The 57671-nt window shown below is 34.8% G+C and carries 44 protein-coding genes and 1 other annotated feature; of the genes, 35 read left to right on the top strand and 9 right to left on the bottom strand.

Annotation, left to right across the window (positions count from 1 at the left end; translation table 11 throughout):
* The first annotated feature begins 219 nt into the window (after nt 1-219).
* Entirely contained in the window at nt 220-1218 is a 999-nt protein-coding gene (ccpA, locus tag ACTYA4_RS13375; RefSeq protein ID WP_443482317.1) for a catabolite control protein A, read from the top strand.
* A gap of 102 nt (nt 1219-1320) precedes the next feature.
* Here the strand turns inward: ccpA and ACTYA4_RS13370 are convergent, their stop codons facing one another.
* Nucleotides 1321-4245 (bottom strand): transglycosylase domain-containing protein, encoded by a 2925-nt coding sequence (locus ACTYA4_RS13370; RefSeq protein WP_443482318.1) that lies wholly within the window; start codon nt 4243-4245, stop codon nt 1321-1323.
* A 128-nt stretch (nt 4246-4373) separates the two neighbouring features.
* Nucleotides 4374-4591: a binding site (T-box leader), on the top strand.
* A gap of 132 nt (nt 4592-4723) precedes the next feature.
* Between ACTYA4_RS13370 and tyrS the strand changes: the two genes are divergently transcribed.
* Nucleotides 4724-5980, top strand: coding sequence for a tyrosine--tRNA ligase (tyrS, locus tag ACTYA4_RS13365; RefSeq protein ID WP_443482319.1), 1257 nt, complete (start codon nt 4724-4726; stop codon nt 5978-5980).
* A gap of 221 nt (nt 5981-6201) precedes the next feature.
* Here tyrS and rpsD read toward each other — a convergent pair whose 3' ends face one another.
* Nucleotides 6202-6804, bottom strand: coding sequence for a 30S ribosomal protein S4 (gene rpsD, locus ACTYA4_RS13360; protein ID WP_443482320.1), 603 nt, complete (start codon nt 6802-6804; stop codon nt 6202-6204).
* A gap of 951 nt (nt 6805-7755) precedes the next feature.
* Here rpsD and ACTYA4_RS13355 point away from each other — a divergent pair.
* Nucleotides 7756-9633: a sensor domain-containing diguanylate cyclase gene (locus ACTYA4_RS13355; protein WP_443482321.1), complete on the top strand. Its 1878-nt coding sequence runs from the start codon at nt 7756-7758 to the stop codon at nt 9631-9633.
* A gap of 329 nt (nt 9634-9962) precedes the next feature.
* On the opposite strand, the gene msrC is transcribed toward ACTYA4_RS13355, so the two are convergent.
* Nucleotides 9963-10445, bottom strand: a complete 483-nt coding sequence (gene msrC, locus ACTYA4_RS13350) for a free L-methionine (R)-S-oxide reductase MsrC (RefSeq protein ID WP_443482322.1) — start codon at nt 10443-10445, stop codon at nt 9963-9965.
* A gap of 507 nt (nt 10446-10952) precedes the next feature.
* Between msrC and refZ the strand changes: the two genes are divergently transcribed.
* Nucleotides 10953-11576 carry a forespore capture DNA-binding protein RefZ gene (gene refZ / locus ACTYA4_RS13345; RefSeq protein WP_443482323.1) on the top strand — a complete coding sequence of 208 codons (624 nt, stop codon included), beginning with the start codon at nt 10953-10955 and terminating at the stop codon, nt 11574-11576.
* Here refZ and hisJ read toward each other — a convergent pair.
* The gene (gene hisJ / locus ACTYA4_RS13340; protein ID WP_443482324.1) at nt 11565-12362 is read right to left on the bottom strand and encodes a histidinol-phosphatase HisJ; all 798 of its coding nucleotides are present in this window, start codon (nt 12360-12362) and stop codon (nt 11565-11567) included. The two genes, refZ and hisJ, sit on opposite strands and share 12 nt — an antisense overlap.
* Before the next feature lie 436 nt (nt 12363-12798).
* Between hisJ and ezrA the strand changes: the two genes are divergently transcribed.
* The 19 genes from ezrA (at nt 12799) to argH (ending at nt 35945) form a co-directional block, all read left to right on the top strand.
* Nucleotides 12799-14511: a septation ring formation regulator EzrA gene (gene ezrA, locus ACTYA4_RS13335; RefSeq protein WP_445505685.1), complete on the top strand. Its 1713-nt coding sequence runs from the start codon at nt 12799-12801 to the stop codon at nt 14509-14511.
* Nucleotides 14512-15045: 534 nt separating this feature from the next.
* A complete protein-coding gene (locus tag ACTYA4_RS13330; RefSeq protein WP_443482326.1) occupies nt 15046-16188 on the top strand; it encodes a cysteine desulfurase family protein in 1143 nt (380 codons plus the stop codon).
* Complete coding sequence (thiI, locus tag ACTYA4_RS13325) at nt 16189-17400, top strand: tRNA uracil 4-sulfurtransferase ThiI (protein ID WP_443482327.1); 1212 nt, start codon at nt 16189-16191, stop codon at nt 17398-17400. It begins immediately after the preceding gene.
* A 125-nt stretch (nt 17401-17525) separates the two neighbouring features.
* The gene (locus tag ACTYA4_RS13320; RefSeq protein ID WP_443482328.1) at nt 17526-17726 is read left to right on the top strand and encodes an alpha/beta-type small acid-soluble spore protein; all 201 of its coding nucleotides are present in this window, start codon (nt 17526-17528) and stop codon (nt 17724-17726) included.
* A gap of 248 nt (nt 17727-17974) precedes the next feature.
* Nucleotides 17975-19558, top strand: a complete 1584-nt coding sequence (mbcS, locus tag ACTYA4_RS13315) for an acyl-CoA synthetase MbcS (RefSeq protein WP_443482329.1) — start codon at nt 17975-17977, stop codon at nt 19556-19558.
* A gap of 94 nt (nt 19559-19652) precedes the next feature.
* Entirely contained in the window at nt 19653-21260 is a 1608-nt protein-coding gene (locus ACTYA4_RS13310; protein WP_443482330.1) for an amidohydrolase, read from the top strand.
* A 343-nt stretch (nt 21261-21603) separates the two neighbouring features.
* On the top strand, nt 21604-22533 hold the full coding sequence (rarD, locus tag ACTYA4_RS13305) for an EamA family transporter RarD (protein WP_443482331.1): 930 nt from the start codon (nt 21604-21606) through the stop codon (nt 22531-22533).
* A 432-nt stretch (nt 22534-22965) separates the two neighbouring features.
* Nucleotides 22966-23985 carry a signal peptide peptidase SppA gene (gene sppA / locus ACTYA4_RS13300; protein ID WP_443482332.1) on the top strand — a complete coding sequence of 340 codons (1020 nt, stop codon included), beginning with the start codon at nt 22966-22968 and terminating at the stop codon, nt 23983-23985.
* A gap of 11 nt (nt 23986-23996) precedes the next feature.
* On the top strand, nt 23997-24530 hold the full coding sequence (locus ACTYA4_RS13295) for an RDD family protein (RefSeq protein WP_443482333.1): 534 nt from the start codon (nt 23997-23999) through the stop codon (nt 24528-24530).
* A gap of 151 nt (nt 24531-24681) precedes the next feature.
* Nucleotides 24682-25353, top strand: a complete 672-nt coding sequence (locus ACTYA4_RS13290; RefSeq protein WP_443482334.1) for a DUF2953 domain-containing protein — start codon at nt 24682-24684, stop codon at nt 25351-25353.
* Nucleotides 25354-25381: 28 nt separating this feature from the next.
* Nucleotides 25382-25831, top strand: coding sequence for a GerW family sporulation protein (gene ytfJ, locus ACTYA4_RS13285; protein WP_443482335.1), 450 nt, complete (start codon nt 25382-25384; stop codon nt 25829-25831).
* Between the two features lie 278 nt (nt 25832-26109).
* Complete coding sequence (gene tpx, locus ACTYA4_RS13280; protein ID WP_443482336.1) at nt 26110-26610, top strand: thiol peroxidase; 501 nt, start codon at nt 26110-26112, stop codon at nt 26608-26610.
* A gap of 138 nt (nt 26611-26748) precedes the next feature.
* The gene (locus tag ACTYA4_RS13275) at nt 26749-27738 is read left to right on the top strand and encodes a class I SAM-dependent methyltransferase (RefSeq protein ID WP_443482337.1); all 990 of its coding nucleotides are present in this window, start codon (nt 26749-26751) and stop codon (nt 27736-27738) included.
* 236 nt (nt 27739-27974) lie between these two features.
* Nucleotides 27975-29162: an acetate kinase gene (locus tag ACTYA4_RS13270; RefSeq protein ID WP_443482338.1), complete on the top strand. Its 1188-nt coding sequence runs from the start codon at nt 27975-27977 to the stop codon at nt 29160-29162.
* 151 nt (nt 29163-29313) lie between these two features.
* Nucleotides 29314-30150, top strand: coding sequence for an EcsC family protein (locus tag ACTYA4_RS13265; RefSeq protein ID WP_443482339.1), 837 nt, complete (start codon nt 29314-29316; stop codon nt 30148-30150).
* Nucleotides 30151-30186: 36 nt separating this feature from the next.
* Nucleotides 30187-32481: an RNA polymerase recycling motor HelD gene (gene helD, locus ACTYA4_RS13260; RefSeq protein ID WP_443482340.1), complete on the top strand. Its 2295-nt coding sequence runs from the start codon at nt 30187-30189 to the stop codon at nt 32479-32481.
* Between the two features lie 18 nt (nt 32482-32499).
* Nucleotides 32500-33009: a MogA/MoaB family molybdenum cofactor biosynthesis protein gene (locus ACTYA4_RS13255; RefSeq protein ID WP_443482341.1), complete on the top strand. Its 510-nt coding sequence runs from the start codon at nt 32500-32502 to the stop codon at nt 33007-33009.
* 348 nt (nt 33010-33357) lie between these two features.
* The gene (locus ACTYA4_RS13250; RefSeq protein ID WP_443482342.1) at nt 33358-34566 is read left to right on the top strand and encodes an argininosuccinate synthase; all 1209 of its coding nucleotides are present in this window, start codon (nt 33358-33360) and stop codon (nt 34564-34566) included.
* Nucleotides 34563-35945, top strand: a complete 1383-nt coding sequence (gene argH, locus ACTYA4_RS13245; protein WP_443482343.1) for an argininosuccinate lyase — start codon at nt 34563-34565, stop codon at nt 35943-35945. The genes ACTYA4_RS13250 and argH overlap by 4 nt, the downstream gene beginning before the upstream one ends.
* A 114-nt stretch (nt 35946-36059) precedes the next feature.
* On the opposite strand, the gene ACTYA4_RS13240 is transcribed toward argH, so the two are convergent.
* The gene (locus tag ACTYA4_RS13240; RefSeq protein ID WP_443482344.1) at nt 36060-36506 is read right to left on the bottom strand and encodes a universal stress protein; all 447 of its coding nucleotides are present in this window, start codon (nt 36504-36506) and stop codon (nt 36060-36062) included.
* Between the two features lie 111 nt (nt 36507-36617).
* Here ACTYA4_RS13240 and ACTYA4_RS13235 point away from each other — a divergent pair, with 111 nt between their 5' ends.
* Complete coding sequence (locus ACTYA4_RS13235) at nt 36618-36767, top strand: hypothetical protein (protein WP_443482345.1); 150 nt, start codon at nt 36618-36620, stop codon at nt 36765-36767.
* Nucleotides 36768-36935: 168 nt separating this feature from the next.
* On the opposite strand, the gene ACTYA4_RS13230 is transcribed toward ACTYA4_RS13235, so the two are convergent.
* Nucleotides 36936-38033: a M24 family metallopeptidase gene (locus ACTYA4_RS13230; protein WP_443482346.1), complete on the bottom strand. Its 1098-nt coding sequence runs from the start codon at nt 38031-38033 to the stop codon at nt 36936-36938.
* A gap of 560 nt (nt 38034-38593) precedes the next feature.
* On the opposite strand from ACTYA4_RS13230, the gene ACTYA4_RS13225 reads away from it, so the two are divergent.
* The 3 genes from ACTYA4_RS13225 (at nt 38594) to ACTYA4_RS13215 (ending at nt 41893) form a co-directional block, all read left to right on the top strand.
* Complete coding sequence (locus ACTYA4_RS13225) at nt 38594-38839, top strand: hypothetical protein (protein ID WP_443482347.1); 246 nt, start codon at nt 38594-38596, stop codon at nt 38837-38839.
* A 319-nt stretch (nt 38840-39158) separates the two neighbouring features.
* On the top strand, nt 39159-40481 hold the full coding sequence (locus ACTYA4_RS13220) for a DRTGG domain-containing protein (protein ID WP_443482348.1): 1323 nt from the start codon (nt 39159-39161) through the stop codon (nt 40479-40481).
* Between the two features lie 476 nt (nt 40482-40957).
* Entirely contained in the window at nt 40958-41893 is a 936-nt protein-coding gene (locus ACTYA4_RS13215; RefSeq protein WP_443482349.1) for a DHH family phosphoesterase, read from the top strand.
* Between the two features lie 257 nt (nt 41894-42150).
* Here the strand turns inward: ACTYA4_RS13215 and ytrI are convergent, their stop codons facing one another.
* Nucleotides 42151-42660, bottom strand: a complete 510-nt coding sequence (gene ytrI / locus ACTYA4_RS13210; RefSeq protein ID WP_443482350.1) for a sporulation membrane protein YtrI — start codon at nt 42658-42660, stop codon at nt 42151-42153.
* The gene (ytrH, locus tag ACTYA4_RS13205; protein ID WP_443482351.1) at nt 42661-42993 is read right to left on the bottom strand and encodes a sporulation membrane protein YtrH; all 333 of its coding nucleotides are present in this window, start codon (nt 42991-42993) and stop codon (nt 42661-42663) included.
* A 210-nt stretch (nt 42994-43203) separates the two neighbouring features.
* Between ytrH and dnaE the strand changes: the two genes are divergently transcribed.
* The 8 genes from dnaE (at nt 43204) to ACTYA4_RS13165 (ending at nt 56018) form a co-directional block, all read left to right on the top strand.
* Nucleotides 43204-45210: a DNA polymerase III subunit alpha gene (gene dnaE / locus ACTYA4_RS13200; protein WP_443482352.1), complete on the top strand. Its 2007-nt coding sequence runs from the start codon at nt 43204-43206 to the stop codon at nt 45208-45210.
* 756 nt (nt 45211-45966) lie between these two features.
* Nucleotides 45967-47823, top strand: a complete 1857-nt coding sequence (gene ltrA / locus ACTYA4_RS13195; protein WP_443482363.1) for a group II intron reverse transcriptase/maturase — start codon at nt 45967-45969, stop codon at nt 47821-47823.
* 125 nt (nt 47824-47948) lie between these two features.
* Complete coding sequence (locus ACTYA4_RS13190; RefSeq protein WP_443482353.1) at nt 47949-49355, top strand: helix-hairpin-helix domain-containing protein; 1407 nt, start codon at nt 47949-47951, stop codon at nt 49353-49355.
* Between the two features lie 412 nt (nt 49356-49767).
* Nucleotides 49768-50637 carry an acetyl-CoA carboxylase, carboxyltransferase subunit beta gene (accD, locus tag ACTYA4_RS13185; RefSeq protein ID WP_443482354.1) on the top strand — a complete coding sequence of 290 codons (870 nt, stop codon included), beginning with the start codon at nt 49768-49770 and terminating at the stop codon, nt 50635-50637.
* Nucleotides 50631-51584 (top strand): acetyl-CoA carboxylase carboxyl transferase subunit alpha, encoded by a 954-nt coding sequence (gene accA / locus ACTYA4_RS13180; RefSeq protein ID WP_443482355.1) that lies wholly within the window; start codon nt 50631-50633, stop codon nt 51582-51584. Before accD ends, accA begins: the two co-directional genes overlap by 7 nt.
* A gap of 667 nt (nt 51585-52251) precedes the next feature.
* A complete protein-coding gene (pfkA, locus tag ACTYA4_RS13175) occupies nt 52252-53217 on the top strand; it encodes a 6-phosphofructokinase (RefSeq protein ID WP_443482356.1) in 966 nt (321 codons plus the stop codon).
* 115 nt (nt 53218-53332) lie between these two features.
* Complete coding sequence (pyk, locus tag ACTYA4_RS13170; protein WP_443482357.1) at nt 53333-55093, top strand: pyruvate kinase; 1761 nt, start codon at nt 53333-53335, stop codon at nt 55091-55093.
* 535 nt (nt 55094-55628) lie between these two features.
* Nucleotides 55629-56018: an FxsA family protein gene (locus ACTYA4_RS13165; RefSeq protein WP_443482358.1), complete on the top strand. Its 390-nt coding sequence runs from the start codon at nt 55629-55631 to the stop codon at nt 56016-56018.
* 283 nt (nt 56019-56301) lie between these two features.
* On the opposite strand, the gene ytvI is transcribed toward ACTYA4_RS13165, so the two are convergent.
* Nucleotides 56302-57426 (bottom strand): sporulation integral membrane protein YtvI, encoded by a 1125-nt coding sequence (gene ytvI, locus ACTYA4_RS13160; RefSeq protein ID WP_443482359.1) that lies wholly within the window; start codon nt 57424-57426, stop codon nt 56302-56304.
* Nucleotides 57427-57671 lie beyond the last annotated feature (245 nt).

Genomic DNA, 57671 nt, shown 5'->3' with positions numbered 1-57671 from the left:
AGACTTCTGCGAGGGTGATTACATTAAAAAGTAAAAAAAGTAGATGTTTTTGAAAAAAAATGAAAGCTTGTCATTGCGGCATTTGTAACGTTATCGTATGATTAAATACATAATTAGACAAGATTAGCTAAATCAAGACAAAGTAAAATGATTAGTTTCTAGCTACTTGCAACAAAATAAACTGATGGTATGTACGAACAAAAGGAGTGTTTTATAATTATGAATATAACGATATATGATGTTGCGAGAGAGGCAAGTGTATCAATGGCTACTGTATCAAGAGTAGTTAATGGTAATCCAAATGTAAAACCTGCAACTAGAAAAAAGGTATTAGAAGTAATTGATCGCTTAGGTTATCGACCCAATGCTGTAGCGCGTGGTTTAGCTAGCAAAAAAACGACTACTGTCGGGGTGGTTATCCCTGATATTTCCAGTACGTTTTATGCGGAGTTGGCGCGTGGGATAGAAGATATTGCCACGATGTATAAATACAATATTATATTAAGCAACTCTGATCAAAATAAAGATAAGGAGCTCCATTTATTAAATACAATGTTAGGAAAACAGGTAGATGGCATTGTGTTTATGGGGGCCAATATTACAGAAGAGCATGTACAGGAATTTGAAAAATCTCCAGTTCCGATTGTACTTGCAGCAAGTATAGAAGAAAGCGGGAAAATTTCTTCTGTTAATATCGACTATGCTCAAGCAACCTTTGATGTGGTAACTTCTTTTGTTGAAAAAGGACATAAAGTCATTGCACTTGTACTTGGGAGCTTAGAAGAGCCTATTAATCGAAACGAAAAACTTGTTGGGTATAAAAGAGCATTAGAAGCTGCAGGCATTGCCTTTGATGAAAATTTAGTTATGGAAGGCGACTATTCATATGAATCTGGTTTAGAGTCGTTTGATAAATTGATGGAATTACCGAATAAACCTACAGCAATTTGTGTTGGGTCGGATGAAATGGCAATAGGTGTTATTCATGGAGCGGAGGATATGGGATATAATGTTCCAGAGGATTTTGAAATCATCAGCTCTGATAACACAAAGCTTACGTTAATGGTAAGACCACAGCTAACGACGATTGTTCAGCCATTATATGATATTGGGGCTGTAGCTATGCGACTATTAACGAAGTACATGAATAAAGAAACAGTGGAAGATCATATTGTTGTACTTCCACACCGTATAGAAGAACGAGCATCTACGAAATAAGTAAAAAGGAATGGCTTTTTTAGAGCCATTCCTTTTTCTTTGGACAATGTTCAAGCATAAAACATGCTTGTAGGCATTGTCGAGCTGTTTAAGTAAAATTGTTTATGGAGAAGGTGTATCCCCATTGTTATTGTTCACACCTTGATTTTGATCTAACGGTTGCTGATTCTCTACTGGTTTATTTTCTACTGGTTTATTCTCTTCTGGTTTATTTTCTACTTGATTATTTTGGCTATTCTCAGGTGATACTGTTTCATTATTCTTGTCTTCATTTGCTGGATTTTGATTTTTTTCTTCTTCTGGTTTAGAAGCATTATCATCCTTTTTAGGTGCTTCTTTTTCTTGTCCGATTGTAATTACGTTGGAAGAAGAAGATTCTCTGCCGGCAATATCTACAGCATTAACGGTGTAGGCGCCGTTTCCACCTTTAAATGCAAGTGTTTCACCAGCTTTTATACTAGCAACTTTTTGACCGTCTTTGTAAATCCTGTAGCCGACAATATCATTCTCACTATGCTGGGACCAGGATACTCCATCCTTGTTTTGAACTATTTTTAAAGCATCTGGTGTTTTCCCATTATCACTTATTTTGTCTGTTGGAATCGCAACTTTATCCCATGTTGGGTTATTTTGAACAAGATTGCTAGGGTCAGAAACATTGATTCCGAATAGTTTTTCAATATAGTCTGGATTCAGCATTAAACCTGATTCCGCAAATTCACTTGGTGTAGAATCTAATGCCATGTATTTTTTGTCGCCGATCTGAACAATTTTTCCAGCAACTAAACTGTCATCTGTTTTATTTGGAGCACTGCCTGACTTAAATAGATCTGTTGTAACAAGTCCAGCTTTGGAACACCCTTCAGAAGGAAGTAATCCAGATACAGAGCAAATGGATCTTCTTACGATTCCGCCAGGCATTTGGAAACGCTTAGATGGATCTACTAAACTAGAATCTACATCATATGCTGCGTTCATTAAATCTGCCCACAGATAAATATTTCTCATTCCATATGATAAGCCTTTATAAGTTAAATCAAGGGATTTAGGTGTGTCATAGCCCATCCAAACGCCGAATGAAACATTCGGATTTGTAGCAACGAACCAAGTGTCATTATAATCTTGTCCCGTTCCAGTTTTGCCAGCCCAATCCGATTGGAATTTTAGGCGATTTCTTAAAGAGGTTGCAGTACCTTGACTAATAACATCTCTCATCATATCTAATGTTAAGTAAGCTGTTTGTGGACTAAACACTTTAACAGGATCCACTTTATGTTGATAAATAACTTTTCCATTTTTATCGACGATTTTGTCAATCATATAAGCATCAATAAAATCACCGTTGTTTGCCAAGGTTCCATATGCATTCGTATTTTCTTCGACTGTTACACCTTTTCTCAATGCTCCTAATGCTGTAGATCGATTGTAATAATCATCTTCTACAAGAGAAGTAAAGCCCATTTTTTCTAAAAATCTTGCCGGTTTTTGTGGCAATATCTCTGTGTAAGCTTTAACTGCTGGAACATTAAATGATTTTGTTAATGCGTATCTTGCTGTAACTAATCCATGATATTGTTTGTCATAGTTTAACGGCCATGGTCTGCTGCTTCCAGGCAATAAACTTAACGGAACATCAGGTAAAACAGATCCTGGAGATAATGTCCCCAGTTCAATTGCTGGTGCATAAACGAGCAGTGGCTTCATTGTAGAACCATTTGGACGCTTTGAACTAGTGGCATGGTTCGTTGCTTCTCTTTTGTGATCCAGTCCGCCTACAAAGCTGATGATTTTACCTGTTTTATTTTCAATTAAAACAGCACCAGTTTCAACAGGTTCTGAAAATTTAACAGTTCCATAGTATGGGAAATTTTTTGCAACCTTTTGCATGTTATCATATATTTTTTTATTAATGGTGCTATGAATGTCATACCCATTTTGGTGAATTTGACGATCAGCAAGAGTAGTATATTGTTCTCTTAAAATATCATCTTTTTCTAAATCTTTTTTCTTGTATCCATCTTTTTTTGCTAGCATTTCTGCAATGATTTCGATGGATCTTTTTTGAATTTCATACGTTAACCATGGATATTTTTGCACAGGACTTTCTTTCGATGAAATAAAATCCTTCGTAATATCATAGTTTACTGCTTTTTCGTATTCTTTTTTTGAAATTTTATCTTGATCATACATTCTTTTTAAAACGGTTTTCATTCTAGATAAGCCAGGGTCCAAGTTTTCTTTTACTTTTCCTTCTTGTGTAAAAGGAGTGTATCCGAAGGGACTTTGTGGCAATCCGGCAATAAAGGCAGCTTGAGGCAATGTTAGTTTTTTTACATCAACGCCAAATAGTCCGTTTGCTGCAGCTTGTACACCTGCAATATTGCGACCAGATGAATTTCTTCCGAAAGTAGATACGTTTAAGTATGCTTCTAAAATTTCTTCTTTATCAAAAAATTTTTCCAGTCTTAGAGCAAGTAAAATTTCTTTTGCTTTTCTTTTAAAAGAAACCTCATTTGTAAGTATTTGGTTTTTAATAAGCTGCTGTGTTAATGTACTTCCGCCGGATTGACTAGAGGTATTCGCAACTTCTTGAAATAAAGCACGCATAATAGATTTCGGAACGACCCCATTATGTTCATAAAAATATTGATCTTCTGTGGATACAACCGCATCGATTAAATAGGGAGAAACATCTTTTATTTTTACTTCTTCTCTTTCCAAGTCTGTAGGCAATTTGCCTAAATATACATTGTTGGAAAAATATAGTTCAGATGTTTCTTCATAATTATAGATGTCTTTTTTCATTGTGTTATAGGAGCGAATCGGTTCATCTTTTACTAAAGAGGCAAAATATCCTGCTCCAATTCCTGCGGCAAATCCTCCGCCTACTAATAGAACAATAATAAATAGTAAAACGATATTCCAAGTCACTTCATATGTAACACGTGCTCCTTTGACCGTTTTTTTATTGGTAAAGAAGTTTGAGAATAATTCTATAAAATTATTCCACTCCCACTTTTTATTCATTTGTATCATTCCCCCTAAAATCACATACATTATAGCATAAAGGAGAAGGACAATTCGATTTTTTTCGAGAAAGCATTTGACATATATCTTGTTTTTATGATAAAAATAACTCAACTATATATGGATTCGTTATTGTGTTGACAGGAATAAGTAGTTCTTTTATCCCTATTTTTAGAGAGCCGTTGGGTGGTGAAAAACGGCATAAATAAAAGGATGAATTACCTCCTCGAGCTTTCACTGGGAAATACAAGTAGTATCAGTGAACGGGATATGCCGTTATCTTTTTTAAGTGGAGAAAAATCTTTTTCTCAAATAGGGTGGTACCGCGCTTCATTGCGTCCCTGCATATTTATGCAGGGGCTTTTTGCTGTTTAAAGAGGAAGTCACTACATCCTGTGGAAGGCCAGTCGAATAAAAATAACAATTAATATAGGAATGATAAATAATTTTATTTTGAAATAAATGGAGGATACAAAATATGAACTTATTAGAGGACTTGCAATGGAGAGGCATTGTATACCAACAAACAGATGAGGAAGGCTTAAAGGAACAACTAAACACAAGCATGACATCGTTGTACTGTGGGGTAGATCCAACAGCTGACAGTATGCATATCGGACATCTTTTGCCATTTTTAACATTAAGACGTTTCCAAAATGCAGGACACCGTCCGATTGTGCTTGTGGGCGGCGCTACTGGTTTGATTGGGGACCCGAGTGGAAAAAGTGAAGAACGCAAGCTGCAGACACTTGATATTATTGGGCACAACGTAAAATGCCTGCAAAGCCAATTAGAACGAATCTTTGATTTTGATGGAGAAAATGGGGCAGTTATGGTAAATAACTATGACTGGGCAGGATCCATGGATATTGTTACGTTTTTACGGGATTATGGAAAATATATCGGCATTAACTATATGTTGGCGAAAGATACCATTTCATCCCGTTTAGAAACAGGAATTTCTTTTACAGAATTTACTTATACAATTTTACAAGGCCTTGACTTCTTACATTTATATGAAAATCATGATTGTAAGCTGCAAATCGGCGGAAGCGACCAATGGGGAAACATTACAACTGGTTTAGAGCTTATTAGAAAAACAATGCCTGAAGGAGCAAAAGCATACGGATTTACGATTCCGCTTGTAACAAAAGCAGATGGAACTAAATTCGGAAAAACAGAAAGTGGTGCTGTATGGTTAGATCCAGAAAAAACAACACCATACGAGTTTTACCAATTTTGGATTAACACTGCAGATGCTGATGTAGTAAAATATTTAAAATTCTTTACGTTCTTATCAAAAGAAGAGATTGAAGAATTAGAAATTGCTGTTAAAGAAGAGCCGCATTTACGCAAAGCGCAAAAAACATTGGCAGAAGAAATGACAAAATTAATTCATGGGGAAGCGGCATTAGAGCAGGCCCTTAAAATTACTGCAGCGTTATTCAGCGGTGATATTAAAAACTTAACAGCAGATGAAATTAAACAGGGGTTTAAAGATGTGCCAACATATGAGCATAAAGAAGGCGAAGCTGTTTTAGTCGATTTGCTTGTAGCAGCAGGCATTGTTTCTTCCAAGCGTCAAGCTAGAGAAGATGTTACAAATGGAGCAGTTTATATTAACGGAGAGCGTAAACAAGAACTAGATTATACACTATCAGAAGAAGACCGCATTGAAGGACAGTTCACGGTAATTCGCCGTGGCAAGAAAAAATACTTTTTAATTAAGTTTTAATGAGAAAAGCGGAAGCGCCTTAATCAGCCCCTGTGAAAGATAACCTCATGTCTCAAAAAGTGTTTTTTACTTTTAGAGACATGAGGTTATCTTTCACAGGGGTAGGTGCTGAAGCTGCAAAGAGATAAAACTTAATAATGCTAACTAAATTGCTAAAGCAAAAAAATAAAACCCTAGATGCTTCTAGGGTTTTAAATAAGATAATTAACAAAGAATATCTATTAACGAGAGTAGAACTCAACGATAAGCGCTTCGTTAATTTCTGCAGGAAGTTCAGAACGCTCAGGTAAACGAGTGAATGAACCTTCTAATTTATCAGCATCAAAAGTTAAGAAATCTGGTACAAAGTTATTAACTTCTACTGCTTCTTTTACAACTGCAAGGTTGCTTGATTTTTCACGTAAAGTGATTGTTTGACCAGCTTTTAAACGGTATGATGGGATATCTACACGAGATCCATCTACTAAAATATGGCCATGGTTTACAAGCTGACGTGCTTGACGACGAGTGCGAGCTAAACCTAAACGGTAAACAACGTTATCAAGGCGAGTTTCTAAAAGTGCCATGAAGTTTTCACCATGTTTACCAGGCATTTTGCCAGCGATATCAAATAAATTACGGAATTGGCGCTCATTTACACCATACATATGACGTAATTTTTGTTTTTCTTGTAATTGTAAACCGTATTCTGATAATTTTTTACGTTGGTTTGGACCATGTTGTCCTGGTGCGTAAGGGCGTTTATCTAACTCCTTACCAGTACCACTTAATGAAATGCCTAAACGGCGGGACAGTTTCCAGCTTGGACCTGTATATCGAGCCATAATTGACTCCTCCTTCATGTTTTTATTTGGTATAAAATAAAAACAGATGCAACAGCATTTATGTTCATTTTGTCTTCATGTACCTTCGCCCTAGCAGCCAAGGGTTACACAATACACCATCAATAAAATTGAGGAACAGAATGAAACAAAAAGCTTTTAACATATGCTGCAATATTTTACACAAAGAATATTATATGGTTTTCTATAATAGAAAGTCAAGTATATATTCATCTTAATTATTCGTTTATGATGAAAAATTTAGATTTCATGAAAAAAATTATTTTTTACCAAGCATTTCATCCTATATGCTATAATTATTATTATAACTATTTTAGTAATAATTTCTTACATGATACAGTTCAGTGCGTATTCAAAACAGAGGACAATTAGAGCAGGGAAGGTCGAGTTACGGTAGCCTGGATAGTAGGAAGTACTTTGTTGAGTACTTAAATAAGACTACAACGAAGTGATTCGGCAGCTATGGTCCCGGATTTTTTGAACATCCTCTTCAAGTACTATTTAACTTTAGACCTTAGATTTTTATAAGGAATGACGTAAATAATATGTGTTAAAGAGCCTCTATAACAAGAGGTTTTTCCTAATTATTCCTTTTGTGTATAGAATAAGGAGAATGTTTATTTCATAGGTTCTGTCGTTTGTGCTGTAAAATGTCATTTATCTTCATTTTTCTAAAATCCCGAAGTTAACTTGATTTCCACTCTATGTTTTCAAAACATATTCTTCACAGTGAAGAAAGATAATACATACATAATAAAAACATGAATTTTTTAAAATATCCCACTAAAGCTAGTAATAAATAAGCGAGGTACATTGCTTTCGTCATTTATGTATCATTTAGTAAAAAATGAAAGACATTTCTTCTTTGTAAAAGAGAAGATTCGATGTATAAAAAATAGTTTGAAAAAGTAAGGTGAATTAGGTGATAAATAGATGGATATGCTTGGCCACCAAATAATATTAAAAATAAAAAGTCGCTTTTTCGATATTGTCGATACAGAAAGCCACAATTTAAACTATGAACAATTGCTTAGTGAAATGTTAACTATCATAAAAAGTGTATTAAATGTAGAGGAAGTTGCCTTATATAGTTGTAAAGAATGGAATGATTACTGGATGGTGGAAGCAACAACTGCTTCTTCTGATCATTATCCTCTTTTGCCGAATACAAAGGAAATGAACCTTTTGTTAGCGAGTCAAGCGGTACATCGGAAACCGAATTCAATTAAATTGCTTGCTGGTTATGATTTGTTATTACCATTAAAAAACAAAGACGTATTTCAACATTTTTTTGTGATAAAAACGAAAGAAGAATCAGTAGAGAATGAATTTAGTAATACATTATTAGAAGTATTATGTCAAGAGAGCGGTTTTTTTCTTAATAAAGTGCAAAGCTTAATAAAAATTGTTATGGAGGAAAAACGATATAAACAATTATTTCGCGTAACGCAAAAGTTTCATTCTTCTATGAAAATAGAAGGTGTACTTGGTGAAATTATTTATACATTGCAGGAAGTTTATCCAACCTTTACGTATTATTTGTTATTATCACATGATAACAACAGTCATATAGATTTGCCGATAAAGGATTTAGAGTATGATAGTGAAAATATTGCAGCTATGCAAGCGTATGTAACAGGTGATATTCAATTTGAGAACTCTATGGAAGAAAGAAGATCTATTTTATATGCCCCATTAAAAGGAAAACAAGGAGTTTACGGTGTGTTGCAAGTTATTGCGCCAAATACATTTAATTTTCCGAAAAGTGAAGTCGAGTTTATTACATTATTAGCGAACACAGCAGGAAGTGCATTGGAAAATGCACAACTATATCAACAATCCAAAAAGTTAGTTTTTGATTTACAGTTAATTAATGAGACGTCACATCGTTTAAACTCTAACTTAAGATTAACAGAAATGATGACTTATATGTCTGCACGAATTTCTTCTAGTTTTGATGCGGAAGAAGTAGGATTTATTCTTTTCTCTTCAGAATCGAATGCCATTACAGTATTGCATGGAAGTACTCCTTTTTTTCATTCAAATGAAGCGGAATCTTATATTCAGTATTTTAAAGAAAAAATTAAAATGGAAAAAGATGCATTATTTTTGGGTGACTTTTTTATTGAGGGGCATGAAAATGTAAAGTATAAATCGATTATGGCTGTGCCAATGATGCAAACAGGTACTTTAAAAGGGTTTTCTATTGTGATGCATTCAGCACCATATCACTTTTCATTTGATACATTTAAATTATTACAATCATTAATACACCATTCTACATTAGCCTTAACCAACTCCATGTTAAGAGAAGAATTAGAAAAATTAGTTGTTACAGATCATCTAACGAAATTATTCTCCAGGAATTTTCTTGATGAAAAAATACATCATTCTTTACAAGAAGATACAGAAGGAACTTTTATCCTTATTGATATTGATAATTTTAAAGCGGTGAATGACACATATGGCCATCAAGTAGGAGATGAAATAATTATTCAAGTAGCTAATATTATATTGGAAAATATAAGAGGTACAGATATTGGCGCAAGATGGGGAGGGGAAGAATTAGCCATCTATTTGCCAAAGGTTCCGCTTTCTATCGGAATTATTATTGCGGAAAGACTTGTGTCCAAAGTAAGAGAAACTTCTTCTCCTTCTGTAACGATTTCATGCGGTGTATCCTATTGGAATAAAGAAATGAACGATAATTATAAAGCTATTTTTAAACGAGCAGACAAAGCGCTTTATGTGGCGAAGGAATCTGGAAAAGATAGAGTGGTTATTCAAAATACGTATCTTGTAAGTGAATAGAGCCTGAAAAACTAGTTCCATTTTGTTGGAGCTAGTTTTTTATTTCGTTTTTCTTATAGGCTGTTTTTGTATAGATTGTTGCATTTTAACTCGCAGCCTGAATACACTTCGCTTTCCGTGGGCGAGCGTCGAGCCTCCTCGTCGCCATACGCTCCTGTGGGGTCTCGTCTTTCTCGCATTCCCACAGGAGTCTACGTGTATGCAGGCTGCTAAGAAACACTTTTCCAAATGTTTTTTTTGTGAAAAACAACAAACTTTGAGAAAACAGCCTTCTTAAAAGATAAGAATAAAAATTTTCACAAGGTTTGAACAAGGCGATTCCGCCTTTCTTATAAAAACTTAATTAAAGTATCTACAAATAGTTGTAAATATTTTTGATCTATTTCATCGAAACGGTTTTTTTCGGGAGAATCGATATCAAGTACACCAAGTAATGTTCCGTCTTCTTTCAGCAATGGTACTACTATTTCGGATTGGGAAGCTGCATCACAAGCGATATGTCCTGGGAATTGATGAACATCTTCTACACGAATCGTTTCTTTTTTTTCTGCTGCTGTACCGCAAACACCTCTGCCGAAGGAGATACGTACACATGCAGGCAAACCTTGGAAAGGGCCAAGCACTAGTTCCCCATCTTCCACTAAATAAAACCCAACCCAATTAACTCGGTCCAAAAAGTGATTCAACAATGCTGCTGCATTTGAAAGGTTGGCAATGATATTACTTTCTCCTTCAAGAAGAGCTTTTAACTGTTTTTCTACTAATTGATACTTTTCTTCACGGTTACCGTTATATGATTCGACGTTAAACATGAAATACACCTAACTTTCTTCATCAACTATACATATTTTTGCAAAAAAACGCTGAAATAGCGAAGACTTTGTCGAGATTCTTTTAAAGGAATGCTGATAGTTAGCAAGAATTTTATAGTAAGGTCCATTTTTGTTGAACGCTCTTTTCATATAGATTGTTGTTATCTACCCCGCAGCCTGAATACACTTCGCTTTCCGCGGGCGAGTGCCGAGCCGCATCAATGCTATACTCCTGTGGGGTCTCGTCTTTCTCGCTTTTCCCGCAGGAGTCTACGTGTATGCAGGCTGCTCAGTGCTTCAGCCATGTTTATTATTTTATTCAAAAACAACAAACTTTTAGAAAACAGCTTTGTTGAAAAAAGGTATAAGAAGTAGTTCAAAACTACAATGGATAAAAATGGACTAATGTAATTTATTCAGCCTAATAAACACTTTCTCGACGTTCAGAGATTTAATTTATTCAATCATATTTTTAATTTATTAGCAAGAGGAAAGAGGCGAGCAAATATGAAAAAAAATGCAAGAGAAGTCATTATCGAGTCTGCTATTACGTTGTTTAATCAAAATGGATATGATGGGACATCTATTAGAGATATTGCAGGGCATGCAAATGTTAATGTAGCGAATATTTCCTATTATTTTAAGGGGAAGCATGGTTTATTAGAATATTGCTTTACAAACTATTTTGAAAAATATTTAGAAGTATTAGAATATGGCATTTCTTCTGTTTCATTTAGTGCGACAGAGAGGTTAAAAAAAGTAGTGGAGGCAATTATTAATTTTCAATGTTTGCATCCACATTTAACGAGGTTTGTATTAAGGGAAGTTTCCATTGATTCACAAGTAGTCCGTGAAATCATGTCTACGTATTATGTGAAAGAACGTTTTTATTTGACAAAAATTTTAGAAGAAGGCATAAAACAAAAAGAATTTAAAAAGCAAACAATTCCTTACAGTATTATGCAGCTGAAAAGTCTTTTATCTATGCCATTTCTTCATACGTATTATTTAACAGAAGTACTCCATGTTTTTTTACATGAAGCGTATTTTACAAAAAAGTTTCTAGAAGAAATTAATAAATGGATTGATGAAGTGATTTGTTTAGATGCAAAATCGTTATCAATTTCCTAACGTCTGATCCCAACCTTGTCCTAAATCTTTCACTTGATGGGCATCAGATCCGTAAATTAATGGAATTTGCAGCTTTTTTGCTTCTTGAACAATCCATTTTGGAGGATATGGCTCTCCACATAATGGTTTATTTACACCTGCACCATTATAATCCAGTTCTAAATTCTGCTTTTTTAGTTCATTTAATAAAGCAATGATTGTGTGAAGGTAGTCTTTATTAATCGGATATTTTTTTTGGAATTTATGTACGAGTGTTATATGACCGATTCTACTAGGTTTAAACGGTCCTAAATCTGCTTTTATTGATTTTTCGACTGTTTTATAATAACAATCATAGATCGATTCCACACTTCCATAGTTTTTTATCATTTCGGCAAATAAATCTGGACTGTAATCGACACAATCATATGCATGATCTTTTTTTAGAAAATGTACACTAAGAATACTGTCGTCCAGCTTATCTCCCCAGATTGTTAAAAAGTCACGGATTTCTTTTTCGAAGCCTTCGATATAATCAATCTCTAGACCAACATTGACTTTTATTTTTTCTTTATAAACTTCTTTAACAGCATTTACTTCGGATATATAATGTGGTAGCTCTTCAAGTGACATGCTGCTGTCTTTAGTAGGAGTAGTGTCTACAAAGCCTTTTGGCAAGGGAGCATGTTCTGTAAAAGATATTTCGTTAAATCCTAATGAAATTGCTTTTTCAATATAATCAGCCAATGCATCTTTTGTTCCATGTGGACAAAAGGATGTATGGATATGGCCATCTTTTTTTAACATAAAAGATTCATCCTTTCCATCTAAAAAAATGTTATTATCAATTATTATACAGATGACTAAGAAACATTTAATATATTTATTTTTATTTCTTACCAGGAAACATAAACGAAACAACGTTGTGGATAACTTAAGCGGTTGGGTCCATACCTAGATAACAGCGCCTAGCCCTTGTGAAAAATAACCCTTTGCTATTAGAAGTAAAAAGTACTTTCACGAGCAAAATGAACATTTTTCTTCAGGGCTGAACAAGGCGCTTCCGCTTTTCTTCTTTGGTTTATTGTTCAAGCTGCAAAATTCACTGAATTTCTTTTAAAAAAAAAATTAAATTAATAGTCAAAAAATGTCGGTTACATGGTATCATAAATACAAATAAAAACAACTTTACATACATTTAATATAGAATAAAATGGGTCGGTGTTAGAACAGGGGGCTTCAAATGGATTACATAATTGCAGGAGTAGTCATTATCTTATGCCTATTCGCGTCTGGATATTTTATTAAACGAAAATATTATAGGATGGTTGATGACTTAGAAAATTGGAAGATTGATATTATGAATCGGCCGGTACTAGAAGAGCTTTCTAAAGTAAAACAGTTAAATATGATCGGACAAACAGAAGAATTGTTTGAAAATTGGAGAGCGAAATGGGATGACATCGTTACAGTACAATTACCAGATGTAGAAGAGATGCTTTTTGATACAGAAGAGTTTATTGATAAGTATAAATTTAAAAAAGCAAAACAGAAACAAAGTAAGGTTCGTCAAAAAATGGAACAAATGGAAAAATCTATTGAATCTATGTTAGAGGAATTAAATAACCTTGTTGGCAGTGAAGAGAAAAACCGAACAGAGATGGAAACACTTCAAGAAGCATATCGGGAAAGTAAAAAAGCACTGTTAGCACACAGACATACTTTTGGTAAAACAGAAAAAAAATTAGAAGCAATGTTAAAAGATGCTTCCGTTTTATTAAACGAATTTGAAGTGAAAACAAATAACGGAGATTATTTAGAAGCTAGAGAAATCGTGTTGAAGACAGACGAAATTGTATCTCATATTGGGTTTTTAATCGAGCATATTCCCCCGTTATTAATAGAGTGTCAAACAAAATTACCAGAGCAAATTAATGAGCTAAAAGATGGCTATCAAGAAATGCTTGAACAAGGATTTATTTTAGAGCATATTCAATTGGATATTGAAGTAGAGGAAATAGAAAAAGACTTGCAATCATGTAATAATTATATACGTGATGGACAAGTAGAAAAACTCCAGTCTACTATAGCTGATATACAAGAAAAGATAGAAGTATTATATGACTTGTTGGAAAAAGAAGTACTTGCAAAAAATTATTGGAATAAAAATTTAGCATCAGCAAAAGAAGTTCTTGGCAATATAAATGAAGCAAATGAACGACTGCAATCGGAACTTGGATTATTGCAAAGAAGCTATCATTTACATAATGAAGATTTAGAGCTGCAATACAAGCTTGAAAAACGAGTAAAACACTTATATAAACAATATGAGGTTTTAGAACATAAGCTACTAAATGAAACTGCAGCACATTCTGTGTTATGTGAAGAGTTAAAGCTACTGAAAGAGCAGTTGGAAAGTATATCAGACGAACAAATAATTTTATTCGAGAAGCTGCATGCATTAAGAAAAGATGAAGTGGCGGCCCGTGAAAAAATTAAAGATTTAAACAAAGAAATTACACAGTCCATTAGATTGGTAACAAATAGTAATTTGCCTGGTGTAACAAATGAATATACTCATTTATTACATGATGCGAAAAAAAGTATTACAAAAGTAAAAACGGTTTTAGAAGAAGCTCCATTGGATATAGCATCTGTACATACCTTGCTAGAACAGGCAGAAAGTACTGTTTCTTCCTTTATTTATGCAACAAATGAGTTGGTAGAAACTGTTTTATTAGCAGAGAAACTAATTCAATATGGTAATAGATACCGGCGCAAATACCCGAGAGTGGAAAGAAATTTATCAGAAGCAGAAGCGGCATTTAGACAATTTCAATATAAAGAAGCTTTTGAGCGGGCTGCAACCACAATTGAAGAGGTGGAACCGGGAAGTACAAAACGTTTAGAAGCATGGATTCTCGAGCAAACAGAAAAAGAAAACCAATATAGTTGAATATAGAGTGTGTATACATAGCTCATTTTGGTAACTTTTGATAAGCTTATTAATGGTTGCTGTGCTTGTCATTATGTCATGAACCTTGTGAAGAGCGGGAATACTTCGGATAGTTTATGAAACTAAGCAGGGCGGCTAAAGAACGAAAAAAGCAAATGTTTGTGGAATGTTAAGAGGGGAGATACTACGTAAGTAGAACTTCTCTCTTTTTTTGTATGGAAAAAGGGTCGGAGCTGCGTGATTGGGATCGAAATAAACACGGTATTGTGCTCAATATTTTGTTTTTTATTCGAATGTATAGGGGAGTTTCTCTCGCTCGCGGCGCCTTTATTAGGTTTGAGTCTGCCTTTTCCTTGTTAGATGGTGGAAACGGGGGATGAGTCTCCGTGTAAGTTTTTTATGGAAAGGCTTTGTTAAACGATAATGTTGATTTAAACAAAACAAAAATATTACGATAGAATGTATTTATATTTTCAAATACAAGTTACTATGATAGGATTTAAAGTTGGCAAGTATACAGGAAAGGTGAGGCTTATGATATATTTAGATAATAGTGCGACGACTAAGCCATTTCCAGAAGTGTTAAAGTCATATACAACTGTTGCGGCTAATTATTTTGGCAATCCTTCTTCCTTGCATTCATTAGGAGGACAAGCAGAAAAACTCCTTTTTCAAGCAAGGAAGCAAATTGCTGACCTGCTGCATGTAAATAGCAAGGAAATATTTTTTACATCAGGTGGTACAGAAGGCAATAATTTTGCTTTAAAGGGAGCTGCTCATTTTTATAAAGGCAGAGGCAAACATATTATTACAACAGCAATAGAGCATGATTCTGTTCATAAAGTCCTCGAGCAACTGCAAAAAGACGGATTTTCTGTTACCTATATTCCTGTTGATGAAAAAGGTGTCGTATCTGTAGAAGAAGTGAAACAACATATTCAAAAAGATACCATTATCGTTTCTATCATGCATGTGAATAATGAAATTGGTTCTATTCAACCGATTCAGCAAATTGGGAAAATGTTAAAAAGCTACGATCGAAAAATTATTTACCATGTCGATGGTGTGCAAGGTATAGGAAAAGCACCCATTTCGATAAAAGAGACAAATGTTGATTTATATACTATTTCGGCTCATAAATTTCATGGGTTAAAAGGAAATGGAGCTTTATATATTCGCCAAGGTATAAAACTAGCGCCATTATTGGCAGGCGGAGGACAAGAAGGAAATTTGCGCAGTGGTACTGAAAATGTCTCAGGGGCAGTAGCTACTGCGAAAGCACTTAGAATGCAATTGCAAGTCCAACAGGAAAAAATAGAAAAACTCAAACAGCTCAATCGATTTTTACGAAATCAATTACAAGAAATCAAAGATGTGGTCATACACTCTCCTTTTAACAGTGTCCCCCACATCATTAATTTTTCTGTAATAGGGATCAAAGCAGAAGTGTTCGTCCATGCATTAGAAGAACAAAATATTTTTATCTCCACAACAAGTGCATGCTCTTCTAAAAATAATACGGTAAGCAAAACGTTGGTTGGCATGGGAGTTCCGCAGCATGTGGCAGAAAGCTCTTTTCGAATTAGCTTATGTTATGACAATACAATGGAAGAAATGAAAAAGACAATGGACGTAATAGTTGAAACAATAAAATGGTTAAGAGGTGTAATGAAATAAATGATGTATGATCGTATACTTATTCGTTATGGGGAACTTTCTACAAAAGGGAGAAATAGAAAAATATTTGTAGATAAATTAAGAAAAACAATTGAAAAAGCATTAATTTCATTTCCACTTGCAAAAGTAGAAGCCAAAAGAGAAAGAATGTATGTGATTTTAAACGGTGAAAATCCAGAGGAAATAACAACTGTATTAAAAAATATTTTTGGGATTCAATCATTTAGTCCAGCAATTAAACTGGAAAGGGATATTGATACAATTAAAGAGGTGGCATTGCAACTAGTTTCCTCTCTTTATAAAGAAGGAAATACATTTAAGATTAGTGCAAGAAGAGCAGATAAATCTTTTTCATTAGATACTGGGGAAATTAATTATTTATTTGGTTCTCATTTGTTAAAAAATATTCCAGGGTTAAAAGTGGATGTGAAAAATCCAACTATTAATGTGCAAATAGAAGTAAGAAGTGAGGCTGTCTATTTATCATGTGAAAATATAGCAGGTGCTGGAGGATTGCCGGCCGGCACTAGCGGAAAAGCAATGCTTATGCTTTCTGGTGGTTTAGATAGTCCTGTAGCTGGATATTTATCGATGAAACGTGGTTTAGAACTGGAAGGAGTACATTTTTTCAGCCCGCCATTTACAAGTGAAAGGGCGAAACAAAAGGTAATCGATCTTTCCAGCAAATTAGCTAATATAAACGGACATTTTGTTTTGCATATTGTTCCATTTACTGAAATTCAGCAATTAATTCATAAGCAAATTCCAGAAAATTATACAATGACCGCGACAAGAAGGCTGATGCTTCGGATTACAGATGAAATACGCAAGAGACAAGAAGCGCTTGCTATTGTGACAGGAGAAAGCTTAGGACAAGTTGCCAGTCAAACGCTTGAAAGTATGTATGCAATCAATGATGTGACAAATACGCCTATTTTAAGACCTCTTATTACGGTAGATAAGTCAGAAATTATTGACATAGCACAAAAGATAGAGACCCATGATATTTCGATTAGACCGTATGAAGATTGTTGTACCGTATTTGTACCTTCCTTACCAAAAACAAAGCCAAAAAAAGAAAAAGTTCAATACTACGAAAGCTTTGTTGATTTTGAGCCAATGATACAGCAGGCAGTAGAGAAAGTCGAAACAATTATTTTAAAAAGAAATGTTAGGATAGATCAGTCTGAAGAAATAAATTCATTATTTTAAGGCTGTGTTATGGTGGTGTCGAGGGACAAGCCACCATGTGGTTTTTTTGTGAACAATTACCAACAGAAATGACGAATGAAGGTCATGTGTATTACACATTCTATTATCACAAGGAGGTGATACACATGGCTAACAACAGTTCAAATCAATTAGTAGTACCTGGTGTTTCTCAAGCGTTAGATCAAATGAAATATGAAATCGCTACTGAATTTGGAGTAAGTCTTGGTGCTGAAACAACTTCTCGCGCTAACGGTTCCGTTGGAGGGGAAATCACTAAACGTTTAGTTCAAATGGCTGAACAACAACTTGGTGGTTATGCAAAATAATTTTATATGATGGCTACAAGGAGTGAGGTATAATGCCTCGCTCCTTTCTAACTTTTATAAATGTTTTATCATGTCTTTATGAACAGTAACCTAAAATAGAAGCAATTCTATTTACTTCCTACTTCTTTTTCAACCACTTTCTCCTAAATGACTTCGATTGATTGTGATATAATTATTTCAAAAATTTTCTAGAAATAGTATAATGACTAAAGTGATTTTTTATAACCTATTTATTAGGGGGAGAAGAAATGTGTCGAGAAGAATTACTAGCTCCGGAATATTATAATTTTGTTTCGGAGATAGAAAAGTTTGCCCAAAATGCAGATAGAGTAGCGTTAAAATGGGAAAACGAAGAAGGTCAGACGAAAGAAGTAACGTATTCCAATCTGTTAAAACTTGCTAACCAAATGGGTAATGTTTTAAAAGAAGCTGGATTACAAAAAGGGGATGTCGTATTAGTAATCGTTCCGCGATTAGTAGAAGCATATCAAGTATATATAGCAGCCCTTAAATTAGGATTAATCATCCTTCCAAGTTCGGAAATGCTCCGTGCAAAAGATCTGCAATATCGCATAAACCACGGGGATGTAAAAGCAGTTATTAGTTACTATCCATTTATAGAGGAACTCGCTGCTATAGATGAAATTCAGTCTATTAAACGTTTTGTCTTAGGGAATCCAGTGGAAGGATGGGACCATTTAGACAAAAAAGCAAAAGAAGCTTCTGATGAATTAGCACTTTGTGAGACGAAAAAATCAGATACGGCATTTATATCGTATACATCTGGTACGACTGGTAATCCAAAAGGGGTTGTACATACACATGGTTGGGCATATGCTCACCTGCGGACAGCTGCACCATACTGGCTATGTATAGAAGAAGGAGATTTAGTATGGGCAACTGCAGGTCCAGGATGGCAAAAATGGGTATGGAGCCCTCTTTTATCTGTGTTAGGATCAGGTGCAACAGGATTCGTATATCATGGCAGATTTAATCCTGTTAAATATTTGAGTTTGCTGGAAAAATACAAAGTGAACGTTCTTTGCTGTACACCAACTGAATATCGCTTGATGGCAAAAGTGGAAGAGATTGGATCTTTCCAGTTAACGAATTTAAAAAGTGCAGTTTCAGCAGGAGAACCGTTAAATAGAGAAGTAATCGATGTATTTAAACATTATTTTCATTTAGATGTTCGTGATGGATATGGACAAACAGAAAACACGCTATTACTAGGAATTACAAAAGGGATAGAACTACGTCCAGGTTCAATGGGGAAACCTACGCCAGGAAATCTAGTGGAAATTATTAATGAAGATGGAGAAACTTGTGCGGTTGGAGAAATTGGCGATATAGCTGTACATAAATCAACACCTGCGTTATTTAAAGAATATTTTAAAGAGCCAGAAAGGACACAAAAACAATATAGAGGCGATTATTATATTACTGGCGATAGAGCAAAAAAGGATGAGGATGGATATTTTTGGTTTGAAGGACGCAGTGATGATATTATCATTAGCTCTGGCTATACCATTGGTCCATTTGAAGTAGAAGATGCGCTTGTAAAGCATGCTGCTGTTAAAGAATGTGCAGTTGTTGCAAGTCCAGATCCAATCAGAGGGAATGTTGTAAAAGCATTTGTCGTATTAAGAGACGGGCTAGAAGGAACAGATGAATTAATAAAACAACTGCAGACGCATGTTAAGAAGTTAACAGCACCTTATAAGTACCCTAGAAAAATAGAATTTATTGAAGAGTTGCCGAAAACGACTTCTGGTAAAACACGTCGTGTAGAATTAAGAGACAACGAAAGAAAAAAACAGTACGAAGTTTAATTTATATAAAAAATAGAAGGAATAAGCAGATTGTATCGTTAATATATACATATCTGCTTATTTATTTCGAACAGCTTTCTTCAGGAGGAGTATCATGGGAACATTAATATTTGGAGGAAATATATATACATTACAGGAGGAAGGGCATAAAGTAGAAGCAATTTACATAGAAGGTTCCTCTATTGTAGATTATGGTAAAAAAGCATTATTAGAGGAAAAGTATCAACCTCGTATAGATAATACAATTGATTTACATGTCGACACTTTGCTTCCTGGTTTTGTTGATAGTCATATGCATCTTATCGGCTACGGGGAAAAGCTGCTGCGATTAGATCTTTCTGAATGTACTTCTCAAGAGGCGGCGCTTCAGAAAGTTGCTCGTTTTGCTGAAAAAATTCCATATGGGGAATGGGTCATTGGAGATGGTTGGAATGAGAATTTATGGGAGGGGAAATCTCCATTTACAAAAAAGGAATTAGATGCAATTGTTCCGCACCATCCTGTCCTCCTTCATAGAATATGTAAACATGCTATTGCCGTGAATTCTAAAGCATTACAGCTAGCAGAGGTAACAGAACAAACACAAGTACCGTTTGGAGGAGTGATAGAACGCGACGAAGATGGTGTATTAAATGGGATATTAAAAGATCAAGCACAAGAGCTTATTAAAAAGCATTTGCCAAAAGCAACCGATGAATATGTCGAAAAAGCATTAAAAACAGCAATCAAAGCTGCCTACCGATTAGGGTTGACAGGTGCTCATACAGAAGATTTATATTATTATCATGGATACGAAGGAACTTATCGTACGTTTAAAAAAGTTATAGAAGAAGATGGCAATTTCTTTCGTACGCATTTATTGGTGCACCATGAAGTGTTTTCCGACATGGTACAAGCAAATGGGAAATATTTAAGCGGTGGAGAATGGGTAGAGCTAGGAGCAATGAAGATATTTGCAGATGGTGCATTTGGCGGCAGAACAGCATTTTTAAGCAAACCTTATCATGATGATCCAACAACAAGAGGCGTATGTATTTTTACACAAGAGCAGCTAAATAACCTAGTAAAATCTGCACGGGAAAAAGAAATTCCTGTTGCCGTACATGCAATTGGCGATGCTGCATTTGAAATGGTGTTAAATGCAATGGAAAAACACCCGTTACAAGGGTTTGGGAGAGATCGTTTAATCCATGCAACGATGCTTCGGGAAGACTTGTTGGAACGGGTGAAAAAATTACCTGTTATATTAGATATTCAGCCATGTTTTGTCACATCTGATTTTCCATGGGTAATCGATCGACTTGGAAAAGATAATATGAAATATTGTTATGCATGGAAAACATTATTAGAAGAAGGGGTGCATTGTGCTGGTGGTTCAGATGCGCCAATTGAGTCAGCAAGTCCACTATTAGGGATACAAGCTGCAGTAACTAGAACAAATAAATTTGATGTTAGCAAGAAAGGTTATCAGATGGAAGAGGCGCTATCTGTTTATGAAGCAGTTTGTTTATATACGAAAGGAAGTGCCTATGCCATTTGCCGTGAAACAGAACGAGGAGTCATTAAAAAAGGCAACGCCGCAGATTTTACTGTTTTAGATCGGGATATTTTTGAAATAGAAAAAACAGAAATAGAAAAACTAAAAGTAACAAAAACAGTGATTGGCGGAAAGGTTATGTATGAGTGTGGCTCCATCCAGTAAAAATAAAAACAAAAAAGGTTAGTGATGTATAGTATCTAATCTTTTTTTGTTTGGCTGTTTTCGTATAGAATGTTGCTTTTAAACTCGCAGACGGAATACACTTCGCTTTCCGCGGGCGAACGTCGAGCCTCCTCGTGAGCATACGCTCTGCTTAAGTCTCGTCTTTCTCGCATTCCCACTTGAGTCTACGTGTATTCCGTCTGCTGAGTACTTCTTTTCCTATTTTTTTAACGTAAAAAACAACAAACTTTGAGAAAACAGTCTTTTGTTTTAAAATTGTTGTTTTTATAATATTTTAGCATTATAATTGGGAATATTTCGATAATAGAAAGAAGCGATATGGATGTCAAAACATGACGTGAAAATAGGTGCCGTTTTTGCAGCGATAGCTTATTTGATTTGGGGATTATTCCCTGTTTATTGGAAGTACTTGCAAGAAGTAGGTGCAGATGAAATATTAGCAAACAGAATTCTTTGGTCTTTTGTTTTTATGATTATTCTTGTACTGGCAACAAAAAAATGGAGAAAAGTTTTCATTACTTTGCAATCGTTTAAAACGAATAAAAAACAGGCATTCTATTTATTTATAGCGTCTGTCCTAGTCAGTGGCAATTGGTTTATTTATATTTGGGCAGTAAATGCAAACAGAGTGATTGAAACAAGTCTTGGCTATTATATTAATCCATTAGTTAGTGTGCTATTAGGTATGATCGTACTAAAAGAAAAGCTTACAAAAGCTCAATATCTTTCCTTTGCGTTAGCAGCAGTCGGTGTCCTGATCTTAACAATTTCACATGGTACGTTTCCATGGATTGCTTTATCATTAGCTATTACTTTTGGTTTATATGGGCTGACGAAAAAATTGCTTTTTTTAGATTCAGAGATTGGTTTAACGATTGAAACAATGTTTATAACACCATTTGCGCTTGGATATATGATTTACTTATTTATAAAAGGAGACCATGCACTGGTAACGGTTTCTACTAGTATGGATGTATTATTAATGATGACGGGAGTGTTAACGGCTATTCCATTGCTCTTTTTTGCAAAAGGAGCCCAAAGAATTCCTCTTTCTATGTTAGGGTTTATTCAGTATATTACACCCACTTTAACTTTGCTATTAGGGGTATTTCTTTTTCATGAAGCGTTTACATCTACCCATTTAATCGCATTTCTGTTTATATGGACAGCTCTGGCTATTTATTCGTTGTCAAAAACAAAATTAAGTCTACTATTCACCAAGCAGAAAAAACAAGAAGTTGTTGGTAGATAAAAGGAGCATTTTTTTATTTCTATGCTTCTTTTTTATTTATAATAAAAGGCTGTTTTCTAAAAGTTTGTTGTTTTTGAATAAAATAATAAACATTGTGGAAGTACTGAGCAGCCTGAATACACGTAGACTCCTGCGGGAAAAGCGAGAAAGCCGAGACCCCACAGGAGCATAGCGACGAGGAGGCTCGGCAATCGCCCGCGGAAAGCGAAGTGTATTCAGGCTGCGGGTTACATAACAACAATCTATACGAAAAGAGCCTAATAAAAAATCCAATTTTCAGCATTGATAATGCCTTATAGCAGCTAAAAGGTGTGCTTGCAGGATTATTTTTGTAAAAAAACACGATTTTAATAATAAAATTCCCTATTTTTGAAACATTTTAATAAAAGGACCGTATATACTGATGAAGTTAATTTAGGAGGGAATTTTTACATGAATGGAAAAAGATGGGCAGCTTTAGGGATTGCTGCGGCTATTTTTATTTTTTCGGCTATAACAAGCGCAGTATCAACTGCTATGACGACAGATTGGGAAAGTGCATTTGAAGGCATTCTAAATGAAAAAAATAATGCATTTGCTGAGGATATTATTAAAGATGGAAATGATATGGAGAAAATTGCTGTATTGGATGTGAATGGAACGATTCAGGATACAGGAGGGGATCCGGCATCGCTTTTATCTTCACCGGGTTATAATCATCAAGCCTTTATGGAAAAATTAAACCACATAAAAGAAGATAATGATGTAAAAGGACTTATTATTAAAGTAAATTCTCCTGGCGGCGGAGTAGTGGAAAGTGCAGAAATACATGATAAAATTTCAGAAATTCAAAAAGAAGCAAAAAAACCAGTCTATATTTCGATGGGATCAATGGCTGCTTCTGGCGGCTATTATATATCGGCAGGAGCTGACAAAATTTTTGCAAGTCCTGAAACATTAACGGGTTCACTAGGTGTTATTATGCATGGCGTAAATTATAAAGGACTTGCAGAAAAATATGGTGTCGATTTTGTAACGATTAAAAGTGGTCCTTATAAAGACATTATGAGTCCTTCAAGAGACATGACAAAAGAAGAAAAAGATATTCTGCAAACAATGATTAATAATTCGTATGAAGGCTTTGTAAAAGTAATTGCTGATGGAAGAGGAATGTCACAAGTGGACGTGAAAAAAATTGCTGATGGAAGAATTTACGATGGAAGCCAAGCGAAAGAACTAAATTTAATTGACGATTTTGGTTATTTTGACGATGTAGTAGAGCAAATGAAAAAAGATTATAAGTTAAAAAATCCTACAGTTGTAAGTTATACAGATAATACTGGGTTTGCTTCCATTCTAGGAATGAGTGCCAACAAATTAAAATTAATGGGTGAGGATAAAGACATAGCTAACATGTTAAAACTTGTTACAAATACAAATTCGCCTCGTCTTATGTACTTATATGCAGAATAGGAGGGGAGAACATGAGTAATTATTCTGATCTTGAAGAACAAAATGAACAACGAGAAAACATCGTTTCAGCAATGAACGAACAGGATGAATCCGTTTCGTTAAATAAAATGGATGCAATTGCACAAGTAAACGAATTTCAATATGCAGGATTTTGGATGAGGTTTTGGGCATATTTAGCAGATTTGCTTATTATCGGGAGTCTCAATCGAATTCTTATTTACCCAATTTTTCGCTGGATGGATATTCCGTTGCATGAAGGTGGAATTTTTTCAACTGTAAATATTTCAACAGCGGTTGTCTTTTATTTATATTTTGTCCTCATGACAAAATTTTTGAAGCAAACATTAGGAAAAATGATATTTGGATTAAAAGTAATACCGTTAAAGAAGGAGCACTTGTCGTGGGATACGGTTCTTTTCCGAGAATGGATTGGTCGTTTTATTTCTGCAAGTATTTTTATTCTTTACGTATTAGTAGCATTTTTGCCAAAAAAACAAGGCTTGCATGATTTATTTGCCGATACAGCAGTTGTTCATGTTAAGTAAAATCATCATAATATGATTTATAAAATGAGGTTTTCGATAGTCGGTAATTCGACTAATGAAGGCCTCATTTTTTATTTCCTAAAACTTGTAAAATCCAGGTTTATTTTTTGGAGAAAATACCGATAATAGATTGCTGAAAGGTGTGAAGTGGATGGAAATCTTAAATATTGTTGGCATTATTTTGTTCCTGCTTATTTTACTATTTTTAATGAAACTAACAGTAAATGTACAATACTATCATGCAAAAGATAATGATGATTTATCGATTGAAATCAGAGTATTATTTGGACTTATAAAATATAAAAAGAAAATACCTTTAATTAAAATAGATAATAATTCTCCTACTATGGTAGTGAAAGAAGAAACAGAAATAAATGATTCAGAAGATAATAAGAAAATAAAACAATTTTCAGCGGAAGATTTATTAAACATCCTCTCTAATACTAAAGAACTTTTGCAGCATGTAACAAATTTTAATCGAATTATGAGATATTTTTTTTCTAAAGTCACCGTAAAAAATATCGAGTGGCATACAATTGTAGGATTAGGTGATGCTGCCCAGACAGGAACAATTGCTGGAGCGTTATGGGGGGTTAAAGGGGCGATAATAGGTATATTAAGTCACCATATGAAAATGAAGAATATACCGAAAATAACGATTAATCCGCAATTTCAACTAAGGCAATCAGAAACATTATTTAAGTGTATGTTTCAATTCCGTCTAGGGAATGCTATTGTAGCAGGAATTAAAATCGTGAAATTTTGGAAAGGCGGATTTCCTAAATTTAAATCAAATGATGTCACTACGTCTGTCCAAAAATAAATAGTGAAATATTGGGAGGAATAAGAATATGTCAGATCATCCAATTCAAGGTTTAATGACAACTGCGATGGAAAGTCTAAAAGAAATGATTGATGTAAACACCATCATAGGAGATCCTGTGGAAACACCGGACGGAAGTGTTATTCTTACAGTATCGAAAGTGGGTTTCGGATTTGCAGCAGGTGGAAGTGAGTTTACACTGGAAAATAATTCTTCAAAAGAAAATTTGAATGCGAAGCACCCTTTTGGTGGAGGTAGCGGTGGAGGAGTTTCCATCACACCAATTGCTTTTCTAATTGTGAACAGTCAAGGAGTAAAAATGGTTCATTTAGATGAAAGTACTCATCTTTATGAAAAAATATTAGACTTTGCACCACAAGTAGTTGAAAAAATCCAACAAATGCTTTCAAAAAATAATCAACAATCAGCATCACCTAATCCACAACCATCAAAACCAAAAGAAGATATTGAGTTTTGATTTTAAATAGCTTGATTAAATGAATAGGCTCTGTTAAACGATAGGGTTGTTTATAGGAAAGGGAGTGGATTCCCTGACCTTTTGAAAATCAACAATGGAATTTAACAGAGCCAATAAATAAAAAAACAAGGTCTGACATAAAAAAAGTGAATCGAAGGAGGAAGTCCTTTTTACAACGATTTACTTATCATGTCAGACCTTTTTCTTTGCAATTGGTGCCATCAAAAGATATGATGAAAATATAGTACATATTGAAAAAAAGTGGAGGAATAAAAACAATGGCTTCGATTACGTTTAAAAACCAACCAGTAACATTACTTGGAAAGGAAATTAAGGTTGGAGATAAAGCGCCAAATTTTTCTGTTTTAGCAAACGACATGTCTGAAGTAACATTAGACAGCTCCAAAGGGAAAGTTCGTTTATTTAGTGTCATTCCTTCTATTGATACAGGAGTTTGTGATGCTCAAACACGCCGCTTCAATGAAGAAGCTGCCAAACTAGAAAATGTGCAGATTATTACAGTGAGTGCTGATTTGCCATTTGCTCAAAGAAGATGGTGTGCTGCAGCTGGCATTGACAAGGTGATAACCGTTTCAGACCATAAAGAGCTTTCTTTTGGAAAAGCATATGGTGTTGCAATCGAAGAGCTGCGTTTATTAACCCGTGCAATTTTTGTTGTAGATGCTAACGATACGGTAACTTATGTAGAATATGTAGCAGAAGCAACCAATCATCCTAATTATGAAGCAGCAATAGAAGCAGTAAAACAAGCAAAATAATATAATGTTTACAAATGCAATTGCATTGTTAATAATAGTAAGGGTCTCGGAAACTTTTCGAGACTTTTTACTTTGTGAAGATCACAAATGTTATCGATGGAAGAGATTAAGTGGAAATAAAAATTGGGTGGTATTAAAATGAAAATGGTTCCAGTGGAAAAATTATTTACTGTTTTTAATGAAACAGCGATTGTCATAAAAGAAGAGCAAGATTGTACATACTTAGAAGCGTTAGCGTTAACAGGGGAAAATATATTTCAAGAAGCTATATTACTAGAAAACTTAAGTGAGTACAGTGTCAAAAGGTTAAAAAAAAGCTATGAATCTGTTTCTTTGGATACGTATAGCAAAGAGGAAATACGTAAAAGTTTTCAGTTGGCGATACTAAAGGGAATGCAAGAAAATGTACAAGCTAATCACCAAATGACACCAGATTCTATTGGTATGTTTATCGGTTATCTTGTGCAAAAGTTTTATAGACCAACAGAGATGCGTCTCCTTGATTTAGCCGTTGGAACAGGAAATTTGTTAACGACCATTATTAATCATCAGCCAGGGAAGCATATAGAGGCATTTGGTGTCGAAATTGATGAGTTATTATTGCAGCTTGCTTATATCAATGCAAATTTACAAGAGCAGCCTATTCAATTTTATAATCAAGATAGTTTGGAAAAACTGTTTATCGATCCTGTAGACGTGATTGTCAGTGACCTTCCAGTCGGTTATTATCCTAATGATATAGGTGCAAGCGAGTATATGCTGAAGGCGGAGACTGGGCATTCCTATGCGCATCATCTTTTTTTAGAGCAAAGTATTAATCATCTCAAAGATGGAGGGTACGTATTTTGCATGGTACCAAATGGGTTATTTGAAAGTGAACAAGCAGGAAAATTGCATCAATTTTTTAAAGAAAAAGTATATATCCAAAGTATATTGCAATTGCCTTTTTCTTTATTTAAAAATAAACAGGCAGCGAAAAGTATTTTAGTGCTGCAGAAAAAAGGGGAAAGCGTTCAGACGCCGAATCAAGTGCTCCTTGCGAAGATACCAAATCTTTCAAATATCACGCAGATGGAAAAAATATTGCTGCAGATTGACGAGTGGATAAAAGAAAATAAACAAGCATAATTATGTAATAAAACAGTTACTACTATTTTCTTCACATGTTTGACAATTTAATGAAAAAATTCAATAAAAACTTAAAAAAACACAGAACTATTGATTAAGTGCTTGAAATGTTGCTAGTACAATGTTTAAATGAGAAATTGAGAGATACTTATGATGTCTGTTGTACATAATAATACTGTTCTGTGTCAGACATTACACAAAAAATGTTGTTATATAAAAGGGGCGTAATTTATTTTATGGCAAAAATTATTGCAATTAACGCAGGAAGTTCTTCATTAAAATTTCAACTTTTTGACATGCCAAGTGAAGAAGTGATTACAAAAGGTTTAATCGAACGTATTGGTTTAAATGAGGCTGTTTTTAATATTTCAGCAAATGGAGAAAAAATTAAAGAAGTGACAGAAATTCCAGATCACGATGTAGCTGTTAAAATTTTACTTAGTAAACTAACAGAGCTTGGCATTATCGCTTCATTAGAAGAGATTGAAGGAATTGGACACCGTGTTGTTCATGGTGGAGAAGAATTTGCAGATTCTGCATTAATTACACAAGAAGTATTAGAAAAAATTGACGCATTATCTGAATTAGCACCACTTCATAACCCAGCAAACCTTACAGGTATTCGTGCATTCCAACAAGTATTGCCGAATGTTCCTGCTGTTGCTGTGTTTGATACAGCTTTCCACCAAACAATGCCTGAAAGTTCATATTTATATAGCCTTCCTTATGAGTATTATGAAAAGTTTGGCATTCGTAAATATGGTTTTCATGGAACATCACATAAATATGTTTCACAACGTGCAGCAGAATTATTAGATCGTCCTATTGATCAATTACGATTAATTTCTTGTCACTTAGGAAATGGTGCAAGTATTGCAGCAATTGAAGGCGGTAAATCAATTGATACATCCATGGGATTCACACCACTAGCTGGGGTAACAATGGGTACACGTTCTGGTAATATTGATCCAGCTCTTATCCCGTATATTATGGATAAAACAAATCAAACAGCAGATGAAGTGCTGCAAGTTTTAAATAAAAAGAGTGGTTTATTAGGGATTTCTGGTTTCTCTAGTGATTTACGTGATATTACGGAAGCTGCAAATGAAGGCAATGATAGAGCAGAACTTGCTTTAACTGTATTTGCAGACCATATTCATAAATATATTGGTTCCTATGCAGCAGGAATGAACGGTGTAGATGCAATTATTTTTACAGCAGGTATTGGTGAAAATAGTGAAATCGTTCGTGCTCGAGTACTAAAAGGTCTTGAATTTATGGGAGTATACTGGGATCCAACATTAAATAAATTATCAGGAAATGAAGCGTTTATTAACTATCCGCATTCTCCTGTAAAAGTGCTTGTTATTCCTACTGACGAGGAAGTAATGATTGCTCGTGATGTAGTAAGATTAGCAAAATAATAATCCAGTAACTATGGCATATATAACAACCCGAGTTACGTACACAATAAAGTGTACAAAATTCGGGTTTTTTCGTTTTTGTAACTGTTTTAGGCAACATTGTGATATCCTACAATATATAACTGGAAGAAATATGTATGGAGGAGATAAAATGCCTTTAACGAAAAGTGAAAAATATTACTTGCATACAATAGAGAAATGGGAACAGCAATTATATGACTATGAACCAACTTATGGAGAAATGGTATATAAGAGATTTATGGATAGGGGAATATCATTGCTTCCAGATACAACAAAAGAATCCTTATTTATAATATTGGACAGTTCTCTGTTTTATGTTCACTCTATCCTATTTAATTCCACCTTTCAAAAAAATGTCTCCGAAAAAATAATGCAAACTGCAAGATTATTTAATGAAGAGATTTTTAGCCTCGAAGATATGAATAAGCTGACGCTTGATCAATTAAACTTTATTGTAAAAGAGCAAATCGCACGCTATCGAATGTTGGCATTTGGGCAAGGGTGTACAACAGGAATCGGAAAATCTTCTTTACTATTAACAGATATATTAGCGATTTTAGTGATAAATCTTCGTGCTATTCAAGTCATTGCCTCAATATATGGACGTCCGGCAATTAGTCCATATGAAATTATGGCGGTATTAAAAGTATTTCATGCAGCCTGTCTTCCTAAAGAACTGCAAGGAGAGGCGTGGATTGAATTAATGGAAGATTTATATAAGCAAGATTATTTTTACAAAGGAAAAGAAGAAATAGTCGATGAGAGCACCTTTCTTTTATTAGTGAAGCAAAGTGTGAAACTTTTATGTATTTATTTCTTCAGCAAAAAATCCTCTACCATTGGCATGATAGTTGGCAGTGGAGCAAACTATCAGTTTACAAGAAAAATAACGGAGTTCACCCATAAATATTATCAAAAAAGTTATCTTCTTTTAAAAGACATGGAAGAATCCCCTCCCAACCATTAAATTTATCTGCCTCATTTCCTAGAAAGGAGAATAGGAATGGATCATCATATTGATGTGGAATTTCAAGCTGAAAAGGAATACCTTGAATACACGAAACAATATATGGAGCAAGTCATCGAAGAAGCATTGCACAGCAAGGGAAACTTGGAAGTAGATATAAAACAGGCAAGTGCTGATCTTGACTATTTAGACAGCAGCTTGAGCTATATACAACTATTAACAAACAGCAGATTTCTGCATATCGCGACTACAGAACTACATACATTAAAAAGATTGATGAATGCACCGTATTTCGCTCGAATTGATTATCAAATGAAAGGGAAGAAGCACAAAGGCATCTATTATATTGGAAAAACGTCCTTATATGAAAAAGATACACAAAAACCAATCATAGTAGATTGGCGGTCTCCAATTGCAAATGTTTATTATGACGGACGCTTAGGAGACGTTTCTTATTTAGCGAATGAAGAAGAAATACACGGGTATCTTTCATTAAAAAGGCAATTTAAAATGAAGGATGGAAGCCTTATTCATTATCAGGATATTGATTTAACAACAACAGATGAACTGCTGCAGCAGTCATTAGCTGGAAAAGCGGATCAGCGCCTGACTGAAATTATATCAACCATTCAGGAAGAACAAAATAAAGTGATTCGTGCTGATCTTAACCGGCCGATTATTGTGCAAGGTGCAGCAGGCAGTGGCAAGACCACCATTGCTTTGCATCGAATTTCCTACTTTATTTATCATTATGCAAAATATTTTCAACCAGAGCAGCTCATGATCATTGCACCAAACAATATGTTTATTGGATATATTTCAGAAGCACTACCTGATTTAGGGGTAGAGAAGATCAGGCAAACAACCTATATCGATTATGTTCAATTATGCATAGGCAAAAAAATAAAAATGATGAAACCAAATGACAAGCTAATAGGCTTGCTTCAACATCAATATGAAAATGAAGAGATGATCAAATGGTTGGCTGACTTTAAAGGGTCGCTCATTTATAAAAAAGTACTGGATCGCTATCTAGAGGAAATAATGGATAAAATGAGTCCAAAAGAGGATTTTAGAATAGAAAAGTTTCCATTATACGGCGCAAAGAAGCTGCAAAGATTATTTAAAAAAGAGTATGATTATCTGCCATTTTTAAAAAGAAAACAAAAAATCAAAGGCGTATTGCAGGCTGATTTAAAACGAAAAAAAACAATCATATTAAATAAGTTGACCGAAAAGTATGAAAATGCCCTGGATTATGCCCTTGCTATTAAAGATCCAATAAAAAGAAAAGAACGTGTTGTTTATTTTTTAGATAAAAAAGAGGAAAGAATAAACCAAATAAAAAAGGAAGCGAAAACAGCAGTCAAGAAGTACATGGATAAAATGCCGACTAATACGCTTTACGGATATTATCAAACCCTTTTTTCCAGTGAACAAATATGGAAAGATTATGCTTCCGATTATTTAACAGATGAGCAAATTACTTTTATTGTAGCTTTTCAACAAAAGCTATTAAAACAAAAGCAGGTCGAAGTAGAGGATTTAGGCGCCCTTTTTTATATGCAGCACAGAATTTTTGGCATTGAGAAAGAGTTAAAGGCGAAAAATATCGTCATTGATGAAGCGCAAGACTATAGTGCACTTCAGCTTTATGCTTTAAAAGCAGGCTTGGAAACAGATATGTTCACATTAGTCGGTGATTTGGCACAAGGCATCCATTCATTCAGAGGTTTAAAAAACTGGCACACATTAAGAAAGGATGTATTTCCAAGAGCAAATTATTTAACGCTGGAGAAAAGCTATCGAACTACAATTGACATCATGAAAGCAGCCAATGATATTTTAAATCTGGTGGATAAGAATATGCCAAAAGTAAAACCAGTGGTTCGCCGGGGAGAAAAACCTGTTTTTCATTCGTATAATAAGAAGTTAGAGCTGATTGAAAGCTTGTCTGCAACAATAAATAATATTCACCAGCAAGGCTATTATTCCATTGCAGTAATCGGAAAAACAGATCAAGAATGCAGACTTATTCATTCGTTATTTAAAAAGCATACAGATTTTCCAATCCAGCTTCTTAGGGAAAGTGAAGAATTGGAAAAAAAACACATCATTATCGTTCCATCTTATTTATCAAAAGGATTAGAGTTTGATGCAGTATTGATTGTTTCTTTGCAAGAAGTTTTTCAGATGGAGGAAATAGACATAAAACTGCTTTATGTTGCGATGACCAGACCGATGCATATGCTGCATATGTTTGCTAAACATGAAAATGACCTATTACTTCATAGGATAGAGGCAAACAATATAAAGATAGAGTCTAAATAGAAGATAAAGAGGTGTCAAATGAGTCAAAATAAACATATTAAACAAGAATATGAAGTAATAAATTGCAAAGTTATTACCGTCAGTGATACAAGAACAGTTGATACAGATACAAGCGGAAAATTAATGAGGGAACTTTTACAGGAAAAAAATCACTTTGTTTCGGAACATATTATTATAAAAGATGATATGAATGAAATAAGAAAAGAAGTTATACTCGGTGTACAATCACAAGAAATCGATGCAGTATTGTTAAATGGAGGAACGGGAATTTCACCTAGGGATGTAACGATTGAAGCACTAAAACCACTATTTATAAAAGAGCTAAATGGTTTTGGCGAGCTGTTCAGGATGCTGAGCTACACGGAAGATATTGGGTCTGCTGCCATTCTTTCGAGAGCAATAGCGGGAACTATTCATAATAAAGTTGTTTTTGCTACCCCTGGATCAACAGGTGCGGTGCGTTTAGCAATGAAAAAACTGATTCTTCCTGAATTAAGTCATATAGTAAGTGAACTTCAAAAAATATGAATAACTTTATGCATAAAAAAAAGAAAGCAAGCTGCTTTCTTTTTTCTATTTCCTCTAGTTGTGAATAAATGATCTTTTCTAAATATATAGGACTTGAAGTGTAAATTTTCAAACAAATCCAGGGAGGATATAACCCTTATTTTCTTTAATTTTCAGCTTTCTCATCTGATTTTCTCCAAAATATAACTAGTACTCTAGCATAAAGAATAAAACAAATAAATTTTTTTATATTTTTATATAATTACTATTGAATTTCCGTATAAAAGTTGTTAAAGTGAGTAGTATAGTTTTTGAATAAAAATATAAATTAATGAATATTTATTCGTATATATAGGAGGAACACAAATAATGGCAAATCCAAAAATAGTTTTAGCGTATTCAGGTGGATTAGATACATCAGTGGCAATTAAATGGCTTCAGGATCAAGGGTATGATGTAGTAGCATGCTGCCTTGACGTAGGCGAAGGAAAAGACTTGGACTTTGTTCAGAAAAAAGCATTATCTGTTGGAGCAGTATCATCACACGTTATTGATGCAAAAGAAGAGTTTGCACAAGACTTTGCGTTAGTATCTTTACAAGCACATACTTTATATGAAGGAAAATATCCATTAGTATCTGCATTGTCAAGACCACTAATTGCAAAAAAACTAGTGGAAGTTGCGGAACAAGAAAATGCAGTAGCAGTTGCACATGGATGTACAGGAAAAGGAAACGACCAAGTACGTTTTGAAGTATCCATCCAAGCATTAAATCCAAACTTGCAAGTATTAGCTCCAGTACGTGAGTGGGGCTGGTCACGTGAAGAAGAAATTGAATATGCAAAACAAAAAGAAATTCCAATTCCAATCAACTTAGATAGCCCATTCTCTATCGACCAAAATTTATGGGGCCGTGCGAATGAGTGTGGAATATTAGAAGATCCTTGGGCTGCTCCTCCGGAAGAAGCATATGAATTAACAGCTAGCCTAGAGAATACACCAGATACTGCTGATGTAATCGAAATTGATTTTAAAGAAGGGGTACCTGTAAGCATTGACGGCATTCCATACAAATTATCTGATTTAATTTTGGAATTAAACAAAATTGCAGGAAAACACGGTATTGGAAGAATTGACCATGTAGAGAATCGTCTTGTAGGAATTAAATCTCGTGAAGTATACGAGTGTCCTGCTGCTATGACATTAATTAAAGCACATAAAGAATTAGAAGATATTACATTGGTGAAAGAAGTAGCACACTTCAAACCGGTTATTGAGAAAAAGCTAACAGAGATAATCTATGATGGCCTTTGGTTCTCCCCAATTACAAAAGCATTGCAGGCTTTCTTAAAAGAAACACAAAAGAACGTAACAGGAACAGTTCGCGTGAAATTATTTAAAGGTCATGCTATTATTGAAGGAAGAAAATCTCCATATTCTCTATATGATGAGAAATTGGCAACTTACAGCTCAGAGGATGAGTTTGATCATTCAGCGGCTGTTGGATTTGTTCAATTATGGGGTCTTCCAACAAAAGTTCAAAGTATTGTGGAAAACAACAAGAAGGTGACAGTGTGAAAAAATTGTGGGGCGGCAGATTTACAAAATCTGCAGAGGAATGGGTAGATGAATTCGGCGCATCCATTCCTTTCGATCAAGAATTAGTGCTGGAAGATATAGAAGGGAGCATTGCCCATGTGACAATGCTTTCTAAAACCGGCATTTTAACAGCAGAAGAAGCCGAAAAAATCAAAAGCGGTTTGCTTACATTAAAAGAAAAGGCAGAAAAAGAGGAATTGTCTTTTTCCGTTAAACTTGAAGATATTCATTTGAATTTAGAAAGCCAACTGACAGATTTAGTTGGTCCTGTCGGTGGAAAGCTTCATACGGGCAGAAGCCGCAACGATCAGGTTGCTACGGATATGCATTTATATTTGCGCAGACAAGTAAAAGTCATTCTTTCTTACATAGAAGAGCTTCAAAATGCGCTGATTAAAAAGGCAGAAGAAAATGTGGAAACGATTATGCCTGGCTATACTCATTTACAAAGAGCACAGCCTATTTCGTTTGCCCATCATTTAATGGCATATTTTTGGATGTTTGAAAGAGATAAGAGTCGATTGCAGGAGAACTTAAAAAGAATTAATGTTTCGCCACTTGGTGCTGGGGCATTAGCAGGGACAACCTTCCCAATCGACCGCATGTATAGTGCTGAATTAATGGAGTTTGATTCTATTTATGAAAACAGTATGGATGCTGTAAGTGATAGGGACTTTATTTTAGAATTTTTATCAACAAGTTCGATTTTAATGATGCATTTATCTCGTTTTAGCGAAGAAATTATTTTATGGTCAAGCCAGGAATTTAAGTTTATTGATCTAGATGACAGCTTCTCAACAGGAAGCAGCATTATGCCGCAGAAAAAGAATCCAGATATGGCTGAGCTGATTCGCGGTAAAACTGGTCGTGTCTATGGAAACTTAATGGGTCTTCTAACGGTGTTGAAAGGTTTGCCGCTTGCGTATAATAAAGATATGCAAGAAGATAAAGAAGGTATGTTTGATACAGTTAAAACGGTTACTGGTTCATTAAAAATCTTTGCTGGCATGATTGAAACGATGAAAGTTAATACGGATGTAATGGAACAGTCTACTAAAAATGACTTCTCCAATGCAACGGAATTAGCAGATTATCTATCAGATAAAGGTATGCCATTCCGTGAAGCACATGAGGTTGTTGGAAAACTTGTTTTATATTGTGTAAATAAAAATTGTTATTTAAGCGACTTATCTTTAGCTGAATTTAATGATGCAAGTGAGTTGTTTGAGGATGATATTTATCATGTATTAAATCCAGTTACGGCTGTTCAACGTAGAAACAGTGCTGGTGGTACAGGCTTTGAACAAATTAAACTAGCAATTGCGAAAGCAAAGGCATGTGTAAACAACAGTAAATAATAAAAAAGGGTAACCTAATAGGCTTGTTTTCACTTACTTTCCGTTTGGAAAAATAAAGGTGATGTTTAAGCAATTAGGTACCCTTTTTGTTTGTAAAGAAGTGGATATGTTAAATTATTTCTTATCGCTGCGAACAATAAGTACATCACATGGTGCATTTCTTGTAATTCCTTCTGAAACGCTTCCAATAATGAATCGCTCAACAGCATTTAAACCAGTAGCACCGCATACAATTAAATCAGCATTCATTTTTTTAGCAATATTTTTTGAAATGATTACTTTAGGTGATCCGAACTCGATTATTTTTTTTACATTGGAAATGCCTGCTAGTTTAGCAAATTCCATATATTTATCAATTAATTCATTGGCATATTCATCTGCTTTTGTGGCAATTTCTTGATCGTACGCAGCAACAGCTGCAAATGAGCGAGTATCGATGACATGTACAATTACAATGGCTGCATTATTATCTTTTGCTAAAACAACCGCTTTATTAAACGCTTTTTCCGCTTCTAGTGAACCATCAACAGCAACAAGTATATTTTCATAATGTAAGCTCATTTTAAGAAACCTCCTTTATGTATATATTATATAATATATAACTGAACATGCATAATCTTTCCTTGCTCATGAGAGAATAAAAAAGAATTTATATTAGGAGGATTACATGGAATGAATCGTAAAGATGAAAATAAAACAGTTAGTGGCACATTCGAGGGAAATGGAACAGATGAAGTAATCGCTCAAGTGAAGGAAGCGTATAATGATGGAGCGATTGACCAAGCAGTTCCAACGAAAACAGACAATAACAAAAAAGCATAAGAGTGACTCAAAAGTAAACGGAGCCTCCAATGGTTAGATATATCAACATTGGAGGCTCCGTTTTTTTCAGAATGCTGCTTCATGTTAAAGCAAGCAGTTTCTTTTCCTTAGAGCGCTGACACTAAAAGTTTTGTATAACCTTTTTGAGTCACCTTCACGCATTAGATTTTATAGTATTTGCAGCTCTTTCGGGAATTTAGTTAATATTTCTACGCCATCTTTTGTCACATATACATCGTCTTCAATTCTAACGCCTGCAATATTCGGCACATATATTCCAGGTTCAATCGTAAACACCATTCCTTCTTGAAGCACTAATGGATTTGTTTCTGTCAGGGAAGGAAATTCATGTACGCTAATACCCAGACCATGCCCTAAACGATGAGGAAAGTATTCTCCATATCCTCCATTGCGAATGGCTTGTCTCGCAGCCAGGTCAACCGTTTTGCAGGCTACACCAGGTTTTGATGCTTCAATTGCCGCAAGCTGTGCTTTAAGAACTGTATCATAAATTTCTTTTTGTTGATCGCTGACCTCTCCATAAGCAACGGTTCTTGTAATATCAGAACAATAGCCGTCTACTACAACACCTAGATCAAACAGAACAAAATCTCCTTTTTGAATGGGTGTGTCCCCTGGGTTGCCATGAGGAGATGCTCCGTTTTTCCCTGTAAGAACCATTGTAGAAAAAGACATTTTCGCAATCCCTTTTTTCTTTAATTCATATTCAACAGCAGCCAGGACTTGCATTTCTGTTTTCCCTTCTGCAATTTCACTACACCCAACTTCTATCGCATAATCAGCCCATTTGCATGCTTCGCGTATGTAAGAAAGTTCTTTTTCTGTTTTCACCATGCGCAGCTGATTGACTTTTTCTTCTGCAGAAATAAATTGTTTTATAGAAGGAAAACCGCTGCGAAGAGATTCGTATCTGCTTACATTCATATGATCTTTTTCCACTGCAACTTTTTTTACAGTATGTGTTTTAGCAGTAATCTTCTGGTGGATAGCTTCCCATGGATTTTCTATATCACTATAGCCGATAATGTCATATTTCCATCCAGCATTTTTAGCATCATTTTTTTCCATAGCAGGACAAATTAAAATTGGCTGCTCTTGAGGAAATAAAATTAATGCTAGTAATCGTTCATGTGGATCACTATAAAACCCGCTAAAATAAAAAATATTATCGGTGGAAGTTAAAAAGGTAAAATCTATTTCTTCTTCCATCATCCAATTTCCTATTAGTTTAAATTGTTCTTCCATATAAAATTACCTCCAAAAATAGTTTGTTTTATCTTATTGCCTCTGTTAATCGATAATGTTGTTTTTAAGAAGAGAATCTGCGAGACTCCTGCGGAAAAACGAGCTGGAAAGCCCCTTTTGACAGAGTTTATTTTCAGGGTAGACACCCATGCAACAAAATTTGCACCATGGCACATGGAAAGAAGCAGTCTCCACATTTATAGCGCAGAGCAGCGTGAATACACGAAGACTCCTGCGGGAAAGCGAGACAGACGAGACCCTGCAGGAGCGTAGCGACGAAGCGGCTCGGCGCTCGCTAAGCAAGAAGCGTAGTGTATTCACGCTGCGGAACTTCTTTTCAGGGTAGGCTATTTTAAAAGACACTTATTTAGTTCGAACAATAATTCTCAGTAAGAACGATAGGAAAAATTTTTCTAATCTATTGATTTATATGTTTTATCTATTTAGATTATCAACATATAACAGACTTGTAAACATTTGAGAGGCGAAATACTTTTCGCTTAGACATTTTTATTCGTTGTCCGCATAAAATGGGAATAATAGAGGAAGGAGGAAATAGTATGAATAAAAATAGATATTTATTATGTTTGTTATTATGTGGAGTACTTCTATATTATGGAGTTCCAAGACTGGCACCATATAATGATGGTTTGGCTGGTGTTTTCTCCCTCAGCTGGCTAGCATTTGCGCTTATGGTGATAGCAGGGAATTTAACCGCTATTTTATATACACCAAAAAATAAGCAGCAACCAAATAAAAAAATCAACAAGATGCAAAAGAGAAAAAAGGTTCGTTATTATCAGTAGAAGTAGTGGACAGGACAAATAATACACGAATGTTATTATTCATAAAAACTCCCATGAAGAACGAGTACGCGTCTCCATGGGAGTTTTCTGTGTAAAGAAATTTTCTTTACGTATATTTTTTTGTTTTCCTTACTTGAGAAAAGATAAGTAATTGAATCCGGCGCATATAGACTCTATAATAAAGATAATAATTGTGTTTTTATTTGTGTTGGATTTAAAAAGTAACAGATACATAATTATAAAAAGTACAGAATTTTCAATCTGAATTTTTAATTAAGTAATTGCTTTTGTATTGGAAATAAAAATGAGGGTGAACGTTTTGGCTACTAAACATGAACAAATATTAAGTTATATTGATGAATTGCAAGTTGGTGAAAAGATTTCTGTAAGGCAAATAGCCAAAGCGCTGAGTGTAAGTGAGGGAACTGCATATCGCGCGATTAAAGAGGCTGAAAATAAGGGATATGTAAGCACTATTGAACGAGTTGGTACCATTCGTATTGAAAGAAAAAAGAAAGAAAATATCGAAAAGCTAACCTACGCAGAAGTCGTTAATATTGTCGATGGACAAGTTCTTGGTGGAAAAGCAGGCTTACATAAAACATTAAACCGTTTTGTCATTGGTGCAATGAAACTAGATGCTATGATGCGCTACACTGGTGCAGGAAATTTATTAATTATCGGAAATCGTGTTCGTGCACATGAGCTTGTTTTAAAAGCAGGGGCAGCAGTATTAATTACTGGCGGTTTCGATACAGAAGATCATATCAAACGGTTGGCTGATGATTTGCAACTTCCCGTCATTTCAACTAGCTATGATACTTTTACAGTTGCAGCAATGATTAATCGAGCGATTTTTGATCAATTAATAAAAAAAGAAATCGTACTTGTTGAAGATATATTAACTCCGTTAGAGGATACAGTCTATTTAAGAATAATGGATAAAGTAGAGGATTGGCATAAGCTTAATCAGGAGACATTACATGGAAGGTTTCCAGTTGTAGATCAAAATATGAAAGTACAAGGGATGATCACTTCCAAGGATATCATTGGAAAATCCAATGATCTATCTATTGATAAGATTATGACAAAACAACCGATGACTGTAAGCGGGAAGACGAGTGTGGCTTCCTGTTCCCATATGATGGTATGGGAAGGAATTGAAATGCTTCCTGTTGTAGATGAAACAAATCATTTAGTTGGGATTATAAGCAGACAAGATGTATTAAAAGCACTGCAGATGAATCAGAGGCAGCCGCAAACAGGCGAAACAATTGATGATATTGTGACAAACCAGCTGGTATTAACAAAAGGAAAAGCAAAAGGGGAAAATTCTTTTACGTGTGAAGTCACCCCACAAATGACTAATCATATTGGAACTATTTCGTATGGAGTATTTACTACTATCGTCACAGAAGCAGTAAACAGAGTGTTAAGAGGAGGATATAAAAAAGGAGACCTTGTCGTCGAAAACATGACCATCTACTTTATCAAACCAGTTCAGATGGACAGTGTCATTGAAATTTTCCCGAAAATTTTAGAAGTTGGAAGAAAGTTTGGAAAAGTGGATGTGGAAGTATTTAACCAAGACGTTCTCGTAGGCAAGGCAATGATGATGTGCCAATTGATTGATAGAAATTAAGAAAAGCGGAAGCGCCTTGAATAGACCCGAAGAAAAATGTTCTCTTGGCTCAAAAGTGCATTTTACTTTTAGAGACAAGAGGTTATCTTTCACAGGGGCTAGGCGCTGAAGCTAGACAAAGAAAAGCGGAAGCGCCTTGAATAGACCCGAAGAAAAATGTTCTCTTGGCTCAAAAGTGCACTTTACTTTTGGCTGTTTCGTATAGATTGTTGCTTTTAAACCCGCAGCCCGAATACACTTCGCTTTCCGTGGGCGAGCGTCGAGCCTCCTCGTGTGGGGTCTCGTCTTTCTCGCATTCCCACAGGAGTCTACGTGTATTCAGTCTGCTGAGTACATAAAAACAACAAACTCGGAGAAAACAGCCTTACTTTTAGAGGCAAAGGGTTATTTTTCACAAGGGTTAGGCGCTGGAGCTAGACAGTTATCTAACTAGAAACATAAAAATTTTTATACTTTAAAGTGGACAGGAGAAAAATATGAAACAAAATATACTCGATGCTATAAAAAAATACGAAACAATCATAATTCATAGACATATTCGCCCAGATCCAGATGCATATGGATCACAAGGTGGACTAGCGGAAATCATTAAAGCATCATTTCCGACTAAAAAAGTATACACAGTTGGTAAAGAAGAAACGTCCTTACATTTTTTAAGAAGACTAGATGTAATAGAAGATAGTGAATATACAAATGCATTAGTGATTGTTTGTGATACTGCCAACCAAGACAGAGTATGTGATAAAAGATATACAACAGGAGACATGCTAATTAAAATAGACCATCATCCAAATGATGATGCATATGGTGATCTTGTCTGGGTAGATACGTCTGCAAGTTCTACTAGTGAATTGATTTACGAGTTTTATTTATTTGGCAAAGAACAAGGGTTAATATTAAATGATGAAGCAGCGAGGCTGTTATATGCAGGAATTGTAGGAGACACGGGTAGATTTTTGTACCCGAGTACAACAGAAAAAACGTTCAGTTACGCTGGAGATCTAATTAATTATGATTTCTCCAGAACAGATATATATAATCAAATGTATGAGCTAGACCCGAATGTGATTAAATTAAGTGGATATGTGCTGCAAAATTTTGTGATGGTGGAAAGTGGCGTAGCATATATGGCGATAAAAAAAGAAATATTAAATCAATTTGAGGCAACACCTTCTCAAGCTTCTATGCTTGTTGGAAATTTAGGAAACATTAAAGGTGTTAAAGTATGGGTATTCTTTATTGAAGAAGAAGACCAAATCAGAGTAAGATTCCGTTCAAAAGGACCAATAATTAATGTTATTGCCAAGAAGTATAATGGAGGCGGGCATCCGCTGGCATCAGGAGCAAGTATAACGGATTGGGATACCGTTCCTTCTATTATTAGTGATTTGGAAGAAATTTGTAAAAAATAATAAAAAGAGGAGTAGAAAATGTAATAATTGCAGAAACTTTAGGCTGATCGAAAACGTTTGTATTTCGAGGCGTGAAGCTTTGGGAGGAGCGGCGGGCAACAGGATGTTGGTCAGAACGATGTTGTCACAGGACGTGACGTAATTAGTCGTTCATCCTCTTTTTCCTGGTAATGAGCATCCGAGCAAGGCGAACAACGAAGAAATCGAGCGTTTCTCGACAGCCAAAGAGGAGTGGAATCATCATGCTACTCCTCTTTTTAGTCTGCAAAAGCTACACTAATTTCGATATAAACAGTCGTGTAAATAAATAATTCGGTTACTTTAAACTTATAGCGTTTGCCGTCTGAAAGGATGACTTTGTTTTCAATCGATTTTTTTAATAATTCTCTGCTTTTAAACACTTGATCCATATCTTTAGCAATAATGGTGCTAAGATCATCTTTTATAGATACTTCCATTTCATGTACACTTACAGGATTGATATCATATCTTTTTTTATCTTTACTATTAATTTTTACTATTAAATCTTGGATAGTTAATTTTTCCTCTGTGTTTTTATTTAAGTTTGAAAATTCTTTTTGCCAAATATCTTTTTCATTTTCTAGCTCGGCAATGGTATCTTTTTGCGCTTTTAATTCTTTGCTGTACCGTTCTTGCCACACGCCAAACATAAATAAAAAAATGCACCAGCTGATTAAACCTCCAATGACCATTCCAGCAAAAAAACGTTGAAATGCTGGGCTCTTATACAATGGTGGAACTCTCATTTATATATACTCCTGTGTAATCCATTTAATTAGGGTTGCGCCTGTTTGTGCACCACCAAATGCAGAAACGATCAATAAAATTTGTTTAAAGAGATCTTTTGTGGCAGCATCCAACAATCCTTTTTCAAAGCTGTATATCGTATCAAATGTCCCGCCAATTGCGGTTACAATAGCCCAAATCCTGATCATATCTGATATTCGATGAACTTCTGTAAGCAGCGGTTTACCTGTCAGAAAAGCTGCAAGCCCACCAACAAGTGTTCCTCCTACCATTACGCCGAGAGCAATAAAATAACTTTCAATAAAAGATGAAAAAAATGGCTGTTGATTCATTTTATTTAACCTCACATTTTTGGATAATGATCTTACTTCATCATATGGACAAACATCCTTAAATATGAATTATTTGCTAAGTTAAGAAGGGAAATGAGAACGTATTTTCTTTTTTCTTTTAAACCTACTATAATAGTAAGAAAACGAATGTTATTCTAATAAAAATTAATTTTTTTTATAAATGAGCCAAGATATAGGGTGGTGAAAATAATGTCATTTGTTCATTTGCAAGTTTCTAGTGCGTTTAGTCTTCTTTCCAGTACAGCTTCTATTAAACAATTAGTAACTGAAGCTAAAAATAGGGGCTATAAAGCAGTTGCACTAACAGATCGCAATGTTATGTATGGGGCAGCCTCCTTTTATAAGGAATGTCTAAATATAGGGATAAAGCCTATCATTGGATTGACGGTAGATGTCATTAGTGAAGACAACGAGCAAGCGAACCCGCTCGTATTACTGGCAAAAAACAATATTGGCTTCCAGCAGCTTCTGAAAATTTCCAGCGCTATTCAAACAAAAAATCCAAAAGGGATTCCTATCAAGTGGTTGAAACATTATTCGGAAGGATTATTTGCAATAACGCCTGGAAGAGAAGGAGAAATAGAACAATCTTTATTAGCAGAAGATTATACTCATGCTAAAAATATCGTTCATTTGTATAAAAATATATTTGCTCCAGGTCACTTTTTTCTAACGATTCAAAACCATGAGATTTCGCAACAAAATGTATTAAATGACCGTATTTTAAAGCTAGCCGAACAAGAACAGGTGAAAAGAGTAGCGGCAAATAATGTTTTATATGCGAATCAAGAGGATCATTTTGCTCATAGATGTTTAACAGCATTAAAAAATGGAATGAAATTAGCTGACATACATAAGGATGAATGGGATACAGATCAGTATTATTTAAAAGATAAAGTGGAAATGCTTGAACTATTTTCAAGTGATCCAGATGTGTTAGAAAATACGTGGAATCTTGCGGACAGCTGCAACATAGAAATGGATAAACAAATAACCGGGTTGCCAAAATATCCTGTTCCAACAGAAAAAACGGCGCAAAAGTATTTGGAAGAATTGTGCCAGCGAGGATTAATGGAAAGGTATGGACAACCAACAAGCGAACATATCGAACGTCTTCGTTATGAACTGAAAATCATTAATAAAATGGATTATAGTGATTATTTTTTAATCGTTTGGGATTTTATGAAATATGCAAGAGAAAATGATATTTTAACAGGCCCTGGAAGAGGTTCAGCTGCCGGTTCTATTGTTGCTTATGTTTTGTATATAACAGATGTTGATCCAATCAAATACCATTTATTATTTGAACGTTTTCTAAACCCTGAACGGATTACGATGCCGGATATTGATATTGACTTTCCAGATGTTAAACGAGAAAAAGTAATAGAATATGTAAAAAATAAATATGGAGAGTTGCATGTTGCTCAAATTATTACATTTGGAACGCTTGCTGCGAAGGCATCGTTAAGAGATGTAGGACGTGTTTTCGGTTTATCGATGCAGGAATTAGAAGGATTGTCTCGTTCTATTCCATCTAAAATAGGAATTACCTTAAAGCAAAGTATAAAACAATCTCAAAGTTTGCAAACCTTTGTCGCAGAGTCACCAAGAAACCAAACAATCTTTGAAACTGCTTGCAAACTGGAAGGGTTGCCGCGCCATACTTCTACACACGCTGCTGGGGTAGTATTAAGCGAACAGCCGCTAATTCAGATTATCCCTATCCAATCAGGTCATGAAAATATTTATTTAACGCAATACAGCATGGAGTATTTGGAAGAGCTGGGACTATTAAAAATGGATTTTTTAGGGTTGAGAAATCTTTCTTTAATAGAGTCAATCATAGATATTATTTTTCGTGTGACGAAGCAAAAAATATCCATTAAAGAAATTCCACTTGATGATCCGGCCGTTTATCAGTTATTAAGCAGTGGAGAAACAACCGGAATATTCCAGTTAGAATCTGATGGAATGAGAAATGTATTAAAAAAATTACAACCTACAGAATTTGAAGACATTGTAGCAGTAAATGCACTTTATCGTCCTGGTCCAATGGAAAATATTCCGTTGTATATTAATAGAAAGCATGGAAAAGAACCAATTCATTACTATCACGATGACTTAAAAGATATTTTAGAGAGTACGTACGGGGTTATTGTATACCAAGAACAAATCAGTGTGACACGTTTCGCATAAGGAATACATCCGAAAAGCGACATACCTATAAAAGGTAGAGAACTTATAACTTGAAGTTAGGAATGATAGGGTAACGCCTTGAAACTAACTCCCTAATACTCCAACATGGGATAAAATTTTAGGGATTTTATCTTATGAAGCTTGGTGAAGTCGGCAGAAGCAACCTAAGTCAAGAAAGATACAAGTAAAGATTGGTACAAAAGTGGCTAGAGCCCACCTGTCAGGAAAGTATTAAGTAATCGATATGGTTCGTGATATGCCGGGGGTCTACAAAATACTCATGGTGAGAATGTTTATTTATAAAAACTGACGAACTTCCGAATGTAAGTGTCTAAAGTTCTAGATAGTCGAAAGGCTATTACCACTTTAAATGTGGGGTTAGTGAGGTAGAGTAAAAGTTGATTTTATGAAATACCTTATAGTGTTACAGGCACTATCGAAGCTAACAGGCGCAAAGGAAGCACCTAAAAGTATATGTAAAGATAAAGTTATGGGAACGTGGAAAGCTTAGAACGTGGAGAAATCCTAATTTCGATGAAACGGTAATAAGGAAAAGCTTAAAGCTATAACTTATTTTAATCTAAGTGAAAGTAGTGCCACAGTACCGAAGAAACCATGATAATAAGTGGTGGAGGGATAGGCACAAGTCAAGAGTTAAATTCAAAAGTTATAATAAGGTAATCAGAGGTTCGAGTAAGACTAAGAGAGGTAATCCACCTTGAGTGAAAACTCAAAGGAGGTACACCGACTTTGACAATGAATGTAGAAGAAAAGGCTTTGAAAAAGGGTTCGCTTAGATTCAATGAGTACTATGATATCCAAAGTGTATACGATAATCTTTATAAGGATTCTCAACAAGGTAAAGATTTTAAAGGGATTATGGAAATAATAACTAGTCGAGAAAACATTTTGGTAGCATATAGGAAAATAAAATCAAATAAAGGAAGTCTAACAGCGGGTTGTAATAAGAAAACGATTAAGGACTTAACAAAATTTAATCCTGAGGAAATTGTGGAATATGTTAGAAAGAGACTTAGTAACTATCATCCCCATAGAGTAAGAAGAGTTCTAATTCCTAAAGCAAATGGAAAACAAAGACCTTTAGGGATACCAACGATAGAAGATAGGATAATACAGCAATGTATAAAACAAGTACTTGAACCAATATGTGAAGCTAAATTCTATGATTATTCATTTGGATTTAGACCAAACAGAAGTACCAAACATGCAATTGCGAGATGTTATCACCTAATGCAAAGAAGTTATTTGCATTACGTAGTGGATATAGATATAAAAGGATTCTTCGACAATGTAAATCATGGAAAACTGCTTAAACAGATTTGGAGTATGGGAATCAAGGATAAAAGATTGATTTCTATTATCTCGAAAATGTTAAAGGCAGAAATTGTTGGAGAAGGAATCCCTAATATAGGAACTCCTCAAGGAGGAATCTTATCGCCTCTTCTATCAAATATCGTTCTTAATGAACTCGACTGGTGGATAAATTCACAATGGGATGGATTAAAAACTAAACATCAATATAGTTGCTCAATTGCAGTAAACAGAGCTTTAAGTAAAACAGGATTAAAGGAAATGCATATCGTTCGATATGCAGATGACTTTAAAATCTTTTGCAGAACTCTAACAGAGGCAAGAATAATCAAAGCAGCAACAACAAAATGGTTAAAAGAAAGATTATTCTTGGAGATAAGTGAGGAAAAATCCAATATAGTTAACCTTAAAAAGAACTATTCAGAATTTCTTGGATTCAAAATGAAAGTAGTTCGTAAAGGGACAAAATGGAGTGCACACAAAAAGAGTAGCAAAGATAAATTTACTGTAAAGTCGATAATGAATGATAAAGCATTGAGCAAATCTATCGAAAAAGTCAAATCGGTTGTAAAACAAATACAACATGGTAAACCAAAAGAATTGTCAAAGAATATAGGAATATATAATGCGACAATAAGTGGTTTACACAACTATTACAATGCCGCGTCTCACGTGAGTAAAGATTTTCATAAAGTGGATTACCTTACTTTAAATATTAGGAGAAATCGCTTTAAAGACATTGAAACACCATCTGGGACAATGAGTAAATTTATTAAAGATAATTACGGTGAGAGCAAAGGAATTCATTACTTATGTAGTCAAGCAATAATACCAATTGCTAAAATATCACATAAGGCTCCAATGCAATTCAAAAAGGAAATATGCAATTACACTGTCAGGGGAAGAGCACTAATACATCAATCATTAAATTATGACATTCAAAGAAAGATTCAATATCTAATGAAAACCCCAGTACTAAGTGAAAGCATAGAGTACAATGACAACCGATTATCCTTATTCTCAGCCCAAAATGGTAAGTGTGGAATATCAAACGAAATATTAGATATTGGTGAAATACAATGTCATCATAAGAAGCCTAGAAAATTAGGCGTGGATGACAAATACCAAAACCTAATAATAGTAAGAGCGAAAATTCACAGGTTAATTCATTCAACAAATCCTGAAAAGATAAAAGAATTGTTATATGAATTAAACCTTAAAGAAGAACAAATTCGAAAAGTAAACAAACTTAGAAGAAAATGTGGATTAGAAGCGATATAATTTAATATTTAAAGCCTTACATTCTCAAATCATTGAAAACCTTATTAGATAATAAATGAATTCAAATCTTGATGGAACGCCGTATGAGGTGAAAGTCTCACGTACGGTGTGGAGTGGGGGAAAAGTTGGAGATAACATCAAATACTTACCTATCACTATTGCAAATTGCATCGAAAATGGCCGGTTTTTCCCTGGGGGAAGCAGATCTTTTAAGAAGAGCAGTGAGTAAAAAGCAAAAAGCGGTGCTGGATAAAGAAAGAGTTCATTTTGTAAAAGGGGCAAAAGCAAAAGGATATAAAGAACAAACGGCAAACGAAATTTATGAATTAATTGTTCGGTTTGCGGATTACGGTTTTAATAGAAGTCATGCAGTAGCATACAGTATGATTGCGTATCAGCTTGCGTATTTAAAAGCAAAATATCCGCTTTTTTTTATGTCATCCTTATTAACAGCAGCAATCGGCAATGACAAAAAGATACAGCAGTATATACAAGAGTTAAAGCAGATGGGAATGGAAATGTCCCTTCCTTCGATTAACAAAAGCAGCTATTCTTTTTTAGTGGAAAAAAACACGCTTATTTTTAGTTTGGCAGCAATAAAAGGGATTGGGAACAACGTTTTAAAAGAAATAGTAAAGGTTCGAAAACAACGAAAATTTGAAGATTTATTCGATTTTTGTTTGCGAGTTTCACCGAAAATTGTCAATCGAAAAATAATCGAAACACTTATTTATTCTGGCAGCTTTGATGAATTTGGCATAGATAGGGCAACTTTGCTAGCGACCGTTGATGTTGCGATCCAACATGCTCAACTTGTCCACCCAGAGGAATTAAATGAGGAAGATTTATTTGGAGAAGATGATTTCTTTTTTAAACCAAAATATGTGGAAGTGGAAAAAATGCAGGTGGAAGATAAATTATCTTATGAAAAAGCTGCATTAGGATTGTATTTATCGGATCATCCTGTTTCCGTTTACCAAAAATACGCTTCAACCTTAAACAGCACTCCATTAGCTAGCATGAAAATTGGTCCTAAGCAGCGTGGAATTGTATACTTGACAGAAATAAAAGGAATTCGAACAAAAAGAGGGGAGGAAATGGCATTTCTTTCTCTTTCTGATCAAAGTGGTGACAGCCAAGCGGTCGTTTTTCCATCTGTTTATAAAAAAATACGCTCTATGATAAAAAAAGGAGAAACGATACTAATAGATGGAAAAATGGAGGAAAGGAACGGGAATAAACAATTTATCATCCAAGAAGTTTGGAAAATGGAGGAGACTGTCCAATCACTTCCCAAAAAACCACATAAGTTATACATAAAGATAATTAGTGAAAAAGAAACAGATAGCATAAAACACCAGCTGATAAGCATTCTTAAGAATTATCCTGGCAGCAGTCCAGTGATTATACACTACGTTCAATCGTCAAAAACGATTCAACTGCACAATGAATTTAATATTTCTCCAACCAAAGATTGTCTGGATATATTAATCGATTTATTAGGTTCAAATAATGTTATCTTATCTGATTAACTTTACAACTTGGTAAAGTTGTTATATTGTTTAATAGGTCAAAATTAGTGGAAATACTGAATGTGTACAAAAAGGTTAAAGAAAAATATAATGAAAATATTATAATAGATTGAAGACAAGATAACAGTTATAAACTTTTTAAGGTTATCACAAATAGATATTTTTCGAGGCACAAGTTCTGGTCAGGAAAGTTTTGATAATGATCTTTTCAAGAAGACGGTGCAATGAAGAAAGCGAACGTTCGCCGGCAGACAGATATAAATCAATCATAAAAAAGTGAAATATACTTTCGCTAAAATGATTCTATTATACAGGTTATGCCGGGAACAATATCAATGAATTACGATTCCTAGAAGCGAGTGCTCAAAAAGGTAACAAATATGGATTGCAAAAAGACGGGGAGGCTTCCACATTGATTAAGGAAATTTTTTCGAAATCGAAAAAAAAGAAATATGCAACAATCCCATCTGCTTCAACAAAAAATGAAGTGCCAGAAGGGATTATGACAAAGTGTCCAAAATGTAATAAAATCATGTACACAAAAGAATTACAAAAAAACGATAAAGTTTGTTTAAACTGTGGCTATCATCTACCAATGACAAGCTTTGAAAGAATTAATAGCATTTTAGATGAATCCACCTTTAACGAAATAAACAGCCAAATAAAACCAGGCAATCCATTACAGTTTCCTGGTTATGAAGATAAGATAGCTGGAGATCAAAAAAAGACAAAACTTAACGAAGCAGTTGTAACAGGAACAGGACAAATTAACGGTATTCAAGTTGTAATAGCTGTTATGGATTCTTCCTTTCGAATGGGCAGCATGGGATCCGTTGTTGGCGAAAAAATTACATTAGCAATCGAAAAAGCAAATGAACTTTCCCTTCCATTTATCATTTTTACCGCTTCCGGCGGTGCAAGGATGCAAGAAGGAGTGCTAAGTTTAATGCAGATGGCGAAGACAAGCATCGCACTAAAAAAGTTTAGTGATAATGGCGGCTTGTATATTACTGTCATGACTCATCCAACAACAGGTGGGGTTTCTGCAAGTTTTGCCTCATTAGGAGATTATAATTTTGCGGAACCAGGAGCATTAATTGGATTCGCGGGTAGAAGAATAATTGAACAAACAATTAAGGAAGAGCTGCCTGAAGATTTCCAAACTGCAGAATTTTTATTAAAACATGGACAATTAGATGCAGTAATCCCCCGTACAGACATGAAGAAAAAATTATTTTCTGTATTAGATATGCATCAAGCAGGTGGTGAATTAGAATGGTAGGACTAGATTTTGACAAGCCAATTATGGAATTAAAGGATAAAATTAAAGAACTAAATGAATTTTCCGTCAAAGCGAATGTTGATTTATCAGCTGAAATAGAAAAGCTGGAAACACGACTTGCAAAGCTGGAAAAAGATATTTATGAAAATATGAAGCCTTGGGATAGAGTACAAATTGCGAGGCATCCGAATAGACCAACAACACTTGATTACATTTCTTATTTATTTACAGATTTCTTTGAAGTGCATGGAGATCGTACTTTTGGTGATGATGAAGCAATTGTTGGCGGAATTGCTAAGTTTAAAGAGCTGCCGATAACAGTTATTGGCCATCAAAGAGGGAAAGATACGAAAGAAAATATTCGTAGAAACTTTGGAATGCCCCACCCAGAAGGATATCGTAAAGCGTTGCGATTAATGAAGCAGGCAGATAAATTTAAGCGACCTATTGTTTGTTTTATTGATACAAAGGGAGCATATCCAGGAAAAGCAGCAGAAGAACGTGGACAAAGTGAAGCAATCGCAAGAAACTTGTTTGAAATGGCTTCTTTACAAGTTCCTGTTGTATGTATTGTAATTGGTGAAGGAGGAAGTGGAGGAGCATTGGCTCTTGGTGTAGGCAACCATATTCATATGCTTGAGAACTCTACTTTCTCCGTTATTTCTCCAGAAGGCGCCGCTTCTATTCTTTGGAAAGATGCAAACCAAGCAAAACAAGCTGCTGAGAAAATGAAGATTACAGCCCCCGATTTAAAAGAGCTCGGTATCATCGATGAAATTATTACAGAAGTAAAAGGCGGAGCACACCACAACGTAAAAGAACAGGCAGAAGAAATCGAGAAAGTACTGTTTGATTCGTTGAAATTATTACGAAGCAAAACAACAGAAGAGTTAGTAGAGCAGCGTTACAAAAAATTTAAAAGCATGGGGAAATACTTACTTAGTTAGTATTGAACACATACTTTAATATAAAAAGAAAACATGAGGTTTTTTAAATGAGAAAATAATTATTTAAAAGCCTCTTTTTCATGTGATAAGAAAGTATAAAATTTTTTCAACTTAGACGAGTGTCTAGCTACAGCGCCTAGCCCCTGTGAAAGATAACCTCTTGTCTCTAAAAGTAAAAGACACTTTTTGAGCCAAGAGAACATTTTTCTTCGGGGCTGAACAAGGCGCTTCCGCTTTTCTTAAGTTTTTTCAATAAATTTTTGCCAATACATAATAAATGGCAAAGAGTATATGTTAAACTATATGTTGGATAAAAAATAATAGCTAGTAGCATGAAAAATAGGAGTGAAGGAAAAAATAAGCATGTTAAAATGATAAAACGGTTGCATTTACCTGATTATTCCGTGTTTTATTTTTTTTTCAGATTAAGTTGTGATAGATTTATCTTCGTGATATGTTAGAATTGTTATGGAAAAAAAGATAGTATGGATGGGAAGAAATAGGGTTTTTGCCGGTTTTTCATTTTGTGTTACTAATTAATGGGAATAAGTATCTTTTATTATGTAATATTTGTGACAAATGTTGCAGAAAGATAGTTTGTTATATAATTTAGTATATGTACATTACTACATAATGGTTTTGCATTAATTTGTATGAGGTGATTTCAATGACAGTAAAAAGAATTGGCGTATTAACAAGTGGTGGAGATGCACCGGGAATGAATGCTGCAGTTAGAGCAGTAGTTAGAAAAGCGATTTATCATGATATCGAAGTTTATGGGGTAATTGGAGGTTACGCAGGACTTATCAGCGGTAATTTCCAAAAATTAGAAGTTGGGTCTGTAGGGGATATTATTCACCGTGGCGGAACATTCCTATTCTCGGCAAGATGCGAAGAATTTAAAACAAAAGAAGGTCAGCAAAAAGGAATCGAACAGCTGAAAAAACATGAAATTGATGGACTTGTTGTTATTGGCGGAGACGGTTCTTATATGGGTGCGAAGGCCCTTACTGAACAAGGTTATCCATGTGTTGGAGTTCCAGGGACAATTGACAATGATATTCCGGGAACTGAACTGACAATCGGATTTGACACTGCTCTTAACACGGTAATTGATGCAATTGATAAAATACGTGATACAGCAACTTCACATGAAAGAACATTTATTATTGAAGTAATGGGAAGAAACGCTGGAGATATTGCACTTTGGTCAGGACTTGCTGGCGGTGCTGAGACTATTCTGATTCCAGAAGAAGACCATAATATAGAAGAAGTGATTTCACGCTTGAAAAAAGGTCAAGAAAGAGGAAAAAAACATAGTATTATTGTCGTGGCAGAAGGTGTCAACAGCGGCGTGGAAATTGGAAAACAAATTGAAGCAAGCACTGATTTTGATACACGTGTGTCTGTTTTAGGACATATGCAGCGTGGAGGATCACCTACTGCAGCTGACCGAGTACTTGCAAGCCGTTTAGGTGCATATGCTGTCGAACTTCTTGTTGAAGGAAAAGGTGGACGAGCAGTTGGGATAGAAAAAAATGAATTGGTGGACTATGATATTATCGAAGCGCTAAGTCGCAAACATACAATTGATAATAACTTATATCGTCTATCAAAAGAGCTTTCAATCTAATATATTATTAGTGAAGGAACTCGGATTGGGTAGACAGTTGTTATGCAAAGGCTTCTTCCTAATTTGAGTTCTTAAAATGAGAAGAAATTATCTAAAAAATTGGAGGGCATTTTAAATGCGTAAGACAAAAATAGTTTGTACAATTGGTCCTGCTAGTGAAAGTATTGAAAAATTAACTAAATTAATGGAAGCTGGAATGAACGTAGCTCGTTTAAACTTCTCACATGGTGATTATGAAGAGCATGGCGCTAGAATTAAAAGTATCCGTGAAGCAGCAGAAATTGCTGGCAAAAATATTGCCATTTTATTAGATACAAAAGGTCCAGAAATCCGTACAAACAACATGAAAGATGGCGCAATTGAATTAGAATCTGGAAAAGATATTATTATTTCCATGACAGAAGTAGAAGGAACAACAGAAAAGTTTTCTGTTACTTATACTGGTCTTATTGACGATGTTCAAGTTGGAAGTAAAATTTTATTAGACGACGGCTTAATCGGTTTAGAAGTTACAAGCATCGATAAAGCAGCAGGGGAATTACATACTAAAATTTTAAATACTGGTACATTAAAAAATAAAAAAGGTGTTAACGTACCTGGAGTTTCTGTAAACTTGCCTGGTATTACGGAAAAAGACGCAAATGATATTCGTTTTGGTATCGAACAAGGCATCGATTTTATTGCAGCATCATTTGTACGCCGTGCTTCAGATGTTTTGGAAATTAAACAATTATTAAAAGACAATAACGCATCTCATATCCATATCATTCCAAAAATTGAAAACCAAGAAGGTGTGGATAATATTAATGAAATTTTAGATGTTTCTGAAGGATTAATGGTAGCTCGTGGTGATCTTGGTGTAGAAATCCCGGCTGAAGAAGTTCCATTAGTACAAAAAATGTTAATTGAAAAATGTAATATTTTAGGGAAACCTGTTATTACTGCTACACAAATGTTAGATTCCATGCAGCGCAATCCACGTCCAACTCGTGCGGAAGCAAGTGACGTTGCTAATGCAATTTTTGATGGTTCAGACGCAATCATGCTTTCTGGAGAAACTGCTGCAGGTTTATATCCGGTTGAAGCTGTTCAAACAATGCATAATATTGCTTCAAGAGCAGAGACAGCTTTAAATAATAAAGAAATTCTTTCTAAAAGAAGCAAAGAGGTAGAACATAATATTACTGATTCTATCGGACAATCTGTTGCACACACAGCTTTAAACTTAGAAGTTAAAGCGGTTATTACACCAACAGGCAGCGGACATACAGCAAGAATGATCTCAAAATATCGTCCAAAAGCTCCAATTGTTGCGGTAACATATGATGCACATATTTTAAGACAGCTTGCATTAGTATGGGGTGTATATCCTCGTTTAAGCCATAAATCTGAATCAACAGACGAAATGTTGGATATTGCAGTACAAGAAAGTGTAAACTGCTCTATCGTAACACATGGTGACTTAGTAGTTATTACAGCTGGTCTTCCTGTTGGAGAAGCTGGTACAACAAATATCATGAAAATCCACGTTGTTGGCGATGTACTTGCAAAAGGTCAAGGAATTGGCCGCAAAACAGCTTTCGGTAAAGTAGTAGTTGCTAATACTGCTGCTGAAGCACTTGAAAAAGTTACACCAGGTTCTGTTTTAGTAACAACTGGAACAGATCGTGAAATGGTTCCAGCAATTGAAAAATGCAGTGCGTTAATTACAGAAGAAGGCGGCTTAACTAGCCATGCTGCTGTTGTTGGAATAAATCTTGGCATTCCTGTAATTGTAGGTGTTGAGAACGCAACAAGTATTTTTTCTGAGGGACAAGATATTACAGTTGATTCTCGCATCGGTACTGTTTACAGCGGACATGCAAGTGTACTTTAATTAAATTAGGCTGTTTTCTAAAAGTTTGTTGCTATTTGATTAAGATGAAAAACCTTTAAATATACTGAGCAGCCTGAATACACGTAGACTCCTGCGGGAAAAGCGAGAAAGACGAGACCCTGCAGGAGCAGAGCGACGAAGCGGCTCGGCGCTCACCCGCGGAAAGCGAAGTGTATTCAGGCTGCGGGTTAGATAGCAACAATCTATACGAAAAGAGCCTTAAATAAAAAATAGAAGGGTGTCAAATCGTTCATAATCGTATATTCTCTTAATTTTAAAGAGAATAAGGGGTGGATATGACGATTTGACACCTTTTATTTATTTTTTGGAAAGGCTGTTTTCTAAAAGTTCGTTGTTTGTGAATAAAATAATAAACATGGCTGCGAGGTAAATAACAACAATATAAAAAGAGCGTTTGGAAAATAAGTTATTAAGGATAGAATAGAGTGGTATATTTTGGCTGGTGCATACTATTTCCCTATTGCGAGAATAATCATTATAATAAAAGAGAAAGTGGTTAACTAGGGGGATGTATATGCGGTATTTTATTGTGGCGTTATTGAGTTTGCCTTTTATAGAAATAGCGGTTTTTCTTCTTTTAGGTAAATCCATAGGCATTCCTGAAACATTATTTTTTATTATTTTGACAGGTTTGATTGGTGCCTATTTATTAAAAAAGCAAGGGTTAAAAGCATATAAAAACGTACAGGAACAGCTTCGGTTTGGCCAGCTGCCAGGCGATGCTATTTTAGATGGATTATGTGTATTAGCAGGAGGATTTTTATTACTGCTGCCGGGCTTTTTAACAGACATACTAGGTGCAGTAATATTATTGCCGCCAACTAGAAAAATAATAAAACAGCTGCTAATTAAATGGATGCAGCAGAAAATCCATAAAAACAATCGAGTAAAAATCATTCATTAAAAAAGGCTGTTTTCTCAAAGTTTGTTGTTTTTTACGTAAAAATCTGTGAGAAGAAGTACTCAGCAGCCTGAATACACGTAGACTCCTGTGGGAATGCGAGAAAGACGAGACTTACGCAGAGCGTATGCGACGAGGAGGCTCGACGCTCGCTAAACGGACGAAGTGTATTCAGGCTGCGGAGTTTAAAAGCAACAATCTATACGAAAACAGCCTTAAAAAAACTAGCGGAACCCTTTAAGGGCCGCTAGTTTTTTTGAGGTAGTTATTCATTCGTATTATAAGTTTACGGTTTAATATTTTCTTTTCCGATAATATATTCCCAAATATCTTTAAAAATATTTGCTTTATGCAGTGTACTAATAATAACTAATGTAACCGGTCCGATGATAAGACCTAAAAAGCCAATTAATTTAAATCCAACAAAAAGCGAAATTAAAGTAGCTAAAGGATCAAGCCCAATACTGGAGGAAAGGATTTTAGGTTCCATTATTTGCCGTTGTACAAGAACAACAATATAAAGTACGGCTAAGCCGATTGCAAGCCCTGTTTGTCCTGAAATCACTTCATAAACAATCCATGGAACAAAAATTAGCCCAGTTCCTAAATAAGGGATTATATCAACAATTCCTGTAACGAGGGCGATCGTAATCGCATAATCTACTCGTAATATTAACAATCCAATTAAAATAATAATTGTTGTTATGGAAACAAGCGTTAATTGTGCTTTCATAAATCCTAATAATGCCTTTTTTAAATCGGAAAAAATTGTTTTGCTGCTTGTATGTATACGGTTTGGGAACAACTTTCCAAAAGTAACAGACAAGCGAGCCCAATCTTTGCTAATAAAAAATGTCGCTAATAAAGAAAAAATAATCACACTAGCTGCGTTTGGAAACCATGATAAAATAATCGGGATATTCTGAAAAAATGCTTGAATAAAATCGCCCATTTTGGTTCCGACCTGCTCGCCAACATTTTTAATATTAGCAATAATGGTATCTTGTTGACCTGTTCCCAAATTATTAAAAAGCATTGCAATTCGATTGTAGAGAGGAATAATCTGATCTGTAAAAATAGTTTCTAAATATTCAATAATAGTATTAATATGACGGGGGACAACACTGGCTAAATAGGCAGCACCAACAACTATTTCAGCAATTAATAAAGTGATTAATCCTGCAAAAAAGGATAAGATACAAATGATGCTAATCAAAACAGAGAAGGATCTTGGCAGCTTACATTTAAACTGAAAAAAATTCACTAATGGATTCATAAAAAATGCAATTAAAAAGCCAATAATAAAAGGATAAGTAATCTTGGATAAATAGTAGAAGCTAACTAATAATACTATTGTAAGTCCGATAACAAATAAAAATCGTAAAAATCGGTGTACATATATTGGATTCAAAAATAACCCTCCTACTTATCGAAACGAATTAAAAAAGAATACTATACACATTATAGTCGAGATAGAGGGTGAATACCAAAAATATCCTGATGAGAGCGGAGAAAACGTCGGGATCGTATATTATTTAACTCAAACTTCCCAGTTATAAATTCCTCTTCATGTATTTCCATAACTTGGTTTAGAGCAATTAGAAAAGGGTGATTGATTAGTCTTTTAGGATGTTTTTTTGCAAACATTATTCCTTA

The organism is Niallia yueguangensis (assembly GCF_052663115.1).
Note: the sequence above shows the minus strand (reverse complement) of the source record. Positions and strands in the feature narration are given on the sequence as shown.

Coding starts and splice junctions, on each gene's coding strand:
- ccpA (WP_443482317.1), top strand. CDS start 220: ATGAATATAACGATATATGATGTTGCGAGAGAGGCAAGTGTATCAATG.
- pyk (WP_443482357.1), top strand. CDS start 53,333: ATGCGTAAGACAAAAATAGTTTGTACAATTGGTCCTGCTAGTGAAAGT.
- refZ (WP_443482323.1), top strand. CDS start 10,953: ATGAAAAAAAATGCAAGAGAAGTCATTATCGAGTCTGCTATTACGTTG.
- ytrH (WP_443482351.1), bottom strand. CDS start 42,993: ATGAATCAACAGCCATTTTTTTCATCTTTTATTGAAAGTTATTTTATT.
- rarD (WP_443482331.1), top strand. CDS start 21,604: ATGTCAAAACATGACGTGAAAATAGGTGCCGTTTTTGCAGCGATAGCT.
- thiI (WP_443482327.1), top strand. CDS start 16,189: ATGATGTATGATCGTATACTTATTCGTTATGGGGAACTTTCTACAAAA.
- ACTYA4_RS13240 (WP_443482344.1), bottom strand. CDS start 36,506: ATGAGCTTACATTATGAAAATATACTTGTTGCTGTTGATGGTTCACTA.
- ACTYA4_RS13255 (WP_443482341.1), top strand. CDS start 32,500: ATGAGTCAAAATAAACATATTAAACAAGAATATGAAGTAATAAATTGC.
- ACTYA4_RS13290 (WP_443482334.1), top strand. CDS start 24,682: ATGGAAATCTTAAATATTGTTGGCATTATTTTGTTCCTGCTTATTTTA.
- ACTYA4_RS13310 (WP_443482330.1), top strand. CDS start 19,653: ATGGGAACATTAATATTTGGAGGAAATATATATACATTACAGGAGGAA.
- tpx (WP_443482336.1), top strand. CDS start 26,110: ATGGCTTCGATTACGTTTAAAAACCAACCAGTAACATTACTTGGAAAG.
- ACTYA4_RS13225 (WP_443482347.1), top strand. CDS start 38,594: ATGAATAAAAATAGATATTTATTATGTTTGTTATTATGTGGAGTACTT.
- ACTYA4_RS13270 (WP_443482338.1), top strand. CDS start 27,975: ATGGCAAAAATTATTGCAATTAACGCAGGAAGTTCTTCATTAAAATTT.
- ACTYA4_RS13230 (WP_443482346.1), bottom strand. CDS start 38,033: ATGGAAGAACAATTTAAACTAATAGGAAATTGGATGATGGAAGAAGAA.
- helD (WP_443482340.1), top strand. CDS start 30,187: ATGGATCATCATATTGATGTGGAATTTCAAGCTGAAAAGGAATACCTT.
- ACTYA4_RS13355 (WP_443482321.1), top strand. CDS start 7,756: ATGGATATGCTTGGCCACCAAATAATATTAAAAATAAAAAGTCGCTTT.
- rpsD (WP_443482320.1), bottom strand. CDS start 6,804: ATGGCTCGATATACAGGTCCAAGCTGGAAACTGTCCCGCCGTTTAGGC.
- ACTYA4_RS13235 (WP_443482345.1), top strand. CDS start 36,618: ATGAATCGTAAAGATGAAAATAAAACAGTTAGTGGCACATTCGAGGGA.
- ezrA (WP_445505685.1), top strand. CDS start 12,799: ATGGATTACATAATTGCAGGAGTAGTCATTATCTTATGCCTATTCGCG.
- hisJ (WP_443482324.1), bottom strand. CDS start 12,362: ATGTTAAAAAAAGATGGCCATATCCATACATCCTTTTGTCCACATGGA.
- mbcS (WP_443482329.1), top strand. CDS start 17,975: ATGTGTCGAGAAGAATTACTAGCTCCGGAATATTATAATTTTGTTTCG.
- ltrA (WP_443482363.1), top strand. CDS start 45,967: ATGAATGTAGAAGAAAAGGCTTTGAAAAAGGGTTCGCTTAGATTCAAT.
- ACTYA4_RS13330 (WP_443482326.1), top strand. CDS start 15,046: ATGATATATTTAGATAATAGTGCGACGACTAAGCCATTTCCAGAAGTG.
- ytfJ (WP_443482335.1), top strand. CDS start 25,382: ATGTCAGATCATCCAATTCAAGGTTTAATGACAACTGCGATGGAAAGT.
- ACTYA4_RS13215 (WP_443482349.1), top strand. CDS start 40,958: ATGAAACAAAATATACTCGATGCTATAAAAAAATACGAAACAATCATA.
- ytrI (WP_443482350.1), bottom strand. CDS start 42,660: ATGAGAGTTCCACCATTGTATAAGAGCCCAGCATTTCAACGTTTTTTT.
- ACTYA4_RS13250 (WP_443482342.1), top strand. CDS start 33,358: ATGGCAAATCCAAAAATAGTTTTAGCGTATTCAGGTGGATTAGATACA.
- msrC (WP_443482322.1), bottom strand. CDS start 10,445: ATGTTTAACGTCGAATCATATAACGGTAACCGTGAAGAAAAGTATCAA.
- dnaE (WP_443482352.1), top strand. CDS start 43,204: ATGTCATTTGTTCATTTGCAAGTTTCTAGTGCGTTTAGTCTTCTTTCC.
- ACTYA4_RS13295 (WP_443482333.1), top strand. CDS start 23,997: ATGAGTAATTATTCTGATCTTGAAGAACAAAATGAACAACGAGAAAAC.
- ACTYA4_RS13265 (WP_443482339.1), top strand. CDS start 29,314: ATGCCTTTAACGAAAAGTGAAAAATATTACTTGCATACAATAGAGAAA.
- tyrS (WP_443482319.1), top strand. CDS start 4,724: ATGAACTTATTAGAGGACTTGCAATGGAGAGGCATTGTATACCAACAA.
- sppA (WP_443482332.1), top strand. CDS start 22,966: ATGAATGGAAAAAGATGGGCAGCTTTAGGGATTGCTGCGGCTATTTTT.
- ACTYA4_RS13165 (WP_443482358.1), top strand. CDS start 55,629: ATGCGGTATTTTATTGTGGCGTTATTGAGTTTGCCTTTTATAGAAATA.
- accA (WP_443482355.1), top strand. CDS start 50,631: ATGGTAGGACTAGATTTTGACAAGCCAATTATGGAATTAAAGGATAAA.
- ACTYA4_RS13320 (WP_443482328.1), top strand. CDS start 17,526: ATGGCTAACAACAGTTCAAATCAATTAGTAGTACCTGGTGTTTCTCAA.
- ACTYA4_RS13275 (WP_443482337.1), top strand. CDS start 26,749: ATGAAAATGGTTCCAGTGGAAAAATTATTTACTGTTTTTAATGAAACA.
- pfkA (WP_443482356.1), top strand. CDS start 52,252: ATGACAGTAAAAAGAATTGGCGTATTAACAAGTGGTGGAGATGCACCG.
- ACTYA4_RS13370 (WP_443482318.1), bottom strand. CDS start 4,245: ATGAATAAAAAGTGGGAGTGGAATAATTTTATAGAATTATTCTCAAAC.